This window comes from Rhodospirillum rubrum ATCC 11170 (assembly GCF_000013085.1).
Taxonomy (GTDB): domain Bacteria; phylum Pseudomonadota; class Alphaproteobacteria; order Rhodospirillales; family Rhodospirillaceae; genus Rhodospirillum; species Rhodospirillum rubrum.
Genome location: NC_007643.1, coordinates 114,293 through 171,399, shown reverse-complemented (window position 1 = coordinate 171,399; position 57,107 = coordinate 114,293). Strand labels below are relative to the sequence as shown.

The 57,107-nt window shown below is 67.7% G+C and carries 49 protein-coding genes and 2 tRNA genes (2 of these 51 running past the window's edge); 20 read left to right on the top strand and 31 right to left on the bottom strand.

Annotated elements, in window-relative coordinates; translation table 11 throughout:
* The 4 genes from RRU_RS00750 to RRU_RS00735 form a co-directional block, all read left to right on the top strand.
* Nucleotides 1-1,274: the 3' portion of an AmpG family muropeptide MFS transporter gene (locus RRU_RS00750; RefSeq protein WP_011387908.1), read on the top strand. 379 nt of this gene lie to the left of the window's left edge; the window shows 1,274 of its 1,653 coding nt (coding positions 380-1,653); its start codon lies beyond the left edge, outside the window; its stop codon occupies nt 1,272-1,274.
* A gap of 96 nt (nt 1,275-1,370) precedes the next feature.
* Nucleotides 1,371-1,910 (top strand): inorganic diphosphatase, encoded by a 540-nt coding sequence (ppa, locus tag RRU_RS00745; protein WP_011387907.1) that lies wholly within the window; start codon nt 1,371-1,373, stop codon nt 1,908-1,910.
* Between the two features lie 109 nt (nt 1,911-2,019).
* A complete protein-coding gene (locus tag RRU_RS00740) occupies nt 2,020-2,628 on the top strand; it encodes a TetR/AcrR family transcriptional regulator (protein ID WP_011387906.1) in 609 nt (202 codons plus the stop codon).
* 156 nt (nt 2,629-2,784) lie between these two features.
* Nucleotides 2,785-3,888 carry an NADH:flavin oxidoreductase/NADH oxidase gene (locus tag RRU_RS00735; protein ID WP_011387905.1) on the top strand — a complete coding sequence of 368 codons (1,104 nt, stop codon included), beginning with the start codon at nt 2,785-2,787 and terminating at the stop codon, nt 3,886-3,888.
* Here RRU_RS00735 and RRU_RS00730 read toward each other — a convergent pair.
* Nucleotides 3,875-4,423 carry a GNAT family N-acetyltransferase gene (locus RRU_RS00730; protein WP_162470592.1) on the bottom strand — a complete coding sequence of 183 codons (549 nt, stop codon included), beginning with the start codon at nt 4,421-4,423 and terminating at the stop codon, nt 3,875-3,877. The genes RRU_RS00735 and RRU_RS00730 overlap by 14 nt on opposite strands.
* A gap of 195 nt (nt 4,424-4,618) precedes the next feature.
* Here RRU_RS00730 and RRU_RS00725 point away from each other — a divergent pair, with 195 nt between their 5' ends.
* Both RRU_RS00725 and hemB read left to right on the top strand, forming a co-directional pair.
* Nucleotides 4,619-5,581 carry a cyclase family protein gene (locus tag RRU_RS00725; protein WP_011387903.1) on the top strand — a complete coding sequence of 321 codons (963 nt, stop codon included), beginning with the start codon at nt 4,619-4,621 and terminating at the stop codon, nt 5,579-5,581.
* 323 nt (nt 5,582-5,904) lie between these two features.
* Entirely contained in the window at nt 5,905-6,888 is a 984-nt protein-coding gene (gene hemB, locus RRU_RS00720) for a porphobilinogen synthase (protein ID WP_011387902.1), read from the top strand.
* A gap of 32 nt (nt 6,889-6,920) precedes the next feature.
* Here hemB and RRU_RS00715 read toward each other — a convergent pair whose 3' ends face one another.
* From RRU_RS00715 to RRU_RS00680, 8 genes are all read right to left on the bottom strand, one after another.
* Nucleotides 6,921-7,721: an AraC family transcriptional regulator gene (locus RRU_RS00715; RefSeq protein ID WP_014625874.1), complete on the bottom strand. Its 801-nt coding sequence runs from the start codon at nt 7,719-7,721 to the stop codon at nt 6,921-6,923.
* A gap of 42 nt (nt 7,722-7,763) precedes the next feature.
* Nucleotides 7,764-8,117: a MarR family transcriptional regulator gene (locus RRU_RS00710; RefSeq protein WP_011387900.1), complete on the bottom strand. Its 354-nt coding sequence runs from the start codon at nt 8,115-8,117 to the stop codon at nt 7,764-7,766.
* A 278-nt stretch (nt 8,118-8,395) separates the two neighbouring features.
* Nucleotides 8,396-9,787 carry a leucyl aminopeptidase family protein gene (locus tag RRU_RS00705; RefSeq protein WP_011387899.1) on the bottom strand — a complete coding sequence of 464 codons (1,392 nt, stop codon included), beginning with the start codon at nt 9,785-9,787 and terminating at the stop codon, nt 8,396-8,398.
* A gap of 25 nt (nt 9,788-9,812) precedes the next feature.
* Nucleotides 9,813-10,877 (bottom strand): TAXI family TRAP transporter solute-binding subunit, encoded by a 1,065-nt coding sequence (locus tag RRU_RS00700; protein ID WP_014625873.1) that lies wholly within the window; start codon nt 10,875-10,877, stop codon nt 9,813-9,815.
* A gap of 176 nt (nt 10,878-11,053) precedes the next feature.
* Entirely contained in the window at nt 11,054-11,980 is a 927-nt protein-coding gene (locus RRU_RS00695; protein ID WP_011387897.1) for a DMT family transporter, read from the bottom strand.
* 118 nt (nt 11,981-12,098) lie between these two features.
* Nucleotides 12,099-12,674, bottom strand: a complete 576-nt coding sequence (locus RRU_RS00690; protein ID WP_011387896.1) for a DUF2478 domain-containing protein — start codon at nt 12,672-12,674, stop codon at nt 12,099-12,101.
* Nucleotides 12,675-12,733: 59 nt separating this feature from the next.
* Nucleotides 12,734-14,221 (bottom strand): NAD-dependent succinate-semialdehyde dehydrogenase, encoded by a 1,488-nt coding sequence (locus RRU_RS00685; protein ID WP_011387895.1) that lies wholly within the window; start codon nt 14,219-14,221, stop codon nt 12,734-12,736.
* Nucleotides 14,222-14,338: 117 nt separating this feature from the next.
* Nucleotides 14,339-15,373 (bottom strand): glycosyltransferase family 4 protein, encoded by a 1,035-nt coding sequence (locus tag RRU_RS00680; RefSeq protein WP_011387894.1) that lies wholly within the window; start codon nt 15,371-15,373, stop codon nt 14,339-14,341.
* Between the two features lie 231 nt (nt 15,374-15,604).
* Here RRU_RS00680 and RRU_RS00675 point away from each other — a divergent pair, with 231 nt between their 5' ends.
* Nucleotides 15,605-17,191 carry a D-alanyl-D-alanine carboxypeptidase/D-alanyl-D-alanine-endopeptidase gene (locus RRU_RS00675; RefSeq protein ID WP_011387893.1) on the top strand — a complete coding sequence of 529 codons (1,587 nt, stop codon included), beginning with the start codon at nt 15,605-15,607 and terminating at the stop codon, nt 17,189-17,191.
* 19 nt (nt 17,192-17,210) lie between these two features.
* On the opposite strand, the gene RRU_RS00670 is transcribed toward RRU_RS00675, so the two are convergent.
* A complete protein-coding gene (locus tag RRU_RS00670; protein ID WP_011387892.1) occupies nt 17,211-18,224 on the bottom strand; it encodes a DUF3369 domain-containing protein in 1,014 nt (337 codons plus the stop codon).
* Between the two features lie 246 nt (nt 18,225-18,470).
* On the opposite strand from RRU_RS00670, the gene RRU_RS20110 reads away from it, so the two are divergent.
* Nucleotides 18,471-19,946, top strand: coding sequence for a methyl-accepting chemotaxis protein (locus RRU_RS20110; protein ID WP_011387891.1), 1,476 nt, complete (start codon nt 18,471-18,473; stop codon nt 19,944-19,946).
* Nucleotides 19,947-20,082: 136 nt separating this feature from the next.
* On the opposite strand, the gene RRU_RS00660 is transcribed toward RRU_RS20110, so the two are convergent.
* Nucleotides 20,083-20,159, bottom strand: a tRNA-Arg gene (locus RRU_RS00660).
* Between the two features lie 147 nt (nt 20,160-20,306).
* Here RRU_RS00660 and RRU_RS00655 point away from each other — a divergent pair.
* Together RRU_RS00655 and nhaA are read left to right on the top strand one after the other, a co-directional pair.
* Nucleotides 20,307-21,479, top strand: a complete 1,173-nt coding sequence (locus RRU_RS00655) for a hypothetical protein (RefSeq protein WP_162470591.1) — start codon at nt 20,307-20,309, stop codon at nt 21,477-21,479.
* 100 nt (nt 21,480-21,579) lie between these two features.
* Nucleotides 21,580-22,779, top strand: coding sequence for a Na+/H+ antiporter NhaA (nhaA, locus tag RRU_RS00650; RefSeq protein ID WP_011387889.1), 1,200 nt, complete (start codon nt 21,580-21,582; stop codon nt 22,777-22,779).
* 9 nt (nt 22,780-22,788) lie between these two features.
* On the opposite strand, the gene RRU_RS00645 is transcribed toward nhaA, so the two are convergent.
* The 4 genes from RRU_RS00645 to RRU_RS00630 are packed head-to-tail and all read right to left on the bottom strand — an operon-like array spanning nt 22,789 to nt 27,141.
* The gene (locus RRU_RS00645) at nt 22,789-23,637 is read right to left on the bottom strand and encodes an ABC transporter permease (RefSeq protein WP_011387888.1); all 849 of its coding nucleotides are present in this window, start codon (nt 23,635-23,637) and stop codon (nt 22,789-22,791) included.
* Complete coding sequence (locus tag RRU_RS00640) at nt 23,634-24,449, bottom strand: ABC transporter ATP-binding protein (RefSeq protein WP_011387887.1); 816 nt, start codon at nt 24,447-24,449, stop codon at nt 23,634-23,636. The genes RRU_RS00645 and RRU_RS00640 overlap by 4 nt, the downstream gene beginning before the upstream one ends.
* Nucleotides 24,446-25,795 carry a diguanylate phosphodiesterase gene (locus RRU_RS00635; protein ID WP_011387886.1) on the bottom strand — a complete coding sequence of 450 codons (1,350 nt, stop codon included), beginning with the start codon at nt 25,793-25,795 and terminating at the stop codon, nt 24,446-24,448. Before RRU_RS00635 ends, RRU_RS00640 begins: the two co-directional genes overlap by 4 nt.
* Nucleotides 25,792-27,141 (bottom strand): EAL domain-containing protein, encoded by a 1,350-nt coding sequence (locus RRU_RS00630; RefSeq protein ID WP_011387885.1) that lies wholly within the window; start codon nt 27,139-27,141, stop codon nt 25,792-25,794. Before RRU_RS00630 ends, RRU_RS00635 begins: the two co-directional genes overlap by 4 nt.
* Before the next feature lie 296 nt (nt 27,142-27,437).
* Here RRU_RS00630 and rfaE1 point away from each other — a divergent pair, with 296 nt between their 5' ends.
* From rfaE1 to RRU_RS00615, 3 genes are read left to right on the top strand one after another with little or no spacing between them, the layout of a single operon-like run.
* Complete coding sequence (rfaE1, locus tag RRU_RS00625; RefSeq protein WP_011387884.1) at nt 27,438-28,928, top strand: D-glycero-beta-D-manno-heptose-7-phosphate kinase; 1,491 nt, start codon at nt 27,438-27,440, stop codon at nt 28,926-28,928.
* Nucleotides 28,928-29,290, top strand: a complete 363-nt coding sequence (locus tag RRU_RS00620) for an I78 family peptidase inhibitor (protein ID WP_011387883.1) — start codon at nt 28,928-28,930, stop codon at nt 29,288-29,290. The genes rfaE1 and RRU_RS00620 overlap by 1 nt, the downstream gene beginning before the upstream one ends.
* Before the next feature lie 17 nt (nt 29,291-29,307).
* Nucleotides 29,308-30,030 (top strand): hypothetical protein, encoded by a 723-nt coding sequence (locus RRU_RS00615; RefSeq protein WP_011387882.1) that lies wholly within the window; start codon nt 29,308-29,310, stop codon nt 30,028-30,030.
* Nucleotides 30,031-30,037: 7 nt separating this feature from the next.
* Here RRU_RS00615 and RRU_RS00610 read toward each other — a convergent pair whose 3' ends face one another.
* On the bottom strand, nt 30,038-31,375 hold the full coding sequence (locus RRU_RS00610) for a globin-coupled sensor protein (protein WP_011387881.1): 1,338 nt from the start codon (nt 31,373-31,375) through the stop codon (nt 30,038-30,040).
* Between the two features lie 669 nt (nt 31,376-32,044).
* Here RRU_RS00610 and RRU_RS00605 point away from each other — a divergent pair.
* Nucleotides 32,045-32,215: a DUF1328 family protein gene (locus RRU_RS00605; protein WP_011387880.1), complete on the top strand. Its 171-nt coding sequence runs from the start codon at nt 32,045-32,047 to the stop codon at nt 32,213-32,215.
* An 83-nt stretch (nt 32,216-32,298) separates the two neighbouring features.
* Nucleotides 32,299-33,345: a type IV pilus twitching motility protein PilT gene (locus RRU_RS00600; RefSeq protein WP_011387879.1), complete on the top strand. Its 1,047-nt coding sequence runs from the start codon at nt 32,299-32,301 to the stop codon at nt 33,343-33,345.
* Here the strand turns inward: RRU_RS00600 and RRU_RS00595 are convergent.
* The 14 genes from RRU_RS00595 to RRU_RS00530 all read right to left on the bottom strand — a co-directional run bounded on the left by RRU_RS00595 (nt 33,336) and on the right by RRU_RS00530 (nt 53,699).
* Nucleotides 33,336-34,073 (bottom strand): ATP-binding cassette domain-containing protein, encoded by a 738-nt coding sequence (locus tag RRU_RS00595; protein ID WP_011387878.1) that lies wholly within the window; start codon nt 34,071-34,073, stop codon nt 33,336-33,338. The genes RRU_RS00600 and RRU_RS00595 overlap by 10 nt on opposite strands.
* Nucleotides 34,070-35,041: a hypothetical protein gene (locus RRU_RS00590; RefSeq protein WP_011387877.1), complete on the bottom strand. Its 972-nt coding sequence runs from the start codon at nt 35,039-35,041 to the stop codon at nt 34,070-34,072. The genes RRU_RS00595 and RRU_RS00590 overlap by 4 nt, the downstream gene beginning before the upstream one ends.
* A complete protein-coding gene (locus tag RRU_RS00585) occupies nt 35,038-36,516 on the bottom strand; it encodes a hypothetical protein (protein ID WP_011387876.1) in 1,479 nt (492 codons plus the stop codon). Before RRU_RS00585 ends, RRU_RS00590 begins: the two co-directional genes overlap by 4 nt.
* 75 nt (nt 36,517-36,591) lie before the next feature.
* A complete protein-coding gene (locus RRU_RS00580) occupies nt 36,592-37,827 on the bottom strand; it encodes a type II secretion system F family protein (RefSeq protein WP_011387875.1) in 1,236 nt (411 codons plus the stop codon).
* Entirely contained in the window at nt 37,827-39,893 is a 2,067-nt protein-coding gene (locus RRU_RS00575; protein WP_011387874.1) for a GspE/PulE family protein, read from the bottom strand. Before RRU_RS00575 ends, RRU_RS00580 begins: the two co-directional genes overlap by 1 nt.
* Nucleotides 39,894-39,978: 85 nt before the next feature.
* Nucleotides 39,979-40,701: a prepilin-type N-terminal cleavage/methylation domain-containing protein gene (locus RRU_RS00570; RefSeq protein WP_011387873.1), complete on the bottom strand. Its 723-nt coding sequence runs from the start codon at nt 40,699-40,701 to the stop codon at nt 39,979-39,981.
* The gene (locus tag RRU_RS00565; RefSeq protein ID WP_011387872.1) at nt 40,698-41,288 is read right to left on the bottom strand and encodes a hypothetical protein; all 591 of its coding nucleotides are present in this window, start codon (nt 41,286-41,288) and stop codon (nt 40,698-40,700) included. The genes RRU_RS00570 and RRU_RS00565 overlap by 4 nt, the downstream gene beginning before the upstream one ends.
* Nucleotides 41,285-42,034: a hypothetical protein gene (locus tag RRU_RS00560; protein WP_011387871.1), complete on the bottom strand. Its 750-nt coding sequence runs from the start codon at nt 42,032-42,034 to the stop codon at nt 41,285-41,287. Before RRU_RS00560 ends, RRU_RS00565 begins: the two co-directional genes overlap by 4 nt.
* 11 nt (nt 42,035-42,045) lie before the next feature.
* Nucleotides 42,046-43,689 carry a type II secretion system protein GspD gene (locus RRU_RS00555; protein WP_011387870.1) on the bottom strand — a complete coding sequence of 548 codons (1,644 nt, stop codon included), beginning with the start codon at nt 43,687-43,689 and terminating at the stop codon, nt 42,046-42,048.
* A gap of 118 nt (nt 43,690-43,807) precedes the next feature.
* Nucleotides 43,808-44,434, bottom strand: a complete 627-nt coding sequence (locus RRU_RS00550) for a prepilin peptidase (RefSeq protein ID WP_011387869.1) — start codon at nt 44,432-44,434, stop codon at nt 43,808-43,810.
* Between the two features lie 14 nt (nt 44,435-44,448).
* A complete protein-coding gene (locus RRU_RS00545) occupies nt 44,449-45,360 on the bottom strand; it encodes an ExeA family protein (protein ID WP_011387868.1) in 912 nt (303 codons plus the stop codon).
* Nucleotides 45,357-46,154 carry a tetratricopeptide repeat protein gene (locus tag RRU_RS00540; RefSeq protein ID WP_011387867.1) on the bottom strand — a complete coding sequence of 266 codons (798 nt, stop codon included), beginning with the start codon at nt 46,152-46,154 and terminating at the stop codon, nt 45,357-45,359. Before RRU_RS00540 ends, RRU_RS00545 begins: the two co-directional genes overlap by 4 nt.
* A gap of 94 nt (nt 46,155-46,248) precedes the next feature.
* Nucleotides 46,249-48,369: a penicillin-binding protein 1C gene (gene pbpC / locus RRU_RS00535; protein WP_011387866.1), complete on the bottom strand. Its 2,121-nt coding sequence runs from the start codon at nt 48,367-48,369 to the stop codon at nt 46,249-46,251.
* 8 nt (nt 48,370-48,377) lie between these two features.
* Nucleotides 48,378-53,699, bottom strand: coding sequence for an alpha-2-macroglobulin family protein (locus RRU_RS00530; protein ID WP_014625869.1), 5,322 nt, complete (start codon nt 53,697-53,699; stop codon nt 48,378-48,380).
* Nucleotides 53,700-53,998: 299 nt separating this feature from the next.
* On the opposite strand from RRU_RS00530, the gene RRU_RS00525 reads away from it, so the two are divergent.
* Nucleotides 53,999-54,075 (top strand) — tRNA-Arg (locus tag RRU_RS00525).
* 37 nt (nt 54,076-54,112) lie between these two features.
* On the opposite strand, the gene RRU_RS00520 is transcribed toward RRU_RS00525, so the two are convergent.
* Nucleotides 54,113-54,328 (bottom strand): SlyX family protein, encoded by a 216-nt coding sequence (locus RRU_RS00520; protein WP_011387864.1) that lies wholly within the window; start codon nt 54,326-54,328, stop codon nt 54,113-54,115.
* Nucleotides 54,329-54,525: 197 nt separating this feature from the next.
* Here RRU_RS00520 and RRU_RS00515 point away from each other — a divergent pair, with 197 nt between their 5' ends.
* The 4 genes in view from RRU_RS00515 to RRU_RS00500 are tightly spaced (at most 60 nt apart) and all read left to right on the top strand, a layout consistent with a single transcriptional unit that may run on beyond the window.
* Nucleotides 54,526-55,329, top strand: coding sequence for a GGDEF domain-containing protein (locus RRU_RS00515; protein WP_237703811.1), 804 nt, complete (start codon nt 54,526-54,528; stop codon nt 55,327-55,329).
* A 60-nt stretch (nt 55,330-55,389) separates the two neighbouring features.
* A complete protein-coding gene (locus tag RRU_RS00510; RefSeq protein ID WP_011387862.1) occupies nt 55,390-55,962 on the top strand; it encodes a DUF6272 family protein in 573 nt (190 codons plus the stop codon).
* 58 nt (nt 55,963-56,020) lie between these two features.
* A complete protein-coding gene (locus tag RRU_RS00505) occupies nt 56,021-56,365 on the top strand; it encodes a slr1659 superfamily regulator (RefSeq protein WP_011387861.1) in 345 nt (114 codons plus the stop codon).
* On the top strand, nt 56,362-57,107 hold the start of the coding sequence (locus RRU_RS00500) for a PP2C family protein-serine/threonine phosphatase (protein WP_242601294.1). 1,264 nt of this gene lie beyond the right edge of the window; 746 of the gene's 2,010 nt are visible here — the first part of the coding sequence; it begins with the start codon at nt 56,362-56,364; its stop codon lies off the right edge, out of view. Before RRU_RS00505 ends, RRU_RS00500 begins: the two co-directional genes overlap by 4 nt.

Sequence of the window (57,107 nt, the reverse complement as noted above, 5' to 3'; positions counted from 1 at the left end):
GGCGAAGCTGGCTGGCTTTCGCCCAGGGGCTGGTATGTCTGGGCCTTGTCTGGACCGCAGCCTTCGATCCCGCCGTCGCCCTGCCGATGACGGCCCTGGGCGCGGTGATCATCGCCTTCGCCGCCGCCACCCAAGACGTGGTGATCGACGCCTATCGCATCGAAGCCGCCGAACCGGCCCTGCAATCGCTGATGTCGGCCAGCTATATCGCCGGCTACCGCGTCGGCATGCTGGTCTCGGGGGCGGGATCGCTGTGGCTGGCCGCCCTGCTCGATCCCGGCACCGGCTATGACCCCGCCGTCTGGGCGACGGTGTATCGGACGATGGCGGCGGTCATGGCCCTGGGGCTGATCACCACCTTGGTCATCCCCGAACCCGAGCGCGCCCCGCAAACCGCCGAGGCCGACGACCGCTCGACGGCCGACCAGCTCCGCTTCGTCGGCGTCATCGTACTGGCCGCCGCCGCCTTTCTCGGCGGTTTCGTCGCCCTTGACGCTCCGGCGCGGGGGATCGCCCAAGGTTTGCACGCCGCCGGAACCGGCGAGCCCCTGGCCCAGGCCCTGGCCGGCGCCCTGCGGCTGATCGGCGCCCTGGCCGGAGCCGGGGTGGCCGCCAGCGCCCTGATCGCCCTGGGGCTGGCCTCGCGCGAGCACCTGCGGCGGACCTATATCGCGCCGATCGCCGATTTCTTCGGCCGCTATGGCCGGCTCGCCCTGCTGGTGCTCGCCCTGATCGGCAGCTACCGGGTGGCCGATGTGGCGATGGGGGCGATCGCCAATGTCTTTTATGTCGACATGGGCTTCACCAAGGAGCAGATCGCCACCTACACCAAATTCTGGGGCCTGTGGGCGACCCTGCTGGGTGGTTTTCTGGGCGGCATCGTCGCCCTGCGCGTCGGGGTGATGGGGGCGTTGTTCATCGGCGCCGTGCTGGCGGCGCTGTCGAACCTGCTGTTCGCCGCCCTGGCCGGCCATCCGGGCGAGACCCTGTGGCTGATGATCGCCATCGTCGGCGACAATCTCAGCGCCGGCATGGCCTCGGCGGCCTTCGTCGCCTATCTCTCGGCCCTGACCTCGGTGCGCTTCACCGCCATGCAATACGCCCTGTTCAGTTCGCTGATGACCCTGCTGCCCAAGGTCCTGGCCGGCTATGGCGGATCGGTGGTCGATACCGTCGGTTATGCGTCTTTTTTCATCGGCACTGCGGCGCTTGGCCTGCCGGTGCTGGTCCTGGTTGCCCTGGCCGCCCGCTTCGCGCCGCCAAAATCGCACTGATCCCCCGGGGCGGCGCCTTTCGCGGCGCACGCAAAGAGGCTACTGTGCGCCGCGCCGCCGCGGGAGGCGGGGGATACGACAGAGAGGACCAAGTTAATGGATATCAAGAAAATTCCCGTGGGCAAGAACCCGCCCCAGGATGTGAACGTCATCATCGAGATTCCGCTGCTCGCCGATCCGGTGAAGTACGAGGTCGATAAGGAATCGGGGGCGATGTTCGTCGATCGCTTCCTGCACACCGCCATGCACTACCCCTGCAACTACGGCTTCGTTCCCCATACCCTGTCCGACGACGGTGATCCGGTGGACGTGATGGTGGTCGGCCGTATTCCGGTGGCGGTGGGCTCGGTGATGCGCACCCGCCCGGTCGGCGTGCTGTACATGGAAGACGAAGCCGGCCGCGACGAGAAGATCCTGGGCGTGCCCCACAGCAAGCTCTACCCCTATCACGACAACGTGAACAATTTCGGCGACCTGCGGCCGATCGAGCTGCGGCGGATCGAGCATTTCTTCGCCCACTACAAGGACCTTGAAGAGGGCAAGTGGGTGAAGATCCTGGGCTGGGGCAATTACAAGGAAGCCTGGGACGTCATCGAAAGGGGCATCGCCGCCGAGGCCGCCCACAAGAAGGTCTAACCGATCGCACCGGGGCCGGCCGATCTGGCCCCGGCGAAGCCCGCCTTCCAAAGACCTTGCTTTTGCCAAAGGCCTTGTATTTGGAAGTGAACGCTCCCAAATTACCATCATGTCTTCCCCCGCTCCCCCCAGAGGTCCCGGTCGCCCCCGCGAATTCGATCTCGATGTCGCCCTTGATGGCGCCATCGTGGCCTTCTGCGAGCGCGGCTTTCATGCCAATTCGATCACCCAACTTTCCGAAGCCATGGGCGTGGGCACCGGCAGCCTCTATAAGGCGTTCCCCGACAAGCGCGGCCTGTTCTTGGCGGCGGTCGAACGCTATGCCGCCCTGCGCGGCGCCCAGCTTGACGCCGTTCTCGACACGGTCGAGGGCGGGCGTGAGCGCCTGCGCGCCGCCCTCACCTTCTATGCCGCCACACCCCATGACGGCGACGACCGCCAGGGCTGCCTGCTGGTCAACGCCGCCACCGAATCGGCCACGTTCGATACCGCTCTTGCCAATCGCATCCGCGATTGCCTGTCGCTGACCGAAAGCCGGCTGGCCGGGCTGATCGCCGAGGGCCAAAGCGACGGCTCCATCGACCAAACCATCGATGGCCCGGCCACCGCCCGGCTGATGCTCTGCCTGATCCATGGCCTACGGGTCGTTGGCCAAGCCGGCATGCCGCCGATCGGCGTGGCCGCGCTTGTCGACGCCGCGATGAGAACCCTGCGCTAAACAGCGGGCGTGAAATCCACTTCCCGCGCCTCTCTAAACGCTATCCAAACCCGGCCAATCGGGGCATTTATTAGAAAGCGAACGTTCCCTATCAATCTTCCTTTCCCTCTCTTCCTCTCTTCCACTCCCCCCCTCTTCCACTCAAGGACTCCGCCGATGGCGACAAGCCAGCTTTTCCAGCCGATCACCCTGGATGGATTGACCCTGCCCAACCGCATCATCATCGCCCCGATGTGCCAGTATTCGGCCAAGGACGGCCGGACCACCGGCTGGCACACCATCCATCTTGGCCAACTCGCCCTGTCGGGTGCGGGGATGCTGATCATCGAGGCGACGGCGGTGGAGCCGGCCGGTCGGATCAGCCCAGCCGATTTGGGGCTGTGGTCCGACGAGACCGAGCACGCCCTGGCCGAGACCCTGGCCCAGGTTCGCGCCTATTCGACCATGCCGATCGCCCTGCAGATCGCCCATGCCGGGCGCAAGGCCTCGACGGCGGTGCCCTGGGAAGGCGGCGCGCAGATCGCGCCCGACGCCGGCGGCTGGCAGACGCGGGCGCCTTCGGCCCTGCCCTTCGATCCGTCGGAAAACCCGCCCGTCGCCCTGACGGTGGCCGATTTGACGGAGCTGCGCGAGGCCTTCGCCGACACCGCCCGGCGGGCGGCGCGCGCCGGGATCGACGCCATCGAGATCCACGCCGCCCACGGCTATCTGCTTCATGAGTTCCTTTCGCCGCTTTCGAACCGGCGCAGCGACGCCTATGGCGGCTCGTTGGAGAACCGCCTGCGCTTCCCGTTGGAGGTTTTCGACGCCGTTCGCGCCGCCTTCCCCGCCGGCAAGCCGGTTGGCGTTCGCGTCTCGGCCACCGATTGGGTGGAGGGCGGCTGGAGCTTGGAAGAAACTATCGCCTTGGCCGAGGCTTTGAAGGCGCGCGGCTGCGCCTTCATTCACGTATCAAGCGGCGCCCTCAGCCTTGACCAGAAGATCCCCGTCGGGCCCGGCTATCAGGTGCCCTTGGCCCGCGCCATCAAGGCGGCGACCGGCCTGCCGACCATCGCCGTCGGCCTGATCACCGAACCCGAACAGGCCGAAACCATCCTCGTCAGCGGGGATGCCGATATGATCGGGCTGGCGCGCGGCATTCTCTACGACCCGCGCTGGCCCTGGCACGCCGCCGCCCGCCTGGGCCAGAAGATCGAGGCCGCGCCCCAATACCTGCGCGCCGCCCCCCATCAGGCCGCCGACCTGTTCAAGGTCGTCTAACCACAAAGGGGGGCTCCTGCGCGGGGCCCCCCTTTTCCCCGATGACCACGGTAGCGCCCAGGCGATGAAACATCGACTGAACCGCGAAGGGCAGATGGGGGAAACGCTCGATCGGCCCCTCTTCGAAGCCTCGCTGACGATACCAATCTCGCAGGGCGACATGGCGCTCGATGACGCCGATCCTGACGCTCCGCGCCCCCGCCGCTTTGGCATGATCGAGACAATGGGCGACAAGGAGTCCGCCATGGCCCCGACGCCGTTCGGACTCGAGAACGGACAGCCGGTTGAGGGCGGCGACGCCGGTCTCGGCTAGGCGACAGGCGACACAGCCCACCGCAACGGAGTCGCGTTCCAGAATAAAATAGGTCTCTCCGCAAGCCATCCCCCGCTCCACCCAGGCGGGCGTGCAGAACGACGGATGTCGGGGGCAGTTTTCGGCGGTCAAGCCGAAGGCGAGCGCCACATCGCGATGGGCTTGGCTGATGAGCCCGGCCACAAGGATAAGATCGGTGGCGGTCGCGCCGCGAAAACGCATGGCGGCGACTCCGGCGAGGAACGAGGAAGGATAAGTCTCGCCCAAGCCCAGGCCCAGCGTCAACGCGCGACCGCCGCCAGGGGGGAGGCAGAAGGCGTATTGAAAAGATCGCTCCATCACCGGGGATTGACCGACATCATCACTCGACTATAGCCTCGAAGGGCAGGAAAACCCGTCTGTCTTGGAGGTTGCCCGATGCCGCCGACTCCCCGGTCCTTGTCGCTGTTTGCCGCACTTTTTCCCCTGGCGCTCGCCGCCTGCGCCACCGCCCCGCCGCCGCCGGCCCCGCCGCCGCCCGGTGGAGCGCTGTGGTCGGTTTATGAAACCCAGCTCAAAACCGCCAAATACATCGACCTCACGCACGCCTTTTCGCCGGTTCAGCCGGTCTGGCCGGGTTTCGCCACCGCCAGCTTCCGCCCGGCGGTCGCCGGCGCGACGATTCCGGGCTACGTCGCCAAGGGCAAACCCTTCACCTATAAGGACCATGGCTTCATCGCCACCAGCTATGTCCTTCCCACCGACCAATACGGCACCCAGCTTGACCCGCCGGCCCATTGGGACGAGCGCGGGGCGACCATCAGCGATCTGCCGCCAACCTATGCCCTGCGCCCGCTGGTGGTGATCTCCATCGCCGACAAGGTCGCCCGCGACCCGGGCTATGCCCTTCAGGTCGCCGATATCGACGACTGGGAGGCCCGCCATGGGCGCATTCCCGAAGGATCGGTGGTGATGGTGCGTTCGGACTGGTCAAAGAAGTGGGCCGATAGCACCGCCTTTAACGCCAAGCCCTTTCCCGGGGTCGGCCTTGCGGCGCTGAAGGTTTTGCACCTCGAGCGCAAGATCTTGTTCCACGGCCACGAACCCCTTGATACGGATTCGACGCCGACCCTGGAAGGGGAAGCCTGGCTTCTGCACAACAACTTCACCCAGGCCGAAGGCGTAACCAACCTGGATCAGGTTCCCGAGGCCGGGGCGCTGATCTCGATCGGCTTTGCCAAGCCCAAAGGGGGAACCGGCGGCTTCGCCCGCTATGTCGCCATCGCCCCGGCCGATTGGCCCCACGGCGTCTCGGTGATCGAGGCGCCGGGCGCCCCTTTGCCCCAACAGCCCGCCCCGCTCAAACGCGATGCCCAGGGCGTTCTGGTGCCAACGCCCTAATCACCGCCGCGGCGGATAACCAGCGGCCGGCCCCATCGATCGGCGGGTCCGGCCGCTGGGCTTTCCCGGTCAAGAGCCTGGATTTGCCATGCGCCCCGTTAAGGCCGCCGCCTGCGGAAAAGAACACCGCTTAAAGGCGCTTTGCTCCCCATCGTCCCCCAGGTTGTCCGATTTGACGCGGACTATGTCCCATTGGAAGAAGATCGCAAGTTTTAGGCTCGGTATCATGCTTTGAAATGAGGATGGATCGGTGAGGGGTGGACCTCGCGAGAGCCCCCATAGAACACTGAATTCATCCTTTTTATTAGCGAGAGAGCCCTCATATGTCAGCCATCTTTCCGGTTACCCGCATGCGCCGACTGCGCCGTTCCGTCGCTTTGCGGGACCTTGTCCGAGAAACCACGGTTTCGACGAACGATTTGATCCAGCCCATTTTCGTTGAGGAGGAGATTGACTCGCCAATCCCCATCCCAACGATGCCGGGAATCTCTCGGATCCCCGAACAGCACTTGGCGGCCGAGATCGAAGCCCTCGCCCGCCTGGGGTTGAAATCGGTGATGCTGTTTGGCATCTCGCACCACAAGGATCATTGCGGCAGCGACACCTGGAACCCGGACGGGTTGGTGGCACGGATGTTACGGACGGCGAAGCACGCTGTGCCGGACATGGTGGTTATTCCTGACATTTGCTTTTGTGAGTACACGGACCATGGTCATTGCGGCGTGCTAGACCAGGGCCATGTCGCGAACGACGCCACGCTGGCCAACCTCGTGAAACAGGCCGTTGTCGCCGCCGAGTCGGGAGCGGACATCCTGGCGCCATCGGGCATGATGGATGGTCAGGTCCAGGCCATTCGTGCCGGATTGGATAAAGCCGGCTTCCTGGAAATCCCGATTATGGCCTATGCCTCGAAGTTCGAGTCCGCCCTCTACGGACCCTTCCGCGTAGCCAGCGAGTGTACCTTGCAGGGCAACCGCAAGACCTACCAACTCGATCCGATGAACGGTCGGGCCGCCCTCCGGGAAGCCCTCTTGGACGAAGCGGAAGGAGCTGATTTTCTCATGGTGAAGCCCGGCACGCTCTACCTCGATGTGCTTCATCAGCTGCGCCAACGCACCTTGCTGCCGCTCGCCGCCTATCAGGTGGGGGGGGAGTACGCCATGATCAAATTCGCCGCCCTTTCCGGCGCCCTTGACGAACGCTCGACGGTGCTTGAGACCCTGGGGGCGTTCAAGCGCGCGGGCGCCGATCTCATCGTCAGCTATTTCGCCCGCGACGTCGCGCGCTGCCTGGACGGACGGGCCTGAGCCCCCGCCCGGGGACACGACCATCGTCCGCGTCAGTGGGGGAAATATTGGCTCGGTTTTGCGCCGGTCAGCCGTCTAAACATTGACGCGAAAGCCCCGGGCGTCTCATAGCCAAGATCGGCGGCGATGGCCGTCACCGGTTCGCCCGCGGCAAGCCTTGGCAGCGCCGCGAGGATGCGCGCCTGCTGGCGCCAGCAGCGAAAGGATACGCCGAGTTCCGCCTGAAAGAGCCGCGCCAAGGTCCGACTGGACGCCCCAACGATCTTCCCCCATCCCTCGAGACCATGATCGTCACCGGGATTCGCGAGAATCGCCTCGCAAATACGCGTCAGCCGTTGATCGCGGGGGGACGGCAGGCGGAGCGGCTGTTCGGGAGACCATTGGATCTCTTCTAGTAGAAGGGCCATCAAGCGGCCGTCGCGCCCATCGACATCGTAGTCCACCGGGATATCCGCAGCGCACAAGATCAACTCGCGCAAAAGCCCGGAGACCTGAACCGTCCGCGGAAAAGAACTGAAGTCCTCTGGAAAAACGTCGGGATGAATATAGAGCGTGCGCAGAGAGACATCTCCCCGCGCTCGCATGCGATGCTCGACGCCCGGCGGCATCCACACCGCGCGTTGGGGGGGGACCAGCCAGAGATAGTCTGACGAGATCACCTCCATGACGCCGGAAACGGCATATATCAACTGCCCGCGCACATGACGATGCATCGGCACGACGGAGGCGCTGGCATAGGCTTTTGACATCGCTCCGATCGGCCTGGGTACGTTTTGGTAATAAGCACTGTCCGTACTCTTCATCATCGCACCCACATCAAGCGATATACGCATGTTACGGATCGCGCTGTTGGCAGGCCCTGTCGGCTTAACCCGCTATTCGGACTTGGTGTTGCGACCGGCCGAAACGATGATGTCGCCGAATTCGCGCAAGAACACGCTGCCCTTGACCGTGCGCTGAATCAGCACCGACCGGCGGTCGGCCTCGTCGGTCTTACGTTTGACCAAGCCGTAATCGCTGAGCCGGTCGACGGCGCGGGTGATCGCCGGCTTGGACACATTGAGCAGCCCGGCCAGACCGCGCACCGTATGGGGCTGCGGCGTCAGATAAACGGTGAGCAGCAAGGCCATCTGCCGCGCCGAAAGATCGGGGGCGTCCCGACGCACGCTTTCAAGGATGGACCCGCGCCATAAATCAAGCGCTTCTACCGGGTTCAGAACAACAGGCATGACAAGATCCGATTATTATTGTTTCTATATAAAAACGATTATGGTCTCTTTCAAGGGATACCGCAAGGGTGGACTCCCCGAGGCTATACATCCCGCGCCACGCCTTGAATAGGCTTATTATGATCTAGCCCTGATTGCTCAGATAGGGTTGGAATTTTGGCGCGATACCCGGAAAAAGCCATGCCCAGCCTTCCGCGCACCGCACCAAAACAATTGCATTTACATCAAAGCCTTTTCTTTACTTGAAAACACGCTTTTGGCGCGAAAGATTCTTTTCTCTACCGGCCGAACCGCGTCTCGATCAGTCCCATCAGGGCGCGCAGGCCCTGGGCGGCGCCGCCTTCGGGCCGTCCGGGCCGGGCGGCGGGTTGCCAGGCGAAGAGGTCAAGATGAAGCCAGCGCACCTCGGGATCGACGAAAGCCTTGAGGAACAGCGCCGCCGTGATCGCTCCGGCGAAGGATCCATCGGGCGCGTTGGTCAGATCGGCGACCTTGCTGTCGAGCATCCGCCGATAGGGCGCCCATAACGGCATCCGCCACAGCGGATCGCGGGTGATGCGGGTCTGGGCCAGCAGGTCCTCGACCAAGGCGTCGTCATCGCAAAAAAGCGCCGGTAGATCCGGCCCCAGGGCAACGCGGGCCGCCCCGGTCAGGGTGGCGCAATCGATCAGCAGATCGGGCGCGCCGGCGCAGGCCTCGGCCAGGGCATCGGCCAGAACCAAGCGGCCCTCGGCATCCGTATTGCCGATCTCGACGCTCAACCCATTGCGCGCGGTCAGGATATCGCCGGGGCGAAAGGCGTTGCCGGCCACCGCATTATCCACCGCCGGGATCAGCACCCTCAGGCGTACCGGCAACTTCTGGCCCATGATCAGGGCGGCCAGCCCCAGAACATGGGCGGCGCCGCCCATATCCTTTTTCATCAGCCGCATGCCGGCCGAGGGTTTGAGATCAAGGCCGCCGCTGTCAAAGCACACGCCCTTGCCGACCAGGGTCACGCCGGGGTGGCCGGGATCGCCCCAGGTCAGATCGATCAGCCGGGGCGCCCGGCTGCTGGCCCGGCCGACGGCATGGATCAGGGGATAATTGGCCGTTCGCAACTCCTCGCCGACGAGGACGGAGAGCGTGGCGCCATGGGCGGCGGCAAGGTCGCCCGCCGCCTTGGCCAGTTCGGCCGGCCCCATATCCTCGGCGGGGGTATTGACCAGATCGCGCACCAGACCGATCGCCGTGATCAGCCGTTCCACCCGCGCGCGATCGGCGCCGACCGGCCAGACCAGCCGGGGGCGCGGACCTTCGGCGAGAGTCGGACGATAGCGGCCGAAGCGATAGGTGCCGAGGGCCCAGGCCAGGGCGGCCTCCGCCGCCCAACCGGCGGGCAGAGAAGCGGTTTCCAACTGATAATCGCCGGGCGGCAGGGCGCTCGCGGCCGACGAGAAGGCGTAAGGGTCATCCCCCTCGCCCAGGCCCACGGCGGCGGCGGCGATGGCGCCATCGGCGGCGGGCAGGGACAGCACCGTCCCTTGCGCCGCGTCGAAGCCTTGCCCCTCGGCCCACCGCCGGGCCGTGGCATCAAGCCCCGACAACCAAGCCTTGCAGCCAGCCTTGGTCACGGGATGAAGGGGAATGGGGGCGCCGCCCGCGGCGGCCAGGATCAGGGTATCGAGCAAGACGGGAAAAACTCCGCAAAAAAGATCAGGGCTGCATCGGACCAGGCCGGTCGATGATGCCTTCTTTCCGATAATAGCGCATGGCCCCGGGATGGAGGGGAACGGCGATCCCTTGCACCGCTTGGCCAAGGGTCGCCTGGGTGATTTGCGGCGGCCCCTTTTCGAACAGGATCTTCGTCTGGCGATGCCACAGGGCGGCCGTGATCGCCTCGATCAAAGCATCGTCCATATCGGCGCGGGTCACCAGAACCGCCGCCACCTGCAAGGTGACGATCGGCAGGGGGTTGTCATAGGCCTGTTGGCGGATCAGCCCCAGGGTCAGGAACGGCGAACGCGCCGCCAGATCCTCGACCGCCGGCCCGTCGACCGGCACCACCGTCACCTCGGCGCGTTCGCGCAGGGAAGTGATCAGGGCGACCGGCTCGCCGCCGAAAAAGAAGAAGGCGTCAAGGCGACCATCGGCCACTTTGTCGGCGGCGGCCGAGGGCGGATCGTAATCGGCCTTCACCGCCTTTTCGCCAAGCCCCAGGGCGGACAGCAACAAGCGCACGCTAACCAGGGTTCCCGAAGCCGGGTCGCCCAAGCCGACGCGCTTGCCCCGGAGGTCGGCCAGGGTGGAAATGCCCGAATCGACGCGGGCCACCAGATGCAGGCTTTCCTTATAGAGGCTGGCCACCGCCCGCAGCTCGGCGAAATCGGGCACGCCCTTGGCATCGGTGCGGCTATAAGCGTCATAGGCGACATCGGCCTGACAAATGGCCAGATCGAGCTGCCCCGACTGCAGGCCGACGATGTTATCGACCGATCCGCCCGTTGACTGGGCGACGGCGATCAGGCCGGGCACCCCGCACGAGCCGCCTTTTTCACAGGGCCGCGACCCCGGGGGATTGGAAATCAAGCTGGCGATCAACCCGCCGACCGGGAAATAGGCGCCGCTGGTCCGCCCGGTGCCGATGCGCAGGAACCGCAATTCCTGGGCCTTGGACGGCCGGACCACGGCCGGGGCGACCATGCCCGCCATGCCGACGGCCATCCCCAGCACCTGCGGCACCAGGGCGAAAAGCCCCCGCCGCGTCATCGGCTTGTTCACCAGCGACCTCCCCTTTGCCCGTCATCGGCGGCGGAGCCCCTTGCCTTTGGCCGATGGTCTGATTCCGTTCGCCCATAGGGCGCCTTTCGCGCGCCGCCGTCGACCGAACTAGACAGTATTTCGGAAGGAAAGCCCCTTGAAACAACCATCACACGCCGGGAAATGGCGCCTTGGCCTCACCGTTGGGCCAAGGTCTGGCGTCGCGGCGCCACCACCAGGGCAACTCCGGCCACCGTCACCGCCATCCCGGCCAGGGCCAGGGGACCGAGACGCTCGTCAAACAGCCCCCAGGCCATCAAGGCCGTCGTCGGCGGCACCAGATAGAACAGGCTGGCCACCCGACCGGCGGCGCCATGGCGGATCATCGCCAGCAGCAAGGTGACCGCCCCCACCGACAGCCCGACCACCAGCCAAGCCAGACCGAAGATGAATTCAGCCGTCCAGTCGACGCGCATGGTTTCGAAGGTATAGGCGAAGGGCAGCAGAACCACCCCCGACACGATGAACTGGATCAGCGATCCGCTGGTCAGATCCACCCCCTGGCAGAAGCGCTTTTGATAAAGCGTGCCAAAGGTGATGCCGCACAGCGCGGCCAGGGCGCAGATCATCGCCGCCGCGCCGAAGCCGTCGAACAGGGTTCCGGCCTGGGGCGCCAGCTTGTCGCCCAGAACGGCGGCCACCCCGGCCAGACCGAGCACCAGCCCCAGGCCCTGACGCGCCGTCGTTTTCTCGCCAAGAACCGGCCCGGCCAGGGCGGCGGTCAGCAGCGGCTGAATCCCGACGACCAGGGCGGTCAAGCCGGCGGGCATCCCCAGGGAAATCGCGGCGAAAACCCCGCCCAGATACAGGGCGTGAACCAGGATCCCGGCCACCGCCACATGCAAGAGCTGATGCGGCGAGGTCGGCCAGCGCGCCTTCAGAACCAGACAGAGCGGCCCAAGCAGGGCCACGGTGGCGGCGAAGCGCAGGCAGAGCACCGTCAGCGGTTCGGCGTGCGGCAAGACCAGCCGGGCGCCGATAAAGCCAGTGCTCCACAACAGAACGAAGACGGCGGGGGCGACGCGCAGCGAAAGCGACGCCGAAGGCGAGGGAGCGGCGGTCATCGAAAATCCCGGCGAACGAGGGAACCACGGGAGTCGGCAAGACCGGCCCGCAGGCCGCGCCCCCCTCATCCTGACTATCGCAAGGTTCGGGCGCCGTCCACAGCCAGAGCGTCCTAGATCACTCCGCCCGTCGGTCGGGCGAACCCGAGGAGCGCCACCAGCGCTCCAGGGCCTCGGCATCGACGGCCAACCGGGCGACCAGACCGCCGGTCACCGCTTCGAAGGCGTCTAGATATTTGCGATCGACGGTGGTCAGCACCGCCAGACCGCCGGCCATCGCCTCCAGGGCTTCGGCGGCCAGCCCTTCGCCCTCGCATTCCAGGCGGCCGAACTTATTGACGATTAGCAGCTCGGGGGGATCGTCCAGGGCGCGGCGCAGCACCGCCGTGGCCTCGGCCATGCCCTCGGCATCAATGGTGCAAGACTCCGAGCCTTTGCCCAGATCCTGGGAAATCGGGAAACGGGCCCCGCTTTCCAGATCGACCAGAAAGCGCATGCCACATTTCTTCTCGGTCCGTTGAACCAGACCGCCCACCCGCACCCCTTGGGCCATCAGCCGGCGGGCGAAGGCCTCCAGCAGATCGCCCGCGCCGTCGCCCTCGCCAAAAACCAGGGCGGCGGCGCGCAAGGGGTGCGGGTGGCTATCGTCTTCGGCCGGCCCCGTCGTCTGGCCGGTGATCGCTGTCTCGGTCATCGCGGTCTCCCCTTTCAGTCAGGGGAACACCGCGACAACCCTTCCGTCAATACGGGCTTTCAGATCCCGCCCATGCACAGATATTTGATCTCGACGAAGTCATCGATGCCGTGGCGCGAGCCTTCGCGGCCGATGCCCGATTCCTTGACCCCGCCAAAGGGCGCCGATTCGGTCGAGATGATCCCCTCGTTGATGCCGACGATGCCGTATTCTAGCCCCTCGGCCACCCGCCAGACTCGACCGATATCGCGGGTATAGAAATAAGCGGCCAGACCGAACCGGGTGGCATTGGCCAAAGCGATCGCCTCGGCCTCGGTCGAGAAGCGATAGAGCGGCGCCACCGGCCCGAAGATCTCCTCGGTGGCCATCCGCATGGCGGCGGTCACCCCGGTCAGGATCGTCGGCTCATAGAAGGTGCCGCCCAGGGCATGGACCTTGCCGCCGAGAACCGCCGTCGCCCCTTTGTCCAAGGCGTCGCGAACCAACCCATCGACCTTGTCGAGGCCCTTCTTGTTGATCAGCGGCCCCTGCTGAACATCGCCCTCGAGCGCCGGGCCGACGCGCATCGCTTCGACCTTGGCCTTGAGCTTCTCGGTGAAGGCCTCGTAGATGCCCTCTTGGACGTAAAGCCGGTTGGCGCAGACGCAGGTCTGCCCGGCGTTGCGGTACTTCGAGGCGATCGCCCCGGCCACCGCCGCCTCGAGATCGGCATCGTCGAAAACGATGAACGGGGCATTGCCGCCCAGTTCAAGCGAGACCTTCTTCACCGTTCCGGCGCATTGGGCCATCAGGATCTTGCCGACCTCGGTCGAGCCGGTGAACGACAGCTTGCGCACGATCGGATTGGCGGTCATCTCGCCGCCCACCGCCTTGGCCTCATGGGTGGTCACGACATTGATCAGCCCCTTGGGCAGGCCGGCCCGCTCGGCCAGTTCCACCAGGGCCAGCGCCGACAGCGGCGTATCCTCGGCCGGCTTGAGCACCACCGGACAGCCCGCCGCCAGGGCCGGGGCCACCTTGCGGGTGATCATGGCGCTGGGGAAGTTCCAAGGGGTGATGGCGGCGACCACGCCGATCGGCTCGCGCAGGGTCAGGATGCGCTTGTCGGTGCCATGGGCGGGCACGACCTCGCCGTAAAGCCGCTTGCCCTCTTCGGCGAACCATTCAACGAAGCTGGCGCCATAGGCGATTTCGCCCCGGGCCTCGCCCAGCGGCTTGCCCTGCTCGGCGGTCATCAGCACGGCCAGGGCTTCCTGGTTGTCCATGATCAGGCCGTACCAGCGGCGCAAGACGGCGGCGCGATCCTTGGCGGTGCGCGCCCGCCAGGCAGGCCAAGCGGCGGCGGCGGCATCGATGGCCCGGCGGGTTTCAGCCGCGCCCATATTGGGAACGCGGCCGATCTCACGGCCGGTCGCCGGATCGAGCACGGGGAAATCACCGCCGTCGTCGGCGCCGACCCAGGCGCCGTCGATATAGGCCTTGTCCTTGAGCAGACCGGCCTCACGCACGATGTCGAGCGCGGCGATCCTCGTGGTACCCTCGGGCATGGTCAGTCCTTTCCTGCGGTTTGGATCCAAAACACCCATCCCACCATAGGCCGAGTTTTCCGCGAGCCCAAGAGGGTCCGCGCAGGGCCGCGGGCGCAATCGCGCTCGGCCGACCCTTTAGGCGATGCGCGCCTGGGCAAGGGGGGCGGCGGCGGTGGGCAAAGGACGCAGGGCGTGGAGCAATTCATCAACCACCCGCTCCCAGGAAAACCCCTCGGCATAGGCGCGACAGGCGAGGGGATCGAGGGTCAGGGCCCCCATGGCCGCCCGGGCCAGATCCTCGTCGAGCACGCCGACGGGGGCGGCGCCGATCACGTCGCGCGGTCCGGTCACCGGAAAGGCGGCGACGGGCACCCCCGAGGCCAGGGCTTCGAGCATCACCAGACCGAAGGTGTCGGTGCGGCTGGGAAAGACGAAGCAATCGGCGGCGGCGAAATAGCGCGACAGTTCCTGATCGCCGAAGGCGATGTGGAAATGGGCCTTGGGATAGCGCCGCATCAGCCCCTCGCGTTGGGGGCCCGACCCGATCACCAGCTTGCTGCCGGGCAGATCGAGATCAAGGAAGGCCGGCAGGTTCTTGTCGACGGTAACCCGCCCGACATAAAGAAACAGCGGCCGGGGCAGGTCGATGAAGTCCTTGGGCTGGGGGCGGAACAGCGCGGTATCGACGCCGTGGCTCCACTCGATGGCATTGGCGAAGCCCCGCCCGGCCAATTCCCGACGCACCGAGGGCGAGGGGCAGAGCACCGCCGACGACGGCCCGTGGAAGCGCCGCATGAAGGTATAGAGCCAGTCGAGCGGCAGGTGGGTGCGGGCGTGGATGTATTCGGGAAATTTGGTGTGATAAGCGGTGGTGAAGGGCCAACCGCGCTTCAGGCACAGGCTGCGCGCCGCCTGCCCCAAGGGACCTTCCGTGGCGATATGAACGGCTTCGGGACGGAATTCATCGATCATCTTGCGCAAGGGCCGGGCCGGCAGCAGGGCCAGGGGAATTTCGGGATAGGTCGGACAGGGCATGCAGCGAAACAACCCCGGTTCGATAAGTTGAACCTCGTGATCGCGATGCTCAAGGCGCTGGCGAACGGTATCGACCACCCGCACCACCCCATTGGGCTGGGGATGCCAGGCGTCGGTGACGATGGTGATGCGCAAGGGTCCCTCTCCCCATGATACGGCCCCTGGAAAACCGGGCCCCGCCACGGGTATAAGCGGCGCACCCCGTCGCCGCCAGCCACCGCGCGCGGGGTCACAAAACGATCATCGACGCCAAGCCGCCTCCCCCCGGACCAAGGCCCGTTGACGGAAAAACCGATGCGCGCCCTTGAGAAGCGTCGGCCGGCGTGCGAGGCTTCGGGCCTCACGACACGACGAAGGACGATACGAATGGCTTTTTGGGCCCGGCGAGGCTTTGGCTTCGGCCTGATGGTTTTTGTCACCCTGCTGGCGGCGGCGATCGCCCAGCCGGCCGCGGCGCGCGAGGCCACCAAGAAAGCGGCGGCGGCGGCCGGCCCGGCGAAGACGGCGACGACCGCCGAACTGATCGCCCATTACGGCTTCGCCCCCCATCAAATCGGCTTCGCCGTGCGCGATCTGCAAACCGGCCGCTGGCTGAGCGCCCATAACGCCCAGGAGCCGTTCCTGCCGGCCTCGGTCTCGAAAGTGCCGACGACCGTCGCCGCCCTCGAGCTTCTCGGCCCCTCCTACCGCTGGGAAACCCGGCTGGTCTCCACCGGCAGCGTCGTTGACGGCGTGCTCAAGGGCGACCTTTATCTGGTGGGCGGGGGCGATCCGGTGCTCGATGGCCGGCGGTTGAGCGCCCTGGTCGATAGCCTGGGCACGGCGGGCATCCGCGCGGTCGACGGGCGGTTCCTCTATGATGACACCCTGATCGCCAGCGCCCCCGAGATCGAACCCAGCCAGCCCGCCGATCTGGCCTACAACCCGGGCTTCGGCGCCTTGGCCCTGGATTTCAACCGGGTGATGCTGACCTGGGATCCCAAGGGCGGCCCGCGCATGGGCGAAGTCTTCGATGTGCCGCCGGTCGACAGCGTGCGCTTTCGCGTCTCCGGCCCCCAGGACCCGCCCTGGAGCACCAAGGCCGGCGCCCTGCGCTATGAGGACACCCCGCCCCCCGTTGTCACCGCCGGTCTGGCGCCGATGGCCCATCCCCCCCAGACGCCGGGGGAATCCTGGGTGCTGGCCCCGACCTGGAAGGGATCGGGCTCCACGTGGCTGCCGGTCAAGCATCCGGGCGCCCATGTCGCCCAGGTCGCCCGCGCCCTTGCCCAACGCGACGGCGTGACCCTGCCGCCGCCCCAACCCGGGGCCGCCCCGCCGCGCGCCCGGGTGATCGGCTTAAGCGAAAGCCCGCCGCTGTTCGAAGTGGCGACGGCGGCGCTCAAACATTCCAACAATCTGGTCGCCGAGATGATCGGCATGACCGCCACCCGGCGGATCACCGGCCGGGCGCTGGCGCCTACCGAAAGCGCCGAAACCCTGGCGGCGCTGTTTCGCGCCACCCTGCCCGGCCTCGATTGGTCGACTTTCCGTCTGGCCAATCATTCAGGCCTGACCATGGACAGCCGAATGACCCCCGAACAGATGACGGCGATCCTTGATTACGCCCAGCTTCACGCCTTCAGCGGCCTGGATTACGCCGGATTGCTGCCAACGCGGCGCTGGGGCCTGGAAGATGACAGCGATCTGCCCGAAACCCGCGACGGCCGCCTGCCGGTCTGGGCCAAGACGGGAACCGTGTATTACGGGCGGGGGCTGGCCGGTTATATCGTGCCGCGCTCGGGACACTTGCTCGCCTTCTCGTTCTTCGCCAACGACCTCGACAAGCGCCGCACCTTCGACGAGGCCAATCTTCACCACGACGGGCGGGCGATCGCCGCCGCCCGCGGCTGGCTGGGCCGCGCCCGGGCGTTGGAGCGCGATCTGGTGGAACGCTGGCTGGCGACCTATTGAGCCCAAGCCCCACTCCGGGTCAGGGAGCCTTGGCCTCGCCCAGCCGGGCGCGCAGCCGGACGTTTTCACGCCTCAGGTCGTCGATCTCGCAAACGGTGTCAAAGCCGGCCGAGATATTGTCGCAAAACAACTGCATCAACGCCCGATCCTGGGCCTTGAGCGGTTCGGCGGCATGCAAAAAGACCACGGTCTCGCGACCATCGCCGGTCGGCATGTAAAGCGCCGAGGCATGGGAGCCATGGCGCGAGGTCCGGCTTGCCGCGGCTTCGCGGATCAGACTGATCACGGGCGATTCGGGAAGCTCGTCCACCCTTTTGCCGACCAACCGCTCATAAGCCCCCGACGCCGCCAGAACCACCATCGCCCCCGCCGGGTCGTCCTCGTCCGCCTGCTCTTTGCGGCTCTGAACGCAGAGGATGCCGTCGCGGTCGCCACCAAGAAGGGCGTTGATCTGGGTCAGCACCCCGGCGGCGAACAACTCCATCGAGCGCTGACGATACAGCGAGGCGGCGGCATCGAGGATCTTGCGCAACCCCTGGCGTGACAGCACCAGGGCCATGATGTCGTCATAGGCGCGCAGCGCCGCCACCAGGGCGGTGTGCAGTTTTTGCGCCGTCAGCTCGGTTTTGCTTTTGTAGTCGTTGATGTCATAGGTCTCGATCACCTCGCGTTCGGGCGCCTGTCCCGGCTGTCCGGTGCGTAGAATGATCCGCACATCGCGATTGTTCATGGTCTCGCGAATGGTCCGCACCAGTTTCAAACCGGCATCGTCGGTTTCCATCACGACATCAAGCAAGATGACGGCCACATCGTCGATCCGCCCCAGCATGGCCCGGGCTTCCGCCGCCGAATAGGCCGAATACATCGCGACCCGCCGGCCCTTGAATTCGATCTCCGACAAAAGCAGTCGGCTAAGCGCATGAACCTCGGTGTCATCATCGACCACCAGGATGACCCAGGGCGCCCGACCGATGCCCTCGCCGACGTTATCGGAGGGGTCTTCCTCGGCGAACAAAAGCTCGTCGTCGCTCATACCCCGGTCCTTCCGCAGGGTGACTACAGTTCAAGATACCATGGTTGACCGAAGATCCCAAAGCCGAGCTTCATCCCCTTTCGGCCGAAGATCGACGGAAGGGGATAGGTGGGGTCCTATTTCCCCCGAAGTATCTCACTCCTACCGTTGGTTATATTGTGACCCCCGGGGATTTTCTCCATATCTCGCCTCAAGCCGGCAGGTTTTCTTCAAGCGGGCCCCACCCCTCCCCCGATAGGACCCGTCATGTTCGATTTTTTCCAGTCCAAGCGCCCCCAGGATGCCGCCGCCGCCCACAGCCTTGAACAGAAGTTCGCCCGGCTCAAGGCCGATAGCGCCGATCTGGCCGAACTCCACGCGGTTCTTGACGGCAATGCCGGCGTCGGATTGTGGGATGCGGTGATCCACGAGGGCGATCCCCTTCACGCCCAAAGCCGCTGGACGTGGTCGGCCGAATTCCGCCGGCTGGTCGGCTTCAAGAGCGAGACGGAGTTCCCCAATGTCGTCGGCTCCTGGGCCGACCGCCTGCATCCCGAGGATGCCGCTTCGACCTTCGAGGCCTTTGGCGCCCTGCTGTCGGACACCACCGGCCGCACCGGTTATGACGTGACCTATCGTCTGAAGATGCGCGATGGCGCCTACCGCTGGTTCCGCGCCACCGGCGGCTGCCTGCGCGATGCCGCCGGCAAGCCTTTGCGCGCCTGCGGATCGCTGACCGATGTCCACGAGCAGGCCGACATGGCCGAACGCATGCGCATTCTCAGCCACCACGCCGGCGTTGGCCTGTGGGATGCCGTGCTCCACAACGGCGACGCCATGCACCCGCAAAGCCGCTGGACGTGGTCGCCCGAGTTTCGCCACCTGCTGGGTTTTGAAAGCGAGGCCGAGTTTCCCGACGTGGTCCGTTCGTGGTCGGACCGCCTGCATCCCGACGACGTCGGCCCGACCTTCGCCGCCTTCGGCGCGCTTTTGACCGATCGCAGCGGCCGCACCGGCTATGACGTGACCTATCGCTGCAAGGTTCGGAACGGATCTTATCGCTGGTTCCGCGCCACCGGCGGCTGCCTGCGCGATCGCGCCGGAAATCCTTTGCGCGCCTGCGGATCGCTGATCAACGTCGATGCGGTGATGCGGGCCGAGGAAACCCAGCGCCGGCTGGAAAACGACAAGGTGGAAATCCTCTCACGGGTCGGTCAGGCCCTGGCGGGCATTGAAAGCGACATCGACTCGGTGATCGATGCCGCCCAGGCCGCCAGCGGTCAGGCCGGCCAGACCCGCGAGGCCGCAGCCACGGGCCAGGACCAGATCCTTCATCTGGCGACCACCCTGGAGCAGATGGCCAGCGCCACCGATCAGATTCGCGGCCTGGTCAACAGCATTCAGCAGATCGCCCAGCAAACCAATCTTCTGGCCCTCAACGCCGCCATTGAGGCCGCCCGCGCCGGCGAGCATGGGGCGGGCTTCAATGTGGTGGCCAGCGAGGTTCGGACGCTTTCGACGCGAACCCACAGCACCTCCAACGAGATCACCGGCCGCATCGACGCCTCCGGCACCGTCATGAGCAGCGCCAGCGCCCAGGGTCAAGGCGTGGTCGCGGCCTTTGAAGACATCGGTCGCATGATCGATACCTCGGTCCAGGCCGTCGGAGTCATCCAGGAAAAAGTAAGAAGCCAGCGCGCCCGTCTGGGCGATATCCACGCCCTTCTCGCCTCGCTAAGCTAACCCGCCAGCGGGGGCGCCCTGGCGCAAACCCGCAAGAGACGGGCCTTTTCCTCGCCCCAAACCGAGCCCACCGCTATCTTTTGGCAAGAGAGCGGCGCATTGGCCACAAGGGCCGGGCGGGAGGGGGAGGGGAAAATGGCGCGTCCGAAGGGATTCGAACCCCTGACCTTTGGCTCCGGAGGCCAACGCTCTATCCAGCTGAGCTACGGACGCGCGGGAAGGACGGGGAACCTACCCCATCGCCGCGCGCGCGCCAAGCGGAAAGAATGCTTCTTTTTACGATCGCCGCCGCGCCCCGGCTTCGCCCTGCTGGACCTGACCGCCGCCCTCGCCCTGATCGGGCTGGCCGGCTGGGCGCTTTTGCTGGCGGGCGGCCCCGCCGGCCAGCAGCGCAAGGCCGTGGAAGCCCGGCTTCTGCCCGGCCGCGCCATCGAGTCCTTGGCGGTTTTCGCCCGGGTTCACCAGCGTCTGCCCTGCCCCGATGGTGATGGCGATGGCCGCGCCGACAGCCGGGCGGGACCTTGCGCGGCCCCCTCGGGCGCTTTGCCCTGGGCCGATTTGGGCCTGCCACTGAGCGCCGCGCGCGATGGCCGGGGTGGACGGCTGGTCTATGAGGTCAGCCCCGGCGCCACCTTGCCCACCGCCCTGGCCTGCGACGGCCCGCTTCCGGCCGAGGCGTTGCGCCTGCGCGACCGCCCGGCCCTGGTCATCGTCGGCGCGGCGGCGACCGGCCAGGGGGTGGCAAGCGGGCTTTTGCGCACGATGATGGGATGTCCCCCGGCGCCAGCGGCCCCGGCCGGAGCGCTGGCCCTGCCAACCACCGTCGACGCCCTGGCCGCGCAAACCCCGATCGTCTGGCGGACTCTGGCCGATGGCTCCCAAGACAGCGGCGCCACTCGCCTCGCCCTTGACGGCCAGGAGATCCACGGCGAGGGCGGCACCCTGGCCGCCGATGCGCCCGGCGCCGGCGGCGATCGTGGCCTGGGCGTGACCACCACCGCCCCGCCGCTCAGCGATCTGTCCGATCCCTTCGAGGCCGGCGCCCTGGGCATCGACGCCGATGGCACGCCGCGCCGTCTGATCGTGCGCTACACCCTGCCCCGGGCCCGGCTCGCCCTAACACTCTCGGGCTTCGAGGCCGAGCGTCGGGTCGATTATGGCTGGCGCCGCGCCCATGATCCCTGGGGGCTGGCCTGCCTGGGCCCCGCCGATGACAGCGGCGGCTGCGCCGTGGCCTGGCTGGAGGGGGCGAGCCTGAAGGCGCGGCGCGCCGGCGCCACGATCGGCGAGGTGACTTTGCGGGCCTGCGCCGAGTCGGCGGACGGATCCCAGGCGCGCTTTCCCGCCATCGGCTTTGGCGGACAGACCTTCGATGAACTGATCTTGACCCCCTTGCTGGTCGAAGACGGCCAGGGCGCGACGCGACCGGGCGAGGGCAGCACCTTTCGCCTGGGGGCGCTGACCGCCGCCCCCTGCCCCAGCCCCTGCCCGGCGAGCCCGGGCGGCGTTCTAAGGCCCGAGGGGTGCCCTTAACCGCCCTTTCGGCTTGCCCCGTCCCACCTTGGACCTTATTTGACGGGTACCTCTTCCGCCCCGCCCCCGTTCATCCTATCGCCGGCCCGACGGAGCGCCCATGCCTTTGCAAGCCATCGTTTCCTTTCTGCGTCTTGATATCGCCGCCGGGGTTATCCTGGTCGGCGCGGCGGTCCTTGCCCTGATCGCGGCCAATTCGCCGGCGGCGGCGCTCTATGAGCAGGTCTTTCAAACGCCCTTCGTCATCGGCTATGGCCCCTGGCTGCTGGAAAAGCCCCTGCTGCTGTGGATCAACGACGGCTTGATGGCGGTCTTTTTCCTGCTGGTCGGGCTGGAGATCAAACGCGAGGTGAGGGGGGGCGAATTATCGACCCCGCGTCTGGCCGCCCTGCCGGCCGTCGCCGCCGTGGGCGGCATGGTGGTGCCCGCCCTGATCTATGCCAGCCTGACCTGGGGCGATGCCTTCGCCCTGCGCGGCTGGGCCATTCCGGCGGCCACCGACATCGCCTTCGCCCTTGGCATCCTGACGCTGCTCGGTCCACGGGTGCCGATCTCGCTCAAGATCTTCCTGACCGCCCTGGCGATCATCGACGACCTCGGCGCTATTTTGATCATCGCGTTCTTCTATACGGCAAGCCTGTCGCCGCTCGCCCTGCTGCTGGCTGCCGCATGCCTCGCCTTGTTAATCGGCCTTAATCTGTCGGGTCAGCGCCGCCTGTGGCCCTATCTGCTGATCGGGGTCGTGCTGTGGGTCTGCGTGCTGAAATCGGGCGTCCATGCCACCCTGGCTGGCGTCGTTCTCGCCCTGACCATTCCCTTGGGCGCGACGGACGATGAAAGCGCCAGCGCCGACAAGCCGTTGGAGCGCTTGGAACACGGCCTGCACCCCTGGGTCACCTATGCCATCTTGCCCCTCTTCGCCTTCGCCAATGCCGGGGTGTCGCTGGCCGGCCTCCCCCCTTCGGCCCTGCTCGCCCCGGTGCCCCTTGGCATCGTGCTCGGGCTGTTTCTTGGCAAACAAATCGGCGTCTTCGGGTTTTCCTGGCTGGCGATCCGCAGCGGCCTTGCCCCGATGCCCCAGGGGGCGCGCTGGCGCGATCTGTATGGCGTGGCCCTGATCACCGGGGTCGGCTTCACCATGAGCCTGTTCATCGGCACCCTGGCCTTCGAGACCAGCGATCCGCTGGCCGCCGATTTTGGCACCGAGGTGCGTTTGGGCGTGCTGAGCGGGTCCCTGCTCTCGGGCGTCATCGGCTATCTGGTGCTGCGCTTGAGCAGGCGAAACCCGGCCACAGAATAGGGCCTTGGCCTATTCCCCGACATCGAGCAACAGGCCCCGGCGGCGGGCGATGCGGAAGACCCAGAGGAACAACCCCAAAGCCCCGCCCAGATAAAAGACGTTGAGGCCGACGGCCGCCCAGAAATGGCCCATGGAAAAGCTGCCATCGATCATCAACTGGCGCATGCCTTCGAACACATGGGCGGGGGGAAAGGCATAGGCGATGGCCTGGAGCACGGGCGGCATGACATCGATCGGATAATAGATGCCGGCGATCGGCCAGAAGGCGAAGACCATCACCCAGGCCATGCTTTCCGCCCCCATGCCAAAGCGCAGCAAAAAGGCGCAGACGATCAGGCCGATGGCCCACCCCATCACCAGAAGATTGGCGAAAAAGGCCAGCAGCGGCAGCCCGAGGGCATAGATGTTGAAGGCATAGAAGGCGATCGCCAGCAGGCTGGCCGGCACCACGCCGACCAGGGTGCGCAGGATGCTCATCACCATCAAGGCCGCCAGTTCATAGGGCCGCAAGGGGCTGACGAACAATTGGCCCAGATTGCGCGACCACATCTCCTCGACGAACGACAGCGATACGCCGAGATTGCCGCGGAACAGCACATCCCACAGCAGCACCGCCCCCAGGAAAATCCCGGCCGCCTGGGCGATCAGACTGGACTGCCCCATCAGGAACTGGGTGATGAAGCCCCAGGTGACCACTTGAATGATCGGCCAATAGGCCATTTCCAGCAGACGGGGCAACGATCCGCGCATCAGATACCAGTGGCGCAGGACGATGGCGAAAACCCGCCGCCCGGAAAAGGCCCGATCGGCGGCGCCCACGGGCGATCCGGGAGGCGGCAGGGGGGACGAGACACTCATCGGTCGGACGGGCTCCTTTGCGCGGCCTCGCCCCCGGAGGCTTCGGACCCGCCGGGGCCGGGGGCGGCGCGGGCGATATCGAGGAAAACCTCTTCCAGGCTGACCCGCCCATAGCGCGAGACCAGATCGTTCGGGGTGCCGCGATCGTGGACCCGGCCGCCGCGCATGATCAGCACCGCCTCGCACAGCCGTTCGACCTCGGCCATGTTATGGCTGGCCAGGAACACGGTGGCGCCCCGCCGCCGCCGCCACTCCTCCAGATAGCCGCGCACCCAATCCCCGGTATCGGGATCAAGCGAGGCCGTGGGCTCGTCAAGGATCAGCACCAGGGGATCGTTGAGCAGGGCCTTGGCCAGGGCGACCCGGGTCTTTTGGCCAGCCGACAGCTTGCCCGCCGGCCGCTCCAGCAGCCCAGCCACATCCAGATCCCTGGCCAGTTCGGCGATGCGCGCGGCCGGTCGCGACAGACCGTAAAGATGGGCATAGACGGTCAGGTTCTCGCGCACCGTCAACCGGTGGGGCAGATCGACATAGGGGCTGGAGAAGTTCATCCGGGCCAGGGCCTTGTGGCGGTCGCGCACCATATCAACCCCCAGCACCCGTACCCGGCCGGTCGTTGGCAGCAGCAAGCCGAGCAACATGGACAGCGTCGTCGTCTTGCCCGCGCCATTGCCACCAAGCAGGCCGACGGTGGCGCCCTGGGGCACCTCGAAGCTCAAGGCGTCGACCGCCGTGACCCGGCCGCGTTTGCGATCATCAAAGATCTTGGTCAGGTTTTCGACATCGATGGCCCGTGGTTCCCGCGGGGTCATCCCCCCTCCTCCCGTCGTCCCCCGACATCGTGGGGGCGCCCCTCGCGCAGCAGATCATCAAGATAGAACCCCTGGAACACCCCGCAGCCAAGCTTTCGCCCGACCTCCACGGCGTGGCTGTCGTCGCAGCGGCAAAGGATGGTCCTGGCGCTTCCCGAAGCCCGGATCCGCTCGGCCAGGGCGGCGCCTTCGGCGGTATCGACCATCGCCCCAAGGTCGTGCGACCATTGCGCCTTGAGATAATCCGCCCCCAGCCGCTTGCGATCAAGCCACAGCATGGCCTGGGGGCCCAAACCATCGATCAGCACCTTGAAGCCCAGGTGGTGGAGGTATTCACGGGCGAACAGATAGGCCGGAAGATCGGCCATGACGTCATCAAGGCGCAGTTCCACGATCAGGGTCATCTGCGGAAACCGCCGCGACACCTCGCGCAAGGGACCAAAGCCCGGCCCCAGCAAGGTCGCGACATTGAGGTTGAGGCTGACGGCGGGGGTTTCCACCGCCGCCACATAGCCGCCGATGAAGGCGGTCATGCGTTGATCAAGCGTCGCGGTGAAGCGTCGAAATAGCCAAGCGTTGGAAAACAGATCGACCTGGGGGGCGATGGTCTGGCGCAATTCGGCGATATCGACGAAAAGCTCCGTCATCACCGGCGTGAGCGCGCCGTCATCGCCGATCATCACCATCCGCTGCCGACGCACCTGGTTGGACAGATCGGCCAGAACCAGAGCGTTTTCCAGCTTGGCCAGCCCTTCAGGGGTGAGCGGCCGCCCCCGGCTTGTCCCCCTGTCCCCCGCCCCGCTCGCCAAAAGCGGCGCGTCAAGGCCGATCTCCGGTCCGCCCGGGGTCCCCAGCGGGCCGGTCTTGCTCAAAGCCTCGCTCAAGGCCTGTTCGGCCCAGGCCAGCAGGGCCTCTCCATCGGTGGTGATCTGACTCCAGGCGACCAACGGGCTGTCGCGCCCCAGTTCCAGCGGCGCCGAGCAGGCCCGATCGCGCGGATCAAGGGCGCAGATGGCGTTGAGCGCGGCCAGCACGCGGGGGCCGTCGGTTTGATGGTGGATCACCAGAATCTCGTCGTCGGGCAGCAAGAAGGCCTTGATCTCGGGATCGCGGGCCAGACCGGCGACCAGATCATGGATGGCGGCCCGTGTGGCCGGCGAGCGCCGCCGCAGTACGTTTGGGCGGAGCCGCGCCAGCCGATACCCCAAAGGCTGTCGCAAAGTGTCGCGCAACCACGTCACCAGAACGGCCAGACCGCGCAAGCCGCCCAGCAACCCGGTCTTCGGCGCCGAAATGTCTTCGCCGCCGGCCTCCAGACCCTGTTCGCCCACGCCGACCCTGCTCACGAGGCGATCCTTTTCGCCCGGCCGGCGATGCGCACCGTATGATCAAGCGCCGCCCTGTCGCGGCATTGTTCCCGCAAAAGGCCGCTCACCCCCCGTCGAGTGGCGATGCAGCGGCTAAGGGTGCAGTGGCCCGGATCATGACAGGCGCCGAGAATCGCCCCCCCCAGCAAGGTATCAACGAAAAACCCCTGGAAGCGGCGAATCCCGCAGAGCAATCCCCAGGTCATCGCCTGTTCGGACTCGACCCGGCTCAACACCAGTTTCGCCGCGCCGATGGCGCCGATCAACCCGCGCGCCGCGGCGGCCTCGTCGCCATCGACGACATGAATGAAGCCGGGATTCCACTGAAGCTTGTAAAAATCGGCGTCAAGCTGGCCAAGATCGACCGTTTCCATGGTTCGGGGCGTCAGCCCGTCGATCAACAAGCGATGCCCCCGGTTGCGCAACCGATCGCGCGCCCGCAGGAAGGCGCCGATATCGGCGAAGACATCGATCCCCTGAACCTCGACGATCAAGCGCTGTTCCAAAGGCATGGCCTGGACGAACCCCTCGAAGGTGTCCGAGGTCAGGGTTTCCAGATTGAGATTGACGCTGATCGTCCCGGCGCCGCGGCAGGTCGCCAGGGGCTTGAGGGTGCGCAGGATGTGACGATCAAGCGAGCGGCTGAAATCCTGGAACAACCAGCGATCGCTTTGCAGATCGATGTGTTCGGCCACCCGTTTGCGCAGGGCCGACAGCGAGATGAAAATCTCTTCGAAATCGATCTCGGCGCTTGGCGCCTTGGTGACGCGGATCACCGGCTGGCGCTGGAGCAGCGGCGCCACATCGAGGGTTTCCATATCCGAGATCAGCAAGGCGAGGCGCTTGGGCGTCAGCGGCTGCTCATGGCCGTCCCAGGCGCCGGTCGCCTGGGCCTGTTCGGCCGAGCGCCGGTCGATATCATCGGCCAGGGCCTTGAAGGCGCCGTGGTGATCGGCCCGCCCCAGGTCGAACCAGCGGGCGAAGCGATCGATCCCGCCCCCGGTTCGGCCCCGAACCAGGGGATCTGCGCCAAACAGCGTGCGGATCCCTTCGGCGGCAAGGCGGACACCGGCGCGCGACAGGTTTTTGCCGATCACGACGATATCCAGACTGTCAGGCAAATAGACCCGTGGTCCGCCAACCGCCTTGACCAGCGGTTCGAACAGATCGGTGGCCCGGCGGACCAGAAGCGGGCGACGGAATTCCGGCTGAAGCTGCGAAAGCGCGATGACGGCGACTTGATAGCCGGCTGGGGCGGCTTCGAGACGCCCGAGCATCTCCATCATCGCCCTCGCGCCCCCGGATACGACTGTCGACTGTGGCATCACTGCCATCCCATCGGCAGGGCGCTTGCCGAAGGCTTTGTCGATCGCGCCATAATCATGCTCTTTGACCCGCCTATCCTCCCCGGCCCGCCGTGCCTCGCGCCAGCCCGGGTATCGCCCATAAAAACGCCGGCCTCGCCGAGCGCCGCCCCCGCAAGGCACTGTTTCACACAACCCAATGCCCCGTCATGCGCTATTTCACGGGGTTGGGGTCCAAGCCGTCGCTGTCGATTTACCCCTGCCCCAGGAAGGTGCTAAGCAGGGCCACCCCACGTTTTTCGGAGCCGCACCCCACCATGGACCCCACCCCCGCCCTTGCCGAAATCGTCGCCTCCCTCGCCCGGGTCCGGGTGCTGTGCGTCGGCGACGTCATGCTCGACCGTTTCGTGCGGGGCGATGTGGAACGAATCTCGCCCGAGGCTCCGATCCCGATCGTCCGGGTGCGCGACGAGCGCGCCATGCTGGGCGGGGCGGGCAATGTCGTGCGCAATATCGTGGCTTTGGGCGGACGCTGCGCCTTCATGGCGGTGATCGGCGAGGATCGGGCCGGCGCCGAAATCGGCGGCCTGCTCGGCGACGAACACAAGGTCGACAGCTTCATCGGTATCCAGCCCAACCGCCGGACCAGCGTCAAGACCCGCTTCTTCGCCGGCAGTCAGCAATTGTTGCGCGCCGACGATGAAACCATCGCCCCGCTCGATCCCTATGACGCCGACCGCCTGCTTGGCGATGTGCGCAGCCAGATCACCACCGTTGGCGCCCTGGTACTGTCGGATTACGGCAAGGGCGTTCTTGACGGACCGGTGGCCGCCAGCCTGATCGCCATGGGCCGCACGCAAAATCTGCCGGTGATCGTCGATCCCAAGGGCCGCGATTTCACCCGCTATCGCGGCGCCACCGTTTTGACCCCCAATCGCAAGGAACTAGCCGAAGCCACCGGCCTGCCCACGGGCACCGACGACGAAGTGGTGACGGCCTGCCGCCAGGTGATCGCCCGGTGCGGCGTCGATACCGTGCTCGCCACCCGCAGCCAGGACGGCATGACCCTGGTCGGCGCCGATGGCTCGGTGCTCCACCTGCCGGCCGAAGCCCGCGAGGTCTATGACGTCTCGGGCGCCGGTGACACTGTGGTCGCCACCCTGGCCGCCGCCCTGGCCGGCGGGGCGCCGCTGGCCGTCGCCTGCCGGCTGGCCAATCTGGCCGCCGGCATCGTCGTCGGCCGGGTCGGCACCGCCGCCGTTCCCGCCGCCGATCTGATGGCCGCCGTCCACCAGGAAGAGGTCAGCGCCCGCGATTCGAAAATCGTCGGCGCCGAGGATGCCCGCGAGGTGGTCGATAAATGGCGCCGCCACGGGCTGCGCATCGGCTTCACCAACGGCTGCTTCGATCTGCTCCACCCCGGCCACGTCTCCTTGCTGCGTCAGGCGCGCGCCGCCTGCGACCGGCTGGTGGTCGGCCTTAACAGCGACGCCTCGGTCCGCCGGCTGAAGGGCGACAGCCGGCCGGTGCAAGACGAAACGGCGCGGGCGATCGTGCTGGCCTCGCTGGCCGATGTCGATCTGGTGGCGGTCTTCGGCGAAGACACCCCCCTTGGCCTGATCACCACCTTGCTGCCCGATGTTCTGGTGAAGGGCGCCGATTATACCGTGGATACGGTCGTCGGCTCCGACGTTGTGCTGACCAATGGCGGGCGGGTTCTGCTCGCCGATCTCAAGGCGGGCTTTTCCACCACCTCCACCATCGCCCGCCTCCATGGCGGATCGCGCCGATCGGGAGATACCCTTTGATGACCTGTCGTTCTTTCGCACCCCTGGCTTTCGCACCCCTCGCCCCCTTGGGCGGCTTTGTCCTGCTTCTCGCGGCCTGTTCCAGCCCCCCCCATCAACCGCCCACCGTCGAGGCCGAATCGCTGCCCATCGCTTCCCCCACCTCTTGCGGGGCGGCGAGCCTGGAAGACCGGATCGGCGGTCCGCTGCTGCCCAGCGGCACCCCCGATCCCACCGACGGCCCCTTCCTGCGCCTCTCCGACCTGCCGCAGCCCCATCGCATCCTGGTTCCCGGCGCCTTCGCCACCGAGGATTTCCGGCCCGACCGGCTGAACGTGCACCTTGATACGTTGGGGCGGGTGGCGCGGCTGACCTGCGGCTGATCCCCCCTCGGCGGCCGATGATCTCCCGCAAGGGTGGCGCGCTGATCGAGATCGCCCTGGCGCTGGCCCTGATCGGCTTGGTCCTGGCCGCCGGCCTTCGCCTGCTGCCCGCCTGGATCGAGGGGACGCGCCGCCAAGCCACCCTGGCGCGGATGGCGCGGGTCGATCTGGCCCTGCTCGCCCACCTGGAACGCACCGGCTCGCTGCCCTGCCCGGCCGAGGCGGAAAACTCCCAGACCCCGGGCGCCGGGGGCGCCTGTGGGCCCGCCGCCCCCGGCCGCGCCCTGTTCGTCGTTGGCACCGTGCCCTGGGCCCCCCTGGGATTGATGCCGACTGATACCATTGATGGTTGGGGCAATCGTCTAACCTATGCCGCCAGCCTGTCGCTGGTGACGACGGCGCTGAGCCTGGACGAGACGCGCTTTGGCGACAGCGCGGCGCAGGGCGCGATCCCGGTGCTGGGCGCCGACCCGACGATCCGCCCGGCCGCCCTTGACCGCGCCGCCCTGGCGTTGATCAGCGCCGGCCCCAATGGCGCCGGGGCGATCACCCGCGCCGGGGGGCGCCGCCCCGCCGCGACCAATCCCGCCGAGGCCGCCAATACGCCGCCAGCCGAGGGGACGGTCCGCTTCGACGCCGAGGGGCCGGCGGCCGCCGGCCTGCATGCCGTGGCCTTTGATGACATCGTCCATAGCCGCACGCCCTGGGCCCTGCTGCGCGAACTGGGCCACCATCACTGATCACGACTCAGGCGCTGCGGATTTTGCGAAGAAACTGGTCGACTTGCTCGGACAACACGGTGGCCTGATCCGACAGCGTGCTTACCGTTCCTGAAAGATCGCGCATCGTAGAGTCGGTCTTGCCGGCCAGGGCGCTGACTTCCCCGATGGTGTTGGTGACCAGGGCGCCGCCCCGGGCGGCTTCGTCGACGCTGCGGGCGATCTCGCGGGTCGCCGCCCGCTGTTCCTCCACGGCCGAGGCGACGGCGGTGGAGGTCTGGTTGATGGTGACGATGGTGCCGCCGATGCTCTGGATCGCGGCGACGGCGTCGCGGGTGGCCTTTTGCACGGCGGAGATCTGCGCCGAAATCTCGTCCGTCGCCCGAGAGGTCTGACGGGCGAGGCTTTTCACCTCTCCCGCCACCACGGCGAAGCCCTTGCCGGCATTGCCGGCGCGGGCCGCCTCGATCGTGGCGTTCAGCGCCAATAGGTTGGTCTGGGCCGCGATATCGTTGATCAGGCGGACGACATCGCCGATCTTGCCCACCGCCCCGGCCAGCCCTTGCACCAGATCATTGGTGCGCTGCGCCTCTTCGACCGCCGAATCGGTGATGGCCGCCGCCTTGCCCACTTGGCTGGAAATCTCTTGAATCGAACTGGTCAACTGCTCGGTCGCCGTGGCGACGGTGCCGATGTTCTCGCTGGTTTGCGATGCCGCCGTGGCCGCGGTATCGGATTCCCGCGCCGTTTGATTGGCGACGACCGCCAATAACCCCGAGGCCGTCGAAACATGCCCAATCGACGAGGCGACCTGTTCGACCACGCCCGCCACCTGCCGCTCGAACTGCCCTGCGGCATCGTTGAGAGCGACCGCGACTTGCTCTTGGGCCGAATGCATATAGGCGGTGGACGCGATTTCCAACTCGAACATCACCGTTCGGGTCAGGGCGCCGATGACGCGTTGGAGTTTCTCTTTGTCACGCCGGTACTGCGGATAGACCGCCGCGATCATGCAGCGCAAAATGTTGCTATAAAAGCAGAAGTACCAGCGTAGAGACAGTCCCTGGCGTTGGCGTTTGCTAAATATCTCGACGCCGTTTCGAATCTGCTCCTCGGCGAAGGTCCCGGCGAAAACATCATCGATCCAATGCGTACGCTGCGCTTGGCAGGCATCCTCTATTTTCATGCCCGCATAGGCATCCCGAACCTCGGGATAAGCGAGAATCTTGTTGTAACTATCAAGAACCGCCTCATCGATTATTTTCTCGATTATCGGCCGACACTCCCGCAAGATCTCCCGCGTTGGCCCGTCGATGTCGAGAGCCTGGAGACGATTGCCCAGGTCTATTTCCAGCGCCTTACCCATAATGCCCCCCGAGGAAAAACCGATAATTTAATCTTTTCAATAAAAACAATATTTTTTATTTAAAAATAAAAGAAGAATGACTAATCTTTAAGTAAATTTAAATTATCTAATATTGATAAAATATCAAAAAAAGAGCATCGTTCACGCCTAAATTAGGCGTTAAGAAAAATAGTCCGCGACTCTTCTTTACTTTAGAGAAGTAAAGATTATCAAAACAGACCGCATCGATCAAGATATTTCCCCTTATCCGATACCTGGATTCCAATTCTTGAATCAAACAAAAATCCGGCCACAAGGCTTACCGGAGAACGGATTTTTTGAGTTCTTCCAATTTTTGGCATCGGGTTTCCCTTACGCCCTCCCTGCTCAGCCCGCGAGGCCTCCCTTCGACGCTCTCGTTACCCCCAGAAGAGGGGCCGTCAGTCCCGCGCGAAGAAGAAACCCCTCATGATTGTACAAAGGCCCTTCAGGGCCTTCCGCCCCAGGACTCCCTGCGCATGCCAGGGCAAGGCCCGGAAAGCCGGTGTTCCCGGTTCCCCTCGCCGCCCTAGCCAACAGTCCCCTCTCGCCGGTCAAGACGCGGATACCCAATAAATTTCAGACGCAACCAATTCCTCTGCCACGGGTTCTCCACACAACATAAGAATTCAGGATGTAAGGAGACCACTCATGTTGACATGGGCCCTGATCTTTCTCGTCGTCGCGGTTGTCGCCGCGCTCTTTGGCTTTGGCGGAATCGCCGGAGCGGCCGCCAGCATTGCCCAGATTCTCTTCTTCGTGTTCCTGGTGCTGCTGGTCATCTCGCTGATCATGCACTTCACCCGCCGCTCGCGGCTTTAGCCGCCCGGGTTTGGCTTTCCAGGGGCGTCCCGTTATACTAACGGGGCGCCCTTTTCTTATGCCGTTTACCCTGGGGCTCCGCGATGGACCTGACGTCTTTGCTGCGCCTTGCCCATCAGCGCTCCGCCAGCGATCTCCATCTCGCCGTGGGGATGGCGCCGTCCCTGCGCATCGACGGCCGGTTAAGCGAGATGACGCCGCAAGGCGCCCTGATTGATCGATCGGCGATCATGGGCCTGATCGCCCAGGCCCTTGACCAGCCGGCGCGCGAGCGCCTGGAGCGCCTGGGCGAGGCCGAGGCGATGCTGAGCTTGCCGATGGCCGCCGATCCCCCCTTGCGGGTGCGGGTCACCGCCTGCCGGGCGCTGGCCGGGCCGACCCTGGTGCTGCGCCTGCTCGCCGATCGGCCACCGGCGGCCGAAAGCCTGGGACTGCCGCCGGCGATAACGGCGCTAACCGGGCGCCGCGACGGCTTGATCCTGATCGCCGGCGCCGCCGGGGCGGGCAAGACCACCACGGCGGCCTGTTTGATCGACACCATCAACCGGGCGGGCGGGCGCCATATCCTGACCGTCGAGGATCCGGTGGAGTTCCGCCATGCGCCGCTGGGCGGACCGGTCACCCAGCGCGAGGTCGGCACCCATACGGCAAGCTTCGCCGCCGGGCTGACGGCGGCCCTGCGCGCCGACCCCGATGTGGTGCTGATCGGCGAGATCCGCGATCCCCAAACCCTGGCCCTGGCCCTGCGTACCGCCGGGACCGGCCATCTGGTGATCGCCACCTTGCATGCGGCGAGCGCGGCGGGCGCCATTGACCGCGCCCTTGATCTGCTGTCCTTCGATGGCGGCGCTCCCGGCCGGGACGCCGCCCGCGAGGCCCTGGCCACCGCCCTGGCCGCCGTGGTTTACCAGCGCCTGCTCGCCCGTCGGGGCGGCGGGCGGATCGGCCTTTTCAGCCTGCTGCTGGCCTCGCCGGCGGTGAAGGCGGCGATCCGCGACGGCCAGACCCGCCAGTTGCCGGCGCTGATGGAGATCGGCCGCCGCCTGGGCATGCTGCCCGAAGCCGACGCCCGCGACGCCCTTGAAGCCGAAGGCCTTGTCGAAGCGCGGTGCTTCGCCGATCAGCCGTGATCGATATGGGCGAGAAAGGCGCGTTCCAGGCCGATGCCGCCATACCGGGCGCACAGCGCCGCCGGCGGGCCATCGAAGATCAGCGTTCCATCGCGCAGAACCAGCAGGCGGTCGCACAACTCCTCCACATCGGCCAGCAGGTGGCTAGACAGCACCACCGTCCGCGCCTCGGCGCGCGCCGCCAACAAACGATCCTTCAACGCCACCCGGGCCCGGGGATCAAGCCCGGCCGCCGGTTCGTCAAGCAAGGTCAGTGGCGCTGCCGCCAGCAAGGTGGCGGCCAAGGCCAGCTTGCGTTCGCCGCCCTTCGACCATTGACCCACCGGGCGACCCAGCAGGGCGGGATCAAGCGCCAAGGCCTGACAGGCCGAGGCCAGGGCGGTGGGCTCCATCGTTTTGCCGTGACCAAGCAACAGGGCGCGCGCCCAGTGATCGCCGCGCAAGACCGCCATCGGCCGGTGATTTTCAGGCAGATAGGCCAAGGCCCGGCGGGCCGGCGCCGCGCGGGGATCGGCGCCAAACAGCCGCACAGAACCGGCGGCCGGCGCCAGCAATCCGGCGCAGGCGCGCAGCAAGGTGGTCTTGCCCGCCCCGTTCAGGCCGACCAGACCAACCACTTCCCCGGGGCCGATGACCAGATCGTCGATCGCCAAGGTTTGCCGCCGCCCGCGCCGTATGCGCAGCCCCGCAAGCGCCAGGGCCGGCGTTCCCCCCACCTCCGCCGTCATAGGCCGCCCTCCAAGCGGTCGTCGAACACCCGATAGGTCTGGGCCGGGCGCAGGCCGACCCGCCGCCAGTCGCCGGGGCCGCGTTCAACGGCCAGCGTCACCCCCCGGGAACTGGCGCCAAGCAGCCGCACATGGGGTGGCGCTAGCGACAGCGGGCCATAAGCCTTGCCGTTCAACCACACCGTCCAAGCCGCCGGCCCCACCCACAGCAGGGCATCAAGGCGCAGATCGCGCAGATCGCGCCAGCCCGGCGGCCGTCCCCAGGGGCCGGCGCTGATCGCGGCGACCACCGCCGCCCCCTCGCGGCTGGTGCCGAGCAGCAGGGCGCGGGGCGGCGCCCCGCTTTCCCCATCGGCGATGACATCCGGGGCGGGGTCTGGGGCGGGCGCCCCCGGACCACGCCAGATCAGCCCATCGCGGCGCAGGCGCAGCTCAAAGGTCAGAAGCGCCGCTTCGCTCCCTTGCGCGACAGAGGCGAGATCGATCCCCTCCGCTTCCGCCGAGCGCCTGATCTCCAGGCCGCTCACCCCGCCCCGGGGCGAGAACGCCTTGGCGACGGCTTCGGCGAACCCCAGGATATCGCCATCAAGCAAGGCTTGGCCGCTTAAGGTCAGGGTATCGCTAACACTCTCAAGCCCCTCGGCCACGGGACGCGAGGTCCGCGGGGCCAGGGTGCTTTCCACAGCGAAGATCCGCCAACGCGCCGCCAGATCGGGCAAGGGATCCAAGGTCCCCCGACGGTCGATATCGGCCAGATCCCCCCGGGCCCAGGCCTTTCGCCACGCCTCGGCCAAATCCCTGCCCTCGGCTTGCGCGCGCCGGTCGCCCGCCAGGGCGGCGCTTTGGGCGCGAAAGGAGCGTTCAAGATCGTCAAGACGGGCGCTTTCGCGCGCCACCTGCCCGCTCAGGGCCAAGGCCGCCCCCAGGCAGGCCAGGGCGAGGCCAAGGCCCAGCCACCGCCGTCTCATCGCGCCCCCGGCGGGCCGAGGCGGACCACCAGCGGCCGAGCGGTGGTCGTACCGCCGCCGTGCATCGCGGTCGCCTCATCGAGGCCGCCGTCAACCACAACGGATCGGCCGGGAAAGGCGGCGCCCAGCCGGGCGCGCAACACCCCCGGCGACGGCGCCGTCGACGCCGCAAGGCTGAGATGAAGCGTGCCCGGCGCCACGCCCTCGCCGTCAAAACGCAGCGCTTCGACCAGGGTCCCCGGGCCAAGAGCGGCGCGCAGTTCCCCCCCGTCGTCCCCCTCGCCCCGCCAGAACACGGGAGCCGGCAAGGCCTGGTGGGCGGCGAAGGCGCGCAATACGGCCTCGGGAACCGGAAAACTCTCCTTTTCGCGGGCCAAAGCAGCCTTCTCAACCGCCAAATCAGCCAACATCCCCGCTAAATTGGCGCGCCGCAGGCTAAGATCGCGCAATGTCCGCGCTTCAAAGGCCATCCAAGCCCCCATGGCCACCCCGAAAACAAGGCAGACGGCCAACAAAAGCCGGCTTGAGGCGAAGGCCGGCCCCGGCTTTTCCTGCGCCGGGGCAAGCAGCCATAAATGACGGAAAGGGCTCTCCAAGCTCGCCCAGGCCAGCAAGGCTTCGGCGCCACAGCCGGCGGGGGCGCCCAGGCGCAGGGCGGCCTCGGCATCGGTTGGCGCCAGGATGGCCGCCCCCGCCGCCAAAGGCGCGGCGGCTTGGCGGAAGGCCCGGGCGGTGGCGCCGTCGCCGCCAAGCAGCAGCAAGCGGCAGGGGGCGTCACCGGGATAGCCCCGGCGCCGCAGATAGCCCAACGTCGCCCGCGCCTCCTCGGCCAAGGCGTCGCCATCGAGCCCGGCCGGCCCCAGGCGGGCAAGCACCGGAGCGCCATCGCGGGTCACGATCTGACGGGTGCCGGCGCGTCCAAGCAGCAAGGTCAGCGCCCAGCCTTGATGCTCGCCCGGCGGCCCCGGATCAAGGCGGGCGCCGAGGGCGGGAAGGGCCAAGGCCCCGGCGATCGGCCCGCGCAAGGCCAGCCCGCGGTCGCGCAGGGCGGCGATCAGGGCGGCGAGGGCGCCGCCGCGATCGCCCAGCCCGGTCATCACCAGCGAGCGCACCGGGGCGCGGACGACCCGCGCCGCCCGCCAAAAGGCCTGCGGCAAAGCGGCGCCAAGATGGGCGCGGCGCAAGGCCCGGTGATCGAAGGGGCCGACACGGGGAATCTCGGCGGTTTCAACCCGCAGGTCGGCGGCGTCGACCAGCACCAGCAACCGGCCGGTGAACCCGCCGCCCAGGGCCTGAATGACCGCCTCGGCCAAGGCCGCGCCCGCCAAGGCACCCTGGCCGCGCTCGGCCTCGATCGCCCGAACGCCCCCGGCCGAGACCAGCAGCGGCGCCGCCCCCTCGGCCAGAACCAGGGCAGCCCCAGGCGCCCGGGATGCCCGGGGCAGCCGCCGGGCCCTCGCCACCCCCTCCGTCAAATCGCCGCCTCCTCCCCAGGACTAGCATCCTATAAGACCAGGAATCACGGCTTTATCAATTAAAACGTGCAGTATTCAACCGGCCAAGACGATCAGGCTGTCATAGACCGGCAGCAGCACCGCCCAGACGATCCAGCCCAGCAGACCGCCCGCGACCAACAGCAAGGCGGGTTCAAGCAAGCCGATCAGCCGGTCGGTGGCCTCGGCGACATCGCCGTCATGGAAGGCGCTGACATGGCCCAGGGCCCCGGCCAGATCGCCGCCATCCTCGCCGATGCGCACCATGCGGGTGACCAGCGGCGGAAACTGCCCCGAAAGCCGCAGGGCATCGGACAGCGGATGACCGGCGGTGACCGCCGCCGTCGCCGTATCCAGGGCCTCGGCCAGGCAGCGATTGCCCAGAACGCCGCGCGCGGTGGCAAGGCAGACCGCCAGCGGCACCCCGGCGCCGACCATCAGGGCGAAGAAATGGCAAAAGCGCGAGAGCGCGATACGCCGGATCAGCGGTCCGCCCAGCGGCAAGGCAAGGATCCAGGCATCCAGGCGATAGGCGGCTTCATCGGACATCCGCCGCGCCAGACCGGGCGCGAGAAGGCCGGCAAGGGCCAGAAAGCCCAAGGCGAAGGCATGGTCGACGATCAGCCCCGACAGCCCGATCAGCGCCCGGGTCTGCGGCGGCAGGCCCTCGCCCAAACCGCCGAGGAAGCTGGCGAGATCGGGTACCACCACCGCCATCAGGAAAACGAACAGCAAGGCGATGGCGCCAAGAACGACGAGGGGGTAGCGCGTGGCCTTGCGCAGCCGCCGCCCCAGATCCTCGCGCCAGCGCAGGTGGGCAACCAGAGGGCCGAAGGCGCCGCCCAGATCGCCGCTTTCCTCGCCGGCCCGCACCACGGGGGCGACCATCGGCCCCAGAGCCCGCTCGTGCCGCCCCAGCGCGTCCGACAGCGCGAGGCCCTGGGACAGATCGCCGCGCACCCGCCGCAAGATCATCCGCAGCCGACCGTCGCCGGTCACCTCGCCGATATCATCAAGGGCTTCGAGCAGCGGCACCCCGGCGCCCAGGGCGCGGTCGAGATGCAGGAACAACTGTTGAAGCTCGCGCTCGGCGATGGCGCCGCGCCGCCCGACCAGCCCGCCGATCCAGGCCAGCGGCCCCCGCCGATCGGGCCGGCTTGCCGGGCGGGCCGCCAACAGATGCAGCCCGGCGCCCAGCAGGCCGCGCTGAAGGGCGCCTTCGCCCTCGGCCTCCAATCGCCCGCGCACCACCCGGCCCCGGGCGTTGACGGCGCGATAGGCGTAAAGCGTCATCAGGCCAGCCGGCGGGTCACGTCGATGGCGCGCATCAGCGCCGCCACATCGATCACCCCCTCGCAGACCAGCCGCGCCCCGTCATCGAGCATCGGCCGATAGCCCTGACGGGTCGCCAGGGCGCGGATCTCGGCCAAGGGCGCGGCGCTGGCGATGAGGTCGTCGATCTCGGGGCTAATGCTCAGCAATTCGCTGATCGGCACCCGGCCGTGATAGCCGGTTTGACCGCAGGCCTCGCAGCCGCGCGCCCGGAAGATCTCGGGCGGATCCGTGGCATCAAGGCCCAGGATCTTGCATTCCACCGGCGAGGCGCGATAGCTCTGCCGGCAGTGCGGACACAGGCGGCGCACCAGACGCTGGGCGAGAACGCCGATCAGCGAGCCGGCGAGCAGCCCCGGCCGCAGCCCCAGATCCATCAGCCGCGGCAGGGCCGAAGGCGCGTCATTGGCGTGCAGCGTCGCATAGACCTGATGGCCGGTCATCGCCGCGCGCAGGGCCATGGCGGCGGTATCGGCATCGCGGATCTCGCCGACCAGCATGACATCGGGATCCTGGCGCAGCAGGGCGCGGATGCCATCGGCGAAGCCCAGCCGCGCCCCTTCGCGCACCTGGGTCTGACGCAGCAGCGGCAGGTCGTATTCGACCGGATCCTCCAAGGTGACGATGGTGATCTCGGGGCCGCTGATATGGTCCATCAAGGCGTAAAGCGTGGTGGTCTTGCCCGAACCGGTGGGGCCGGTGACCAACAGCAGGCCTTCGGGCCGGCGGACCAGCAGTTCCAGGGGATCGAGCGTGCCATGGGCCAAGGCCAGTTGCTCGAGCTTGAGCGGGGTGGCCGAGCGATCGAGCACGCGCAGCACCATGTTCTCGCCATGGACAGTGGGGATGACCGAGGCGCGGAAGTCGATCTTGCGGTGGGCGATAGCCATCGAGAACCGGCCATCCTGGGGCCCCAGGCGGTCGGCGATGTTCATTCCGGCCAGGATCTTCAGGCGCTGGGCCACCGCCGGCCAATATTGCTTATGGAAGATCAGCGTCTGGCTCAGCGTGCCGTCGATGCGCAGGCGCACCCGCAAAAAGGCCCCTTGGGGCTCGAAATGCAGATCCGAGGCCCGGCGCTTGACGGCGTCGAGCAGCAGGGCGTTGACCAGCCGCACCACCGGGTGGGAGTCGGTATCACGCAAGCTTTCCGGATCGGCGCCGGCCGCCCCCAGGGTTTCAAGCTCGCGCAGCACGCCATCAAGGGCCAGGACATGGCCATAGCTGCGATCGATGGCCTGGGCGATCTCGGCCTCCGACGACACCACCGGTTCGATCCGCACATCGCGGCCATAGTGGCGGCGCACCTCGTCGATCGCCACCACATCAAGGGGATCGACCATGGCCAAGCGCAGCAGCGAGCCGCGCAGGCCGACGGGGAACACCCGCAAACGCCGGGCCTCGCGTTCGGGCAAGGGCGCCAGGGCCGCCGGATCGGCAAGCGTCGACGCGGCGTCAAAGCGGTCGTGACCGCTGCTTTGGGCCAGCACCTCGGCCAGCACGCCATCGGTGATGAACCCAAGATCGACCAGAACCTGCCCCAAGGGCGCCCCGGAGCGCTTTTGTTCGATATGGGCCACCCGCATCTGATCGCGTGAGATCAACCCGCCGGCCAGCAGCTGATCGCCCAACCCCAGCGCCGGCACCAGGGCCGGCGGCGCGGCGGCGCGGCGCGCGGTCGTCGGTGGTGGCGGGGCCGAATGGGCCAGGGAGTCGGCCTTTTCATCGTCGGCGTGATCGGCCATGGCCAGTTCCAGGGATTGGCCAAGGGTCGGGGCGAGGGGGGCGCCGCCCATCCGCCGGGCCAGGGCCGAAGACAGCCGCAGCAAGGGCGTGGGCACAACGCCCCCCTCGCCGGCGCCAGCGTCGCGCGGGGATCCGGGCTCGCCCTCCTCGGTCTGCGGCCAGGCCGTGGCCCCGGTGCGATCCTCTTCGCGCAGGGCCGAGGCCAGGGTGCGGCGGCGTCCCTCGCTCGCCGGGGTCTCCGGCCCCATCCCGCGCCGACCCTCTTCGCCTTCCTTGGTCATGCCGGCCTCCTTTTGACGTCCCCGATGTCATCGGCCGTTAGTTTTCCATCTTCCCCCCACCGCCGCCAGCCCCGGCGACGGGCCGTCACTGCAAAAACAACACCGGATTGCACAACCCGGCCGCGCCTCCGACATAGAAGCCATCGGCATCCTTGCAAAGGTCGGCGGTTCCGGTTTCCCCATCGGGGGCGCTCATCACGATATAGCCGCTATCGGCATTGCCATCGTCATAGCGGATATCGATCTCGCGGGCCTGGGCCCCCGACAACGCCGCCCGGGTCGGACCGCGAGGGGTATCTTGCAACCGCAGCCAATGCCCCGTCGCCGCCGTGCGGCCGAAGCGGCCATGGATGATCGCCAGGGATTCCCCTGACAACCGGGCGGGCATGGTGGTGTCGCTGCCATCCGCCGCCGTTCCCAGCCGCACCCCGGCCAGGAAATTGCCATAGGCGAGATGCACCCAGGCCAGTCCCGATTCGGCGGCGGGCGCCGCCCCCATGGTCAGACCGGCGGTACCGATCACCCCATTGCCATCGCCATCGGCGACGCCGCCGGCCAGGAAGGTCGCCGCCTCGTCGAAATCGCCAGGCAAGGCGCCGAAGCGGTCTTCAAAGGCGCTGACCGCCGTGCGGGTGGCCTCCCACTGGCTGATCGTCATCTTCAGGCGGGTGCTTTCGATCAACTGCTGGCCCTTGAGCACGCCGCCCAACAACAGCCCGACCAGCACCAGCACCACCGACATCTCGATCAGGGTGAAGCCGGCGCGCAGGCGCGAGCCCCCGGAGCGCAAGACAAAGGAGCGTTTCATCGCAAAGCCTCCTTACGGGAAAGGGCATCGGGCAGGCGGCGCGCCCAGTCGGGAAGATCGCCCGCCGGCAGATCGGCCAAGGGTCGGGCGAGAGCGGCGGCCAAAGCCCGATCGCCGCCGCGATCGCCCGCCAGCGCGGCGGCATGAACCAGCCAGGGCCAGCGCCCGGGCAGGCGCGTTTGGGCCAGGGCGGCCAAAGCCCGGGCCAGCCGTCGCGCCGCTGGTCCGCGCGCCGCCGCTCCGAAGTGCAGGGCGGCCAAGGCCGGGGCAAGCTCGCTGCCCGGGGCCAGCCCGTCGATCACCGCCAGCCACAGCGCCAGCCGCTCGCCATCCCCGAGCGGCAGGGGGGCCACCCGCCCCGTCGCCTCGCCGGCGTTTTGCAGCCACAACGCCAGGGCGCGTTGGCCGCCCGCCCGGTCATCCAGGCTGAGCACGGCCACGGCCTCTGGCGCGGGCGGCGGCGGCAAGGCCGTGGGGTGCGCGGGCTCGGGCGAGGCGGCAGCCCCAAACATCAGCAACAGGCCACAGGCCAAGGGGGCGAAGCCGGCCAAGGCCCGGGCGAAACGCCGCGCTGGCGGCGCCCTCACCGCCCCTCGCCCCGGGCGAGATCGGCCGTCGCCATCGACAAGACGACCAGGATCAGACCCAGCGCCTGAAAGACGAGACCGGGCGCCATCGCCGGTCCGCCCCCAGGCGCCGCGATCAGCCAGCCCGATTCGACGCAGCGATCCAGGCGCGGCATCAGCCCGGCCACCGCCTCGACGACGCCGCCCCAGGGGCCAAGGGTCGGGGCCCGTGTCGCCGCCACCGCCGCCAGCAGGCCGCTCAAGCGGGCGAAGGCATAGAAAACCAGCGCCGCGCCGATAGCCAGCGACCGCCCCAGGCTGATCCCGGCGAAAACCGTGAAGGCCGCGACCACCGCGCCCTCCAGCGCCAACCCCGCCCCCCAGGCCACCACCCCCGCCCGCTCGCCGCCCAGGGCGCCAATGATCAGCGCAGCGACGGCGGTCAGGATAACAGCCACCGTCGTCGCCCCCAGCCACCAGCCAACGACCAAGCGCAGGCGCGACAGCGGCAAAGACAGCAGAAGATCGCGTTCCTCGGACTGGCGCAGACGGTCAAGATAGCCGCCGACCAGGGCGATCACCCCCAAGGCCAAGCCCAGACGCAAGGTGGAGGCCGCCAGCACCAGGGCGCTTTCCCGCCCTTCGACCAGGGTCATCGAACCAAGGAAGGCCGCGAGCCCCGCCGTCGCCGCCATCACCGCCGCCACGACGACAAGGCCGCGATCGCCCAGCAAACAGGCCAGCAGATGAAAAGCGGCGGCGCGCATCGGCTGTGCTCCTACATCGCCAAGGGCCGGGGATCGGGGGTATAGATGCGATAAAGCTGGCGATCGGCGGGATGGCTATGGGCGCCGCCGATCACGGTGGCGCGCAACAGCACCACCAGTTCCACCACGTCCGTATCGGCGCTGTCATGGCGAAAGGCCCGGCCGATCAGCGGAACGTCGCCCAACCCGGGCACGCCCTCCTCGTCGCGGCCCATGCGTTCTTGCATCAGGCCGCCCATCACCACCACGGCGCCATTGTCGATGGTCACCACCGAATCGAGTTCGCGGACCTCGACCACCGGAATAAGCGATTGCACCGACAGGTTTTGCAACGACACCGCCGGATCGGCGACACGGTCGGCGATGCGCGAGATGGTCGGGCGCAGGCCCAGGGTGACGCGGCCGCCGCCGGGCTCGACACTGGGCTGGACGGTCATCACCAGACCGATGGGAACCGTATTGATCTCGCTGGAATAGGTGGTCTGGGTCACGCCGTCGCTGGTCACCGTATCGACATCGACAACGAAATAGACCTCGTTCTCGGCGACCTTGAGCACCGCCGTCTGATTGTTCATCACCGTCAGCCGGGGGCTCGACAGGGTGCGCACGGCGCCGAAGGTCTTGATGAATTGTACCAGTGCCGATAACTCCACCGGACCCAGCGTGGCCCGCGTCCCCAGGCTCAACGTCGCCGCCGCGTCGGTCAAAGGCGGGGCGACCACCCCGGCCGCTCCCGGGATATCAAGCAGAAATTCCCCGCCATCGGTCAGCACCTTCCAATCGATGCCGCCGCGATACTGGTCCTTCAGCGTGACCTCGACGATCTTGGCTTCGATCAGCACCTGGGTCGCCATCGATTGGCGCACCCCGGCCAGATAATCGGCCACCTCGCGCTGCTGGGCGCGGCGGCCGACGACGGTGATCAGCCCGGCCTGACGGTTGATGTGAAACCCACCGCGCGCCACGCCGTCGCGGGCCTCCTCGGCCAGCGGGTCGCCCTCGGCCCGGCCCAGGATCTGGCCAAGCCCGCCGGCCACCTCGCCCCACAGATCGGCTTTCGACGCGCTGCTGACCAGACTGGCCGAGGCGTTGCCCCGACTGTCGCGAGAGTTTCCCTTGGCGGCAACGCTGGTGAAGACATCGGTGCTGGTCGAGACGCTGCCTTCCGAACTGCGCGCCATGTTAAGGGCGTCAAGGTGGTAGATCGCCGGCAGCGGCCGATCGAGATCGACCCTGACCACCCCGTCGACCAGGGTGATATCAAGCCCAGCCATCGCCCCCAAACGGCCGACGACCTCGGGAAAGGGCCGGTCGCGCAGGGAGAGAACGACAAGGCCGCCGACCTCGGGGCTCATTTCCAGATCGACCCCGACTTCGCGGCACAGGGCGACCAGCAGATCGGCCACCGGCGTCGGGCTTTGGGCGATCACCGTCACCCGGCGCGCCTCCTCGGGGGCGGGCAAGGCGGCAAGCTGGGGTTCCAGCAGCGGCGGAATCGGCGGTTCGGGAAGGGGGGACGGCCCCCCGCCACGGCGGGCGAGCAAGGCGCGATAATCGTCTTTGGTCAGGCCGCCGGCGCCATCGAAAGGCTCACAGCCCGCCAGGCCCGGCATCAGGGCGCAGAGCAGGGCAATGCGGCGGACCGGCGCTCTCATCGCCCCTCCCCGGGCCGGGGGGCGTCAAACCACCCCTAGATGATTCAATACCCCTATTCCTATCGCAGTTTTTCGGGAAATACACTTAAAAGAAGAATAGAACCGCAATCTCAGGTCGTTATCCCAGGGTACCCAGCCGCGCCAGCATCGCCATCACCAGACCGAACGCCAGGGCGGGGGCAAAGGGGAAGGGGCGATCGCCGTACCGCCGGCTCGCCAGCCCCCAGACCACCCCCGCGACGCCCGCCGTCATCAGGAAAACCGGCGCCTCGGCCGGGCCAAGCGCCACTCCGGCGGCGGCGATCACCCCAAGATCACCGGCGCCAAGCCCCTCTCGCCGACGCACGGCCCGATAAGCCAGCCGCAGGCCCTGGGCGAGGACGAAAGCGATTGCCCCGGAAAGCAGGGGGGACAGCGCGCCATCCCCCAGAGCGATCCGCCAAACCAGCAAAACCAGGGCAAGGGGAAGAACAAGGATGTCGTGGATGACGCCGAGATCGATATCGATGACGGCGATGGCCAGCAGCAAGGCCACCCCGACCAGGGCCGCGCCCAGGGAATAGGGCAAGGCGGCGGTGTCGGGCGAGAGCAGGGCGAAGGCAATGCCACAGCTTGCTCCAACCCCGGCAAGCGTCCCGGCCCGGATAAAAGAAAGGCGGTGGGCCGGCGGCGCGGCGGAGGCGCGAAGACAGGCGGCGAGACCGCCGGCGCCCAGGCCGGCCAAGGCCCCGAGACCGGCCCCCACCCAGAGCGTCTGGCTCAGGATCGGGCCTGAAGGGCCAGGGGGTGCAGCAGGGCGTCAAGGGGATTGGGGCCGCCGAAACCGGGCAGGCGCGGCAAGGTCAACCAGCGCGGCCCCAGGTTCAGGGCGCGGGCGGCGGTGCCCATGTGACCGGTTTCCACCGTCGCCGCCCCCTCGCCCGCCGCCAAATAGAGCGCGGCCGAGGCCAGACGGTCGAGATCGCCGGGCACGCCGCGCGCCAGCCGCAGCAAGCGGCGGCGGGCGGCCGGGGTGAAGACCGGATCGATCCACAAGGGATCGCGGCTGACCGCCAGCCGGTGATCCAGATAGCTTGTCAGATCGCTCCGCGTCATCGGCGTCAAACGCACCCCCGGACCCAGGCGCCGGGCCAGTTGGGGCAGGGTTTGCAGGCGTTCGCGCAGGCCCGGGCGGCCAAACAGGGCGACGCGCAGCAGCCGGCCGCGCGCGGTTTCCAGGGCGTCAAGACGGCGCAGGTCTTCCAGATCGCCATCACTGAGGGCATCGGCGCCATCGACCAGCAACACGGCGCGCCGACCGCTGACCCGCAGGGCGAGCAGGCGGGCGGTCAGCACCCGGGGGCTGGTGCCCGCCGGCCGCTCGGGATCGAGATCAAGGGCCTGGGCGACCAAAGGCAACAGCCGCGCCCCGCCCAGATCCGTGGCGTTGACGCGCACCACCAGCGCCCGGCTTTCAAGCAAGGCGGCGACCCAGTCGCACAGATAGCTTTTACCCAACCCCGCCTCGCCGACGACCGTCACCGGTCCGGCGTAGCGGGTCAACCGGGCGAGCAGGCGGCGCACGGGGGCCTGGGAGTCATTGCCGGCATAAGCCAGTTCCAAACCGGCCTCGGCGGGAAAGGGATGGCGGTGAAAGCCGAAATGGACGAGGACGGGATCGACGGCATTCATGGTGTGACACCCTCCAAACGAACTTCCAGCCAACGCGCCCGCCGCGACAGCGCCGCGAGATCGACTCCGGCGGTCTCGCCCCCGGCGCGCAGCAGCGTCACCGCCTTGCGATAGGCGGCAAGGGCGCGCGCCGCCTGCCCCGCCCTGTCGGCGGCCACCGCCAGATTGACCTGACGCACCGGATCGCCCGGCGCCAGGGCAGCAGCCTGTTCAAAAGCGCCAAGCGCGGCCAAGGGACGCCCCTGGCGCATTAACTGTAAACCGATTCGGCCGGTGATTTCGGCGTCATCGGGATAGGCGACGGCAAGACGGCCCAGGCGCTCCAGGGCGATCCCGGGCGCCAGATCGCCCAAAACGGCGACCAGCCGGGCCCGGGCAAGGGCATCGCCCGGCCGCAGGGCCAGGGCCCGCTCATAGGCGCCGGCCGCCTCGGTTGGCCGACCCAGGGCCTGAAGGCTGGCCCCCAGGCCAAGATGGGCTTCGGCCAAGGCCGGCGCCGCCCGGGTGGCGGCGCGATAGGCGGCAAGGGCCTCGGCCGTGCGGCCCTCCGCCAGGGCGCGATAGCCCTCTTCGACCAGACGGGCGGCCGACCCGCCGGCCACGGCGACCCGCGGCGCCTCTTCGGCCAAGAACGCCCCTTCGGCCGGTGCCAGATCGCCCAGAACCTCGGCGCCCTCCAGCCCGGCCCCCGGGGTCGGCGACTCGATCGCCTCGGACAAGGCCCCCTCCGCCGCCAAGGAAAGCGGGGCGAAAGCGCCAAGAGCAAGGCAGAGCGAAAGGACGAAGCTGCGCATCAAAGCCCGGATCCAGGGAAAACGGAAGGCCAGGAAGAGCCTGGGGAACGTCTCCCCACGCTCATTCCTATACCGAAAAGGGTTTAACGGTCCGTTACGGCGGGGATTGGCCGATCCACACCTGGGCCGTGTCCCCCTGGCCGCCGGCGTCAACCACGCTCACCCTGACCGCCAGGGCGCCGCCCCGGGGAAGGCTTGGCGGCATCCAGCGGGCGGTTCGGGCGAAGGCCGGGCTGACCAGGGGCCGGCCATCGACCAGCCAAGTCAGCGGCCTTTGCCCGCCGCGCGCCGACAGGGCCAGACCATCGACCAGGGACGCCGGATCAAGGACCGAGCCATCGGGGGGAAAGGCGATGGTCAGGGCGTCGCGGTCGACGGCCAGCCGCCGACCGGCGCGCGGCGGCTCGCCGTCCAAGCGGCGCAGCGGCGGCGGCAGATCGCCATTGGCGCCGATAAACACGCCGTCGGGCCGGGACCGCGGCGGCGGCGGCCGACCTTCAAGCGCTTCAAAGGCCTGGAACAGCAAGGGTGCGGCGGTGGCCCGGCCAAAGGCGCCGGGGCTTGGCGTGCCATCGGGGCGGCCAACCCAAACGCCGATCGTCACCTTGCCATCAAACCCCACCGCCCAGGCGTCGCGGAAGCCATAGGAGGTGCCGGTCTTGAAGGCCACGGTCCGACCGCCCTGGCGCAGATCGGCCAGGATCATCCCCGGGGGCGGCGGACTGCCCGCCAGGATATCGGCGACCTGCCAAGCCGCCGCCGGCTCAAGCACCCGGCGCGCCGGCAAGGGCGCACCGGCAAGGGCGCGCAAGGGGGGCGCCGCGCCCCCGGCATCGATCGCGGCGAACAGGCCCACCAGATCTTCAAGCCTCACCCCCAGGCCGCCCAGGGCCAAGGGCAATCCCGGCCGCTCGACGCCTTTGGGCAGGCGCAGGGCGATGCCGGCGCTTTGCAAGCGGGTGGCGAAGGCCAGCGGTCCCAGGCGATCAAGCAGCATGACCGCCGGCACATTGAGCGATTGGGCCAGGGCCTCGCGCACGCTGACCTCCCCCCAATGGGCATCGCCGAAATTGGCCGGGGTATAAGCGCCAAAGCGCGTCGGCCGGTCGATCATCAGCGTCTCGGGATGGACGATATGGCGCTCGAAGGCCATGCCGTAAAGCAACGGCTTGAGCGCCGATCCCGGCGAGCGCACCGCCCGCGTCATGTCGATCGCCCCCACCCGCTCCGGATCAAGGTAATCGGGCGAGCCGACGCTGGCCAGGATCCGGCCGCTGGCCGATTCGGCGGCCAGCAGGGCCAGCGATTGCCCGGGGCCCAAAGGCACGGCCACCCGCCGCGCCAACCGCTCCAGCCGGTTTTGCAGCCCCTCGTCGATCGTCGTGGCGATCGGCGCGCCCGCCGGCGCCCCGGCGGCCAGACGTTCGGTCAGATGGGGGGCGGAAAACGGCATTGGCCGGCGCGTCGTCGGCACCGGCTCGGCCTTGGCCTCGCGCGCCTGGGCCGGGTCGAGCAGCCCATCGCGCACCGCCCGCTCCAGCACCTTGTCGCGCGCCGCCCGCGCGGCGGCGGGATGGCGGTCGGGGCGCAGGGCCTCGGGCGCCTGGGGCAGGGCGACCAGCAAGGCCGCCTCGCCCGGGGTCAGACGGCGGGGATCCTTGCCCAGCCACGCCAGCGATCCGGCGCGCACCCCTTCCAGATTGCCGCCAAAGGGGGCCAGGGTCAGATAGGCGCCCAGCACGCCGGTCTTGCCGAGATGGGCTTCAAGCTGCACCGCCCGGACCATTTCAACCAGTTTGGCGGCGATGGTCCGCTCGGGACGCGGATCAAGCAGCCGCACGGTCTGCATGGTCAGGGTCGACGCGCCGGAGATCACCTTGCCATTGGCCAGCCATTGCCCAAGCGCCCGCGCGACGGCCAAGGGATCGACGCCGGGATGAGAGGCGAAGCGCCGGTCCTCAAAGGCCTGGAGCAAGGCCAGATAGAAGGGATCGACCGCCGCCGGGTCGCCGGGCAGCCGCCAAGCCCCCTCGGCGGTCAGAAAGGCGCGCAGCACGGCGCCATTGGCCGCCATCACCCGGGTTGACGGGGTCAGGCGGCCAAGATCGGGCGGCAACAGGTGGTCGCCGGCGCCGACAAGCAGCGCCAGCCCCAGGCCCCCCAGGGCGAGGCGGCGAAGCCATCGCCCGATCCCGCGCCGTCCCGGCGGTGTCATCGGCGCGGTCAGCGGGCGGCGATCGACAGCCGCCCCGCCCCCTGATTAGCCCGCAAGGCCGGGCGATCCATATCCTCGACGGCGGCGCCGGGAACAACGAAGCTTCCCGGGCTGACGGCGCGCACCACATAGGCCAGGGTGAACGTCGGCGTCTTGGCGTCGATATCGACGGAGGCGACATAGCGATCGTCGCGGGCTTCGACGTGGGTGGTGTCCGTCAGCTCCGGCAGCCAGGACAGCCCCTCGCTCCCCGGCGCCCCGGCGCCGATCCGCGGGTTTTCGATCTCGACCCCGGCGGGCAGCAGATCGACCACCAGCAGGCGATTGCCCCTTTCACGGGCGATGACCTTGGGATCGGTGGCCGAGCCGGTGATCAGCGCCACCAGCAGATCGTTCTGGCGCACCTTGGTCGGATCCACCGCCTCGCCGGCCAGGGTCAGGAAGCGACGGTCGATGGTCAACCCCTCGCTGGCCGCCGGCGGCGGCGCCTCGGGCTGGCCGTCAAGCGAGGCGACGACGCGCAGCGCCCGGTCGCCGCCATTGACGATATCCACCCCTTCGCCCAGGTCTTGGATGCTCAGGGGCAGGGTCACCGTGGTGCGGCCGCTATCGACGCCCACACCGTCCACCGTCGCGGCGACCGATCCCTGCTGGCGGGCCAGGGCGCGGGCGGCGAGCACCAGCCAGCCGCGTTCCTGGGTCGACGGATGGGGGGTGCGGGCCAGGGTGTCGGCCAGGGTATCGGCCGTCGCCAGGGCATCATCGCCGAGCAGGCCGGTCTCGATGCCGAGCGCCAGGGTAGCGGCGCGGTCGCGCAGGGCCGAGCCATAATCCCAATCGTCGCGATCGCTGACCAACCGCGCCCGGTCGCCCAGCCCCTGTTTCAGGGCGGCGACGGCGCGCGGTCCGTCGCCCAGCAGCGACAGGGCGGCGGCGGTTTGCACCCGAGCCAAGGGCGTGGGCATCCGCGCCAGATAGGTATCGGCGAAATAGCGCAAGCGCCCCAGGTCCATCGCCCCGGCGCGGGCCAGAACGTAATGGGCATAGGCCGCCGCCGGCAGGCCGGCATCGGAGAAATCGCCATCAGCGATGGCGTCATCGAGATAGGCCAAACCGCGTTCCACGACGAAATCGGGCACGGCGGCCTTTTCCTCGCGGGCGCGCAGCAGGAATTCCAGGGCATAGGCCGACAGCCAGGGATCAAGCCCCCCCGACGAGGACCACAGGGCGAAGCCGCCATCGGGGCGCTGGAGGGCGATCACCCGGGCGATCTCGGTCGCCAGCACGTCCTTGCCGCTCCAGCCCTTCCACAGCGCCGGGGTATCCAGGTCATGGCCATAAAGCGCCACCCAGGCCCGGCTGACGGTCTGTTCCAGGCAGCCATAGGGATAAGCCCGCAGGGCCGAGGCATTGCCGATCGGATCGAGGTTGGGCACCGACGACAGGGTCAAAGTCCCTTCGACGCCCTGGCGGAAAAAGCCCTCAAGCAGGCCGCCGTCCAGACGGGCGCGGCCGTGACCGCCGAGATCGAGGCGATGGGCCAGCGTCATCCGGGGCGCGCCGGGGCGCACGTCGAAGCTCCAGGTCTTTTCCCGGCGCTCGCCGGTCGGCGCGGTGATCGCCAGCCGCAAGGTGCCCGGGCCCGGGTTGAGCCCCTCCACGGCCAGACGCACCAGATCGCGGCCGCCCTTGGCCAGATCGACGGCGCGCGGCCCCTCGGGCACGCTCAAGGCGCCCTCGCCCACGGCGGCAAGCGTCCAGACGCCGGCCGGGCCATCGATGTTATCAAGCGAGACGCTAAGGAAGGAGCGATCGCCCGGCGCCAGGAAGCGCGGCAGCGTCGCCATCGCCACCATCGGATCGCGCACCGTTACCGCCGCTTCGCCGTGACCGACGCCGGCGCCGGAAAAGGCCACGGCCATCAGCCGCAGCCGGCCGGTGAAATCGGGGATATCGACGGGCACCAGCGCCCGCCCATCCTTGCCGACGGCGACGATCCCCGAGAACAGGGAGACGGTTTCAACCGAACTGCGCGGCAGCCCCATCAGGTGACGCCCCGAGGCGTCGCCGCCTTCGCGCAAACGGCCCGGGCGGGCGTTGGTGCCTTCAAGCAACCGGCCATAAGCATCCCGGTAGGCCAGCCCCAGGCTGCGCTTGCCATAATAATAAGCGACCGGATCAGGGCTTTGGAAATCGGTCAGTTGCAAGATGCCCTCATCGACGGCGGCCAGGGTCAGGAACACCGGACCCTGGCCGCCCGCCACCTGAACCGGCACCTCCAGACGCTGGCGCGGCAACACGGTTTGCGGCGCCTCGAGCGCAACCGACAGGGTTCGCCGCGTCATGTCGACGGGCACCCAGGCCACGCCCATCGCCCGCCCGGGACCGCGCAATCCGGCGTTCTCCCCGGGGCGGAAGGCGGTGACCACCACATAGGCGCCCACCCCCCAGGCCTCGGTGACCGGCAATTCCACCGTCAGCCCGCCTTCGGGCAGCGGCACGTCAAGCACATCAAGCAAACGATCGGTAACCACCGAAACCAGGGCGTGACCGGCGAAAGGCGCCTCCAGGCGCAGACGCGCCCGCTCGCCGGGCCGATAGGCCTCGGCCTCGCGGGTGACCTTCAGCGTATCGGGGGTATCGCGGCTGTCGGACCCGGCCACCCACCAGCCGGCGCGGAAGCGCTGGGACGAGGCGGCGAGCGACCCGCCGCCATCGGACACCTCAAGGCGGAAGGCGCCAAAGCCGACGGGCACGGCGACCTCGGCCAGACCATTGGCGGCGGTCATCACCCGTCCCGAGGCGCGCACCTCGTCGCTGACGGTGCGGCGGTAGTTCCAGGCGCCGCCGTTTTCATACCAGGTGTAGCGGCTGACCTCTTCATAGAGCACCCAATCGAGCGGCCGCTGGCCGACGGGGGCGCCGGCCGGGTTCACGGCGGCCAGATCAAAGGCCGGGGTCGCCCCCTCGGCCAGGGAGTCCCCCTCGAAACGGGCCTTGATGCCGACGGCCATCGGCTGATGGCGAACCGGCAGCACCAGGGTGCGCGCCGCCCCCCGGCCCCCGGCATCGATCACGCTGGTGCGCACCAGGGCGCGCAAGGGGTGCGAGGTATCGGGCGCGCCATCCAGGGCGACGGCCAGGGTGGCCGCGCCCTTGGCGTTGGTTAGCGTCGGCTCCAGATCGAAGCGCCGGGGTTCGACCTCCTCCTGGGCCAGACCGAAGGTGAAGCCCTTGAAGGCGGCGAAGGGCTCGGGATCGGCGCTCAGCACCACTTCCGAGGTCACCGGCTGCGACGCCACCGGGGCGCCGTAGAAATAATCGGCCTGCACCGCGACCGAAGCCGTCGCTGCCGACGGCTCGCCCGTCGTCAGATCAAGGGCCGTGGCGGTGGTCTTGAGGGTGACCTCCATGGTCTGGGGCACGAAATCCTCGACCACGAACGACACCCGGCCGATCGGCGGCGCGGCGGGATCGACGTGGGCGGTGATCTCCCACCGTCCGCTGCGCGCTTCCTTGAGAAGGGGAATATCGGCGCCATAGGCTCCCACCCCCTGATCGCTCAAGACTTGGCGGTCGACCTGAACGCCATCGGGACGCAGGATCTTCACGGTCAAAGGCAGGCCCGACAGCCCGCGCGCCCCCGAATCGCGCAACAACCCGGCGAGATGAACCGTCTCGCCCGGCCGGTAGATGCCGCGCTCGGTATAGAGGAAGGCGTCGAGCGGACCGGGGGCCTCGCGGCCGCCGACGCCGCGATCGGACAGATCGAAGGCCGGACCGGTGACATCGAGATAGGCGAAATCGCCGGCCGGGCCATAGACCATCACCCAGGTCGGCGTCTTGCCGTCGCGGCCGCTCAACTGGGCGGGCTGGAAGCGGACCATGCCGTTGCGATCGGTAACGGCGCTGGCGACCTCGGCGTTGTTGCGCGCGACCAGGGTGACCGAGGCCCCGACCAGGGCCCGGCCGCTCGACAGCGAGCGGGCGAAAACCGACAACCCATCCAGGCCGACCGCGCTCTGCAAGCCGATATCGGTGACCAGCAGCCATTGCGAAGGCTGGTTCCACCAGGGCGTCGAGCCGCGCAAACGGTCCTCGGCGGCCAGCAGGTAAAGACCGGGGCGGGGATCGGGCAGGATGGTGGCGAGGGGAATGGCCGTCGCCGTCTCGCGGTTCAGGGCGGCGTCGATATCGAGCTTGCCTTCCCAGATCTTTTCGCCCGAATCCTCGGCGATGTCGCGCAGATCGCCGCCCGACACCATCGAATTCAAATCATGGTCGCGCAGCAGTCCGGCCAAGCCCCGGTCGTTGACCCGCAGCAGGGTCAACCACAGTTGATCGACATTGACCGTGCGCACCGCGACATCGCGGGCCCCGCGCGCCGGCAGGATATAGGCGTTGCCGGCGAAGGCGACGCGGGGGGCGCGGTTGGCGATACGCGCCTCAAGGGTCAAGGAGCGGGCCAAGGTGGCGCCGGTCAGCGTCGGCAGCCCTTCGCGCAGCGTCACGCCGACCGTCTGGCCGTGGGGCAGGCCGTCGATGCACAGGCGCTTGCCGGTGGCGCTAACCGCCACCGGCACGGCGGGCTCGATCTTGACATAGGGCGCGAGATCGATGGCGGCGGGGGCGGCGGTCAGATCCAGACACAAGCGGGGCAGATCGCGGTCGGCTTCAACCAGAGTCCGCCGGATCGCCAAACCGGTTCCGCCGAGGGCGGCGATGCCGTTGGCGGCGCGCGGGGTGGGATGGCTGGCCTGGGCGCGGCGGAACAACGCCAAGGCCACGTCATCGCGCTCGGCGGCCATCAGCAATTCGGCGGTCCGCGTCTGGGCCAGGGCGCGGGCTTCCCCGCCGGCGGCCTCGGCGATCGCCAGAAAGGCGGCGGCCACGGCGCGCGGTTCGGCCCCTTCGGCCTTGTCATAGAAATCGGCGAGAATCAGCCAGCGATCGGCTTGTTTCAGTCCGGCGCGCAGGGCCTGCTCCCAGGCGTCGACGGCGCCATCCCATTCTCCGCGCTCGGCCTTGCCGCGCGCCTCGGCGGCCTTGGCCTGCGCCCTCTGGCCGTCGTTTTCAACGACATAGAGCACATTGGCCTTCAGACCCTCGGCCTCGCGGCCCAGATCGGCCAGGGCCTGGGCGGTGGCGGCGTCCGAGGCGACGGGATCGGCGGCGCGGGCAACCAAGGGCAGGGCCAACACCAGGGCGATCAGCCCGAAAAGGGTGGCGATCCCCAACCGCCGGGCGCGGCCGGGCAAAGCCCCAAAGGCCCGGAGCGACAGACCCAAGGGGGAGCGAGCAAGGACAATCGGCGCGCCGCTGGTGATCATGAAAGTCTCCCGCTGCTGTCGGTGGGGCCGCCGGGCTGGTAAGCCCGTAATAAGAACCAGGGCTGGTAGGCCCGTGATAAAGGGCCGGCCGGGACGCCCCTTGGCAAGGGGGGGGGCCGGAAGGCCCGGGTCAGGGGCCAATCGAAAGTATCAGGAGAAAATATGGCGAAATCCCGCCAGCGCAACCGGCGGGCGCGGGCCTTCCCGCCCCGGGGCGCGATAAACGCCAAGCGAAGCGTCGAAAACGGCGCGGGCGTTGCGCCCTTCGATCGCCGCGGTTATAACCCAGGACAAGGCATCTCCCCGTAGCTCAGCAGGATAGAGCGTTGGATTCCTAATCCAAAGGCCACAGGTTCGAATCCTGTCGGGGAGGCCATGCCGCTCCCATCCTTGTCTCGCTCTCGGCAGGGGGCTCAATAATGGGGCGGCGGTTTATCGTCGGCCGGCGAGCCGATGGAGCCCAACTCCACATCGCGCAGCGCCCCGGCCAAATGGCGGATTTGCACGACCAGCCGCGCGATCGTCCGATCCTGGGCGGCGATAACATCGGAGAGATCATCAACCATCGCCTCTTGATGGGTCAACCGGCTTTCCAGATCGATCAGGCGCGATTCCAGGGCGCTTGGCATCACTATGCTCCGTGGCAAAAATGAACCGGATGCGAGAGAACGTCTCGGCGGACTAACGAATCAGACTTGATTCGCGGTATAGATCCGCGTCCTTGTAAACGACGGCGGGCCAACCTGTCGCCTCGGGAACGAGCCTTGATGGTTTTTATGGGCGATGATCGAGAATGGGTGATATCGAAGGGATCAACATTCAATCCATGGCATCTGAAATCAAGAAGCTTCGCCATAAGATTGAAACCCTGGAACAGCAAAACAGCGATCTGGAAATCGCCCTGACGACGGCGGTCGAGCATGGCGATGCCATCGAGTCGGAGCTGTTTTCGACCAATGACCGGTTGCGCGGCGAAGTCCGCGAACGGGTCATCGCCGAGCGGCGCCTGTCCAAGGTGTTGACGGTGGTCAGCCAGCAGAAAGACGATCTGGAGGTTCTGGTCCAGACCATCACCGAACATAGCGACGAGATCGATACCCAGTGGCTGAGCCGCTATTCCGAGGTCGAGGCGCTGGCCCGGCTCGACCCGCTGACCTCGATCGCCAACCGTCGCATGCTTGATAGCGCCCTTGAACAGGAATGGACGCGCAGCCTGCGCAGCGGCTCGCCGCTGTCGGTGGCGATGTGCGACCTTGACCTGTTCAAGGCTTATAATGACCGATATGGTCACAACCGCGGGGATCAGGTGCTGATCGCCTTCGCCGAGATCCTGAGAGGCTGCAGTCGCCGCCCCCCCGATCTTCCCGCCCGTGTCGGCGGCGAGGAGTTTCTTATTCTTTTCCCCGAGACCGATCTGGCCGGGGCCAGACAGGTGGCGGAAGCTATCCGCCTTGCCCTGTGGACTTTGGCGATCCCCCATGCCGACTCCCCCCACGGCCGGGTGACCGTCAGCATCGGTTTGGCCTGCGTCTTCCCCCGGCCCGAGGGGGATCCGGCCGATCTGATCGCCCAGGCCGACTTCCGGCTTTATGAAGCCAAAGCCCATAACCGCAATACCGTTCGCGCCTGATCCCATGCGCCCCCTTCGCCCCTCGCCTTCTTTGCCCACCCCTTCTCTAGCGAGCATCCCATGATCGAGCAGATCGGCAGCGTCGAAGAAGCCGACGCAGGAAAAGTCCTGGAGAGCCTTGTTCTCAGCTTTTCACCCAGCTTGTTGCCCCTGCGCCAGCGCTGGCGCAACAACGGGCTCTCGGCGGATTTCCTGGGCGACTACGTGACCACCTTCTTTCCCGGGGCGGGCGATGACACGACGACGGCCGATCGCCAGAAGCACGCCAAGGCGGCGGTCAGCTATATCGCCAATGAACTGCTTGAAAACGCCATGAAATACAGCGCGGCCGAATCCACCCGGCCGATCACCATCACGCTGAGCCTGGAAGCCGAGCGCATCACCTTCATCGAGACCAATCCGGTCAGCCGGGCCCGCGCCGCGACGTTCCACAGCTACGCCACCGAGCTGATCGCCAGCGATCCGATGGAGATGTACCTGCGTATCCTTGAAGAGGAACGTAGCGACGATGACGGATCCGGGCTTGGTTTGATAACAATGATCAACGATTATAACGCGAGCCTGTCCTGGCGATTCGAGGATCCGGGAGAGGACACCGTAATGGTCTCGACCATCGTCCAAATCCCCGTTTGACCGGGTCTCGCCCTCTCCCCCCTCTTCCCTTCAAGCAAGCCTCGCGGACGCAGTCGACATGGACCTGATTTCCGGTGAAAATTACCACGTACGCTATGATCCGACCCGCAGTCTGGTGGCGATCAGCGGGATCCTCCGCCTCAATGGCATGTCCGAATACGAGCCGATCACCGCCGTTCTCCGCCAAGCCCTGGCGCAGAACGAAATCCTGACCATCGACCTGACCGAACTGGAATTCCTCAACAGTTCGGGTATCGCCATGCTTTCGAAATTCGTGATCGAGGCGCGCGCCCACGAAGGAGGATCGCTCACCGTCCTCGGCTCGACCGCCGTCGCTTGGCAGGGGAAATCCCTGGTCAATCTCAAACGCCTGTTACCCACCCTCAAGCTGGACTTCCAGTGAACGATGCGCTTGTCATGATCCTGACCCGCGCTCTGCGCAAGATGCCCTTGGGGCGGCGTCTCATGCTGACCATGGCCATCTATGCCCTGGCCGTTCTGGTGATCGTCGTTTCGGGATGGCGGCTGGTCACGCTGGTGGAAGACTACCGCAGCACCACCGAGGTTCTCGACCTGCGCATGCGCGAAATCACCGCGGTGCGCGATACCTCCTCGCGCTTTCTGACGGTGATCACCGCCTATGCCGATACCCGCGATCCGGCGATCGGCGATGACGTGGCCTTCAAATATGGCCAGATCGGCCGTGCCGCCGAGGCGGTATCGCTCAAGGAGGACGATATCGAGGCCGTCCTCGGCGGGCTCGAGACCGTGCTCAAAGACTCCATGGGGAATTTCGAGGACCTGCGCGCGCTCAACCAGCGGGCCGGGCAGACCTATCATCACCTTGGCCGGCTGGCCGGCGAGGTCTCGGGCCTGATGGCCTTCGCCCAAAGCCGCATGGCGCAAGCCGGCGGATCGCCCGACCCCTTGATCGCCCGCTTCGATCAGGTCACCGCGCTGATCGACGAATTCCACATATTCCAGCGGCGCGCCACCGGCAAAGAAGCCGAAAGCACCCTGGCCGCCTTCCGCGACGCGCTCGAAAGCGCCAGCCGGTCGCGCCCGACCGAGGCCGAACGTCTGGCCTTGAGCCTCGCCGATGATCGCCTGGGGCAGATCAGCCACGAGTTAACCACCCTGCTGCG

Excerpts from the sequence above, each read along its gene's own strand:
- RRU_RS00545 (WP_011387868.1), bottom strand. The coding sequence starts at position 45,360 with ATGAATGCCGTCGATCCCGTCCTCGTCCATTTCGGCTTTCACCGCCAT.
- RRU_RS00605 (WP_011387880.1), top strand. The coding sequence starts at position 32,045 with ATGTTGACATGGGCCCTGATCTTTCTCGTCGTCGCGGTTGTCGCCGCG.
- RRU_RS00575 (WP_011387874.1), bottom strand. The coding sequence starts at position 39,893 with ATGACCAAGGAAGGCGAAGAGGGTCGGCGCGGGATGGGGCCGGAGACC.
- RRU_RS00645 (WP_011387888.1), bottom strand. The coding sequence starts at position 23,637 with ATGAGTGTCTCGTCCCCCCTGCCGCCTCCCGGATCGCCCGTGGGCGCC.
- RRU_RS00540 (WP_011387867.1), bottom strand. The coding sequence starts at position 46,154 with ATGCGCAGCTTCGTCCTTTCGCTCTGCCTTGCTCTTGGCGCTTTCGCC.
- nhaA (WP_011387889.1), top strand. The coding sequence starts at position 21,580 with ATGCCTTTGCAAGCCATCGTTTCCTTTCTGCGTCTTGATATCGCCGCC.
- RRU_RS00595 (WP_011387878.1), bottom strand. The coding sequence starts at position 34,073 with ATGACGGCGGAGGTGGGGGGAACGCCGGCCCTGGCGCTTGCGGGGCTG.
- RRU_RS00695 (WP_011387897.1), bottom strand. The coding sequence starts at position 11,980 with ATGACCGCCGCTCCCTCGCCTTCGGCGTCGCTTTCGCTGCGCGTCGCC.
- RRU_RS00735 (WP_011387905.1), top strand. The coding sequence starts at position 2,785 with ATGGCGACAAGCCAGCTTTTCCAGCCGATCACCCTGGATGGATTGACC.
- RRU_RS00670 (WP_011387892.1), bottom strand. The coding sequence starts at position 18,224 with ATGAGCGACGACGAGCTTTTGTTCGCCGAGGAAGACCCCTCCGATAAC.
- RRU_RS00560 (WP_011387871.1), bottom strand. The coding sequence starts at position 42,034 with ATGCGCGCCGCCGCTTTTCATCTGCTGGCCTGTTTGCTGGGCGATCGC.
- RRU_RS00685 (WP_011387895.1), bottom strand. The coding sequence starts at position 14,221 with ATGCCCGAGGGTACCACGAGGATCGCCGCGCTCGACATCGTGCGTGAG.
- RRU_RS00580 (WP_011387875.1), bottom strand. The coding sequence starts at position 37,827 with ATGACGCTTTACGCCTATCGCGCCGTCAACGCCCGGGGCCGGGTGGTG.
- RRU_RS00520 (WP_011387864.1), bottom strand. The coding sequence starts at position 54,328 with ATGCCAAGCGCCCTGGAATCGCGCCTGATCGATCTGGAAAGCCGGTTG.
- RRU_RS00630 (WP_011387885.1), bottom strand. The coding sequence starts at position 27,141 with ATGCCACAGTCGACAGTCGTATCCGGGGGCGCGAGGGCGATGATGGAG.
- RRU_RS00725 (WP_011387903.1), top strand. The coding sequence starts at position 4,619 with ATGCCGCCGACTCCCCGGTCCTTGTCGCTGTTTGCCGCACTTTTTCCC.
- RRU_RS00715 (WP_014625874.1), bottom strand. The coding sequence starts at position 7,721 with ATGCGTATATCGCTTGATGTGGGTGCGATGATGAAGAGTACGGACAGT.
- RRU_RS00505 (WP_011387861.1), top strand. The coding sequence starts at position 56,021 with ATGGACCTGATTTCCGGTGAAAATTACCACGTACGCTATGATCCGACC.
- RRU_RS00710 (WP_011387900.1), bottom strand. The coding sequence starts at position 8,117 with ATGCCTGTTGTTCTGAACCCGGTAGAAGCGCTTGATTTATGGCGCGGG.
- RRU_RS00740 (WP_011387906.1), top strand. The coding sequence starts at position 2,020 with ATGTCTTCCCCCGCTCCCCCCAGAGGTCCCGGTCGCCCCCGCGAATTC.
- pbpC (WP_011387866.1), bottom strand. The coding sequence starts at position 48,369 with ATGACACCGCCGGGACGGCGCGGGATCGGGCGATGGCTTCGCCGCCTC.
- RRU_RS00530 (WP_014625869.1), bottom strand. The coding sequence starts at position 53,699 with ATGATCACCAGCGGCGCGCCGATTGTCCTTGCTCGCTCCCCCTTGGGT.
- RRU_RS00600 (WP_011387879.1), top strand. The coding sequence starts at position 32,299 with ATGGACCTGACGTCTTTGCTGCGCCTTGCCCATCAGCGCTCCGCCAGC.
- rfaE1 (WP_011387884.1), top strand. The coding sequence starts at position 27,438 with ATGGACCCCACCCCCGCCCTTGCCGAAATCGTCGCCTCCCTCGCCCGG.
- RRU_RS00675 (WP_011387893.1), top strand. The coding sequence starts at position 15,605 with ATGGCTTTTTGGGCCCGGCGAGGCTTTGGCTTCGGCCTGATGGTTTTT.
- ppa (WP_011387907.1), top strand. The coding sequence starts at position 1,371 with ATGGATATCAAGAAAATTCCCGTGGGCAAGAACCCGCCCCAGGATGTG.
- RRU_RS00590 (WP_011387877.1), bottom strand. The coding sequence starts at position 35,041 with ATGAGACGGCGGTGGCTGGGCCTTGGCCTCGCCCTGGCCTGCCTGGGG.
- RRU_RS00570 (WP_011387873.1), bottom strand. The coding sequence starts at position 40,701 with ATGAAACGCTCCTTTGTCTTGCGCTCCGGGGGCTCGCGCCTGCGCGCC.
- RRU_RS00610 (WP_011387881.1), bottom strand. The coding sequence starts at position 31,375 with ATGGGTAAGGCGCTGGAAATAGACCTGGGCAATCGTCTCCAGGCTCTC.
- RRU_RS00690 (WP_011387896.1), bottom strand. The coding sequence starts at position 12,674 with ATGACCGAGACAGCGATCACCGGCCAGACGACGGGGCCGGCCGAAGAC.
- RRU_RS00510 (WP_011387862.1), top strand. The coding sequence starts at position 55,390 with ATGATCGAGCAGATCGGCAGCGTCGAAGAAGCCGACGCAGGAAAAGTC.
- hemB (WP_011387902.1), top strand. The coding sequence starts at position 5,905 with ATGTCAGCCATCTTTCCGGTTACCCGCATGCGCCGACTGCGCCGTTCC.
- RRU_RS00620 (WP_011387883.1), top strand. The coding sequence starts at position 28,928 with ATGACCTGTCGTTCTTTCGCACCCCTGGCTTTCGCACCCCTCGCCCCC.
- RRU_RS00640 (WP_011387887.1), bottom strand. The coding sequence starts at position 24,449 with ATGACCCCGCGGGAACCACGGGCCATCGATGTCGAAAACCTGACCAAG.
- RRU_RS00615 (WP_011387882.1), top strand. The coding sequence starts at position 29,308 with ATGATCTCCCGCAAGGGTGGCGCGCTGATCGAGATCGCCCTGGCGCTG.
- RRU_RS20110 (WP_011387891.1), top strand. The coding sequence starts at position 18,471 with ATGTTCGATTTTTTCCAGTCCAAGCGCCCCCAGGATGCCGCCGCCGCC.
- RRU_RS00515 (WP_237703811.1), top strand. The coding sequence starts at position 54,526 with ATGGCATCTGAAATCAAGAAGCTTCGCCATAAGATTGAAACCCTGGAA.
- RRU_RS00730 (WP_162470592.1), bottom strand. The coding sequence starts at position 4,423 with ATGCGTTTTCGCGGCGCGACCGCCACCGATCTTATCCTTGTGGCCGGG.
- RRU_RS00555 (WP_011387870.1), bottom strand. The coding sequence starts at position 43,689 with ATGAGAGCGCCGGTCCGCCGCATTGCCCTGCTCTGCGCCCTGATGCCG.